Origin of the sequence: Streptomyces sp. 8N114, from assembly GCF_052245835.1 — a bacterium.
Taxonomy (GTDB): domain Bacteria; phylum Actinomycetota; class Actinomycetes; order Streptomycetales; family Streptomycetaceae; genus Streptomyces.
The window spans coordinates 281203-337046 of sequence record NZ_JBQQBT010000006.1 but is presented as its reverse complement, the minus strand read 5'-3'; the positions used below and the strand labels follow the sequence as shown (position 1 = coordinate 337046).

Below are 55844 nucleotides of genomic sequence, written 5' to 3'. Positions count from 1 at the left end.
ATCTGCGCCTCCAGGTCCCGTCCGCGCCGTGTGCCGGGCGGGCTGCCCGCCCACCACCGCGCTCGCGCGCCGGCACATCGTCCGTACCACTGCATGCATACTCGCACCTGCGACGGACAACGGGGCCCGTCCTGGCCATCCGCACGATCTTGCCGCGCGGAAGGATCTTGTCCGGGCAGCGGCGCCGCCGCAACCATCGCCACCCGGTGTGCGTCTACCCGGGGACCGGGAATCCGGGGGACGCGCTCCGGTGCATGATCGTGTGCCCGGGTATCCGAGCGGTGCCCGGGAGTGTGCACAGCGTGTGCCCGCGAGCACGACCGTGTGCTCAACTGCACAGCGGTGCCAGAAGCACATGCGGTGCACAAAAGCACGCGGGTGCCGAAGAGCACAGCGCGCGGAGCCCGACACCGCCTTGCGTGGCGGCACTATTGTGGGCGGGATTGCAGTACGAGACCAGGGAGCGCATGACGTGCGGCCGGTAGGCAGCAAGTACCTGCTCGAAGAGCCGCTGGGGCGCGGCGCCACGGGCACCGTCTGGCGGGCCCGCCAGCGTGAGACGGCGGGCTCGGAGGCGGCGGTGGCCGGGCAGCCCGGCGAGACCGTCGCGATCAAGGTCCTCAAGGAGGAGCTGGCGAACGACCCCGACGTGGTGATGCGCTTCCTGCGGGAGCGCTCCGTGCTGCTTCGGCTGACGCACCACAACATCGTCAGAACCCGCGACCTGGTGGTCGAAGGCGATCTGCTGGCGCTCGTGATGGATCTCATCGAGGGCCCGGACCTCCATCGCTACCTGCGCGAGAACGGCCCGTTCTCGCCCATCGCCGCCTGTTTGGTCACCGCACAGGTGGCCGACGCGCTGGCGGCCAGCCACGCGGACGGCGTCGTGCACCGGGATCTGAAGCCCGCGAACGTCCTGCTCACCGAGGACGAGAACGGCATGCGCCCGATGCTCACCGACTTCGGCATCGCCCGCCTCGCCGATTCACCGGGGCTGACCCGTACCCAGGAGTTCGTCGGCACCCCGGCCTACGTCGCGCCCGAGTCGGCCGAGGGCCGCCCGCAGACCTCCGCCGTGGACATCTACGGCGCGGGCATCCTGCTGTACGAGCTGGTCAGCGGCTATCCGCCGTTCAGCGGCGACAGCGCGCTGGCCGTACTTCACCAGCACTTGGCGCAGGAGCCGGAGCGGCCCCGGAACCTCCCCGACCCGCTGTGGACGGTCATCGAGCACTGTCTGCGCAAGAACCCCGACGAGCGGCCCAGCGCCGTCAGCCTCGCGCGCGGTCTGCGTACGGTCGCTGATGGCATCGGTGCCCAGGCCACGCCGCAGGCCGCCACCGCGGCACTCGGAGTGGCCGCACTGCTGGCGCCGGACCCCGCGCCCGCGCCGGTCCCGAACTCCGGTGGTGCCCCGGGGCCCGGCGCGGGGGAGTCGGACCCGACGCAGGTGCTGCCGCACAGCGGTGCGGCGGGCGGGGGCGGGCAGTACGACCCGTCGGCCGAGACCAACGTCCTCCCGCAGACCAGCGGCCCCCAGGGCGGTTACGGCGGCCAAGGCCCGGGCGGCAGCAACTCCGAGCCCACCCAGGTGATGTCCCCCGTCCCGGGCAACCCGCCGGACGGCGGGCAGGGCGGCCCCCCGCAGCAGGAGGGCCCCCACCCGTGGGAGAGCCAGATGCGCGCGGCCCGGGACCGCAACGAGCAGACCCAGTTCCAGCCGCTCGACCCGAGCCTGGACCCGCTGCGCCGGCGCCCCCAGCGCCGGGCGGCCCCGCCGCCTCCGCAGGGCAACCCGTCCTACGGACAGCAGCAGTACGGCGGACAGTACGGGCAGCAGGGAGCCACGCAGCCGCCGCCGCAGCGCTACGAGCCGCAGCCGCCCCGGCGCCGGGAACCCAGGCCCGAGCCGAGGCCGCCGCGCGAGCCGAGGCCGCGCCGTGAGCCGCGGCAGCGCAGCGCCAACCCCATGCGCATCCCGGGGCTGGGCTGTCTCAAGGGCTGCCTGTTCCTGATCGTCATCGTCGTGGTGGCGGGCGTGCTGGTCTGGAACTTCACGGACGCGCCGAAGTGGTGGGCCGAGGGGCAGAGTGCCTGGGAGACGACGAAGGACGTCTTCCGCCAGATAGGGGATTTCTTCGGCCAGTTCAACAACTGACGAGCCGCAGGTGGCCGGTGACCACACCGGCGGCAGCGGCTGACGAGTTGCCGGTGACGGTCCGCCGAGTCACCGGCGACTACGGTGATTTGTCGACTCGTGAGAGGGGATTTCCCCCACAGAAGTGACAGTTACCGGCATCCGGGGCTCCCAACCCGGGCCTCGCCGCGTAGTTTTGTCGCCATGGCACGGAAGATCGGCAGTCGCTACACGGCACACCGGATCCTGGGGCGCGGGAGTGCCGGAACGGTGTGGCTCGGCGATGGACCCGAGGGTCCCGTCGCCATCAAGCTGCTGCGTGAGGACCTCGCCTCCGACCAGGATCTGGTCGAGCGGTTCGTGCAGGAACGCAGCGCCCTGCTCTGCCTCGACCACCCGCGCGTCGTCGGCGTCCGCGACCTGGTGGTGGACGGCAACGAGCTTGCCCTGGTCATGGATCTGGTGCGCGGTACCGATCTGCGCACCCGGCTGGAGCGGGACCGTCGCCTGGCGCCCGCTGCGGCCGTCGCCATCGCGGCCGACGTCGCCGACGCGCTGGCCGCCGCGCACGCCGCCGGTCTGGTGCACCGCGATGTGAAGCCGGAGAACGTGCTGCTGGACGCCCTCTCGCTGGAGGGCCCGGGCGGGGCGCCGCCCGCGCTGCTGACCGACTTCGGCGTCGCCAAGCTCATCGACTCGCCCAGCCGTACCCGTGCCACCTCGATCATCGGCACCCCGGACTATCTGGCGCCCGAGATCGTCGAGGGGCTGCCGCCGCGCGCCGCCGTCGACATCTACGCCCTGGCCACCGTGGTCTACGAGCTGCTCGCGGGCTTCACCCCGTTCGGCGGCGGCCACCCCGGCGCGGTGCTGCGCCGGCATGTCACCGAGACCGTCGCACCGCTGCCCGGCATCCCGGACGAGCTGTGGCAGCTCATCCATCAGTGCCTCGCCAAGGCGCCTGCCTCCCGGCTGCGCGCCGCCGAGCTGGCGGCCCGGCTGCGCGAGCTGCTGCCGACGCTGGAGGGGCTGCCGCCGCTCGACATCGACGAGCAGGGCGAGGAGGGCTACGCCGAGTACGGCGACCACGACCAGGACAGTGACGGCGCGGGCGCCGACGGCGCGGACGGCGAGCACTCCCTCCCCGGCGGCGGCGCGGTACCGGCCGCAGGCGGGGGCGCCGTGCCGCTCGTCCACTCACGGGTCGGCCCCGACGCGAACCGGGACACCCATACGAGCATGCGGGTGCCCGGCGAGGACGAGCTGGCCGGAGGAGCGCACGGCACGGCACGCGCGCCGCGGGCGTCGGGGGAGGCGCGGGCCGGGTCGGCGCGGCACCGGATCGCCGTACGCCGCCGACGGCTCAAGGTGGGCGCCGCAGCCGCACTGGTGGCCGCGGCGCTCGCGGTCGGCGGCTGGCTGGCCTCGTCCGAGGAGGAGACCGGCTCGTTGCCCGCGCCCTCGTATGGGTACTCGGGCGACTGACCGCCGCAGACGGCGGTGGCGGACACGGCCTGGTGCCGGTACCCGCCCCGGAGCCGACTCCACGGGAGCACCTCATGACGGCGATCCCGGACCTCGTCCGCCCCACCAGCCCTGTCCTGCCCACCGCCCGTGGCCCGCTCTCGGCGGCCGTGCTCACCGCGCTGACCGGCGGGCGCCCCGAGACCGCGGCGCTGGTCCGCGAGGCCGGTGCGGAGGCCGGGCCGGAGCCCGGAAGCGAGGCCGCAGCCGCCGACCCGTACGGCGAGGACCTGCAACTGGCCCTCTATGTGCTCTACGAACTGCACTACCGGGGCTTCGCGGGGGTGCCGGAGGCCCGTGAGTGGGACCCCGAGCTGCTGCGGGTGCGCGGAGTGCTGGAGGACCGGTTCCTGACGGCCCTGCGCAGGGACGTCCCGGCCGGCCGTACGGTGGCCGACGCCTTCGGCGAGCTGCTGCTGGAGCCGGTCGGCCCCGTGGCGCTGCACGGCGACGACCAGCAGGAGAGCGTGGCCGCCCACCTCCAGCACCGCGGGGAGCTGTGGCAGCTGCGCGAGTACGCGGCCCTGCGCTCCCTCTATCACCTGAAAGAGGCCGACCCGCACGCCTGGGTGATTCCGCGGCTCGCGGGGCGGGCCAAGGCCGCGATGGTCGCCGTCGAGTACGACGAGTTCGGTGCCGGACGGGCCGAGAAGGTGCACGCCCGGCTCTTCGCCGAGCTGCTGCGCGACCTGGATCTGGACGCCACGTACGGGCACTATCTGGACGCCGCACCGGGGCCCGCGCTCGCGCCCGTCAACCTGATGTCGCTCCTCGGGCTGCACCGGTCGCTGCGCGGTGCACTGGTCGGCCACTTCGCCTGTGTGGAGGTCACCTCCTCGCCCGGCTCCCGCCGCCTTGCCGCCGCGCTGCGCCGCCTGGAGGCGGGAGAGGCGGCCCAGCGCTTCTACGACGAGCATGTGGAGGCCGACGCGGTGCACGAGCAGGTGGTGCGCCGGGAGGTGATCGGCGGTCTGCTGGAGGACGAGCCCGCGCTGGAGTCCGACATCGCCTTCGGCGCGGACGCCACGGTCTTCCTGGAGGACCGGCTGGGCGCGGCCCTGCTGGAGTGCTGGCGGGTCGGCGCCTCAGCGCTGCGCGTCCCCCTCCAGCCGCTCCCGCCGCCCGGGCCTTCCCCCGGCCTCCGGCCGACAGCTGCCCCCACGGCCTGGGCCGAGAGCCCGGATGCGGACCCTGACCGGGCATAGGAGGATTGCCGCATGGAGGACATTTCGGGTGCTCCGACGTTGCGGAGCGCGGGCGAGGTGGCCGAGGCCCGGAAGGCGCTGCTCTCCCGGCGTGTCCATGTGATGGAGCCCGCCGCCGTCTCCCGGTGCGTAGGCGCGGACGCGGCGGGCTGGCGCCGGTTCGCCGTCCACTGGGAGGACCTGGCCCCGGACGATTACGCGGCCAGGGAAGGCACCCACCGCCTTCGTCGGTACGGGCACTTCTCCCTGGACCGCACCGGGGCGCTGCGCCCGATGCCGCACCTGGCCTTCGCGCAGCCGGAGGACACCAACCCCCTCTACACCGGTGAGGACCGCCACTTCGAGCCGCTGACGGACGTCTTCGTCGCCGACCCGCTGTTCAAGTCGCTGATGCGGCTGCTGGGCCGGATCGCGAGCTGTCTGCAGGACGCCGACACCTGGAGCGTCAAGGTGCACCCCTTCCGGGTCGTCGCCTCGGCCGACAGCGCCGGGCTGCCGACCCCCGAGGGGCGGCACCGCGACGGGGTCACCCTGGCGACCTCCCTGATGATCGGCCGGGAGAACGCCGTCGGCGGACAGAGCAGCGTCTACACACCCGACGGTGACCGGCTCCTGGTCACCACGCTGGAGGAGCCCGGCACCCTGCTGCTCGGCGACGACCGCGCCACCCTGCACGAGGTCGGCCCGGTCCGTCCCGCGGACACCACCCGGCCGGCCCGCCGTGACGTCCTGGTGACCACGCTGACCGCACACCACAGCGCGGAGCGTGACGCCCAAGTGGGCTAGGGCTGGGGTTGCTGGCTTGCGGTTAGGGTGGGGAGCGTGGCAGTCGTCGATGTATCCGAAGAGCTGAAGTCCCTCTCCTCCACCATGGAGTCGATCGAGGCCGTCCTTGACCTGGGCAAGATGCGGTCAGACATCGCCGCGCTCGAGGAAGACGCGGCGGCCCCGGACCTGTGGGACGACGTCGAGAACGCACAGAAGGTGACCAGCCGGCTCTCCTACCTCCAGGGGCAGCTGCGGAAGGTCGAGGAGCTGCGCGGGCGGATCGACGATGTCGGGGTGCTCTTCGAGCTGGCCGAGAGCGAGGACGACGCGGACGCGCGCGCCGAGGCGGAGAACGAGCTGGCGGCCGTCCGCAAGACGGTGGACGAGCTGGAGGTCCGTACGCTGCTGTCCGGCGAGTACGACCCGCGCGAGGCGGTCGTCAGCGTCCGGGCCGAGGCGGGTGGTGTGGACGCCGCCGACTTCGCCGAGCAGCTGATGCGGATGTATCTGCGCTGGTCCGAGCGGCGTGGCTACCCCACCGAGGTGTTCGACATCTCCTACGCGGAGGAGGCGGGCATCAAGTCCGCGACCTTCACCGTCAAGGCGCCGTACGCCTACGGCACGCTCTCCGTCGAACAGGGCACGCACCGGATGGTGCGCATCTCGCCGTTCGACAACCAGGGCCGCCGCCAGACCTCGTTCGCCGGGGTCGAGGTGCTGCCCGTCGTCGAGCAGGTCGACCATATCGACATCCCGGAGAACGAGCTGCGGATCGACGTCTTCCGCTCGTCCGGGCCCGGCGGCCAGTCGGTGAACACCACGGACTCCGCGGTCCGGATGACGCACCTGCCGACCGGCATCGTCGTCTCCTGCCAGAACGAGAAGTCGCAGATCCAGAACCGTGCCGCCGCCATGCGCGTCATGCAGGCCCGGCTGCTGGCCTACCGCCGTCAGGAGGAGCAGGCCAAGATGGACGCCCTCAAGGGCGACGGCGGCAACTCCTGGGGCAGCCAGATGCGTTCGTATGTGCTGCACCCGTACCAGATGGTCAAGGATTTGCGCACCGAGTACGAGGTGGGCAACCCGCAGGGCGTGCTGGACGGTGACATCGACAGCTTCCTGGAAGCCGGGATTCGCTGGCGTAAGCAGCAGGAACAGACGCAGGGCTGACGGCGGATCAGTTCCGTATTCGATTCCGTTCAACGGTTCTTCGCTTGACGGGCATGTAAGAGCTGGGGAAAGCTGTTCGCTCGGCATGCCTGTGTCAGGGGCGCACGGACGGGGTGGAGAGAGCCCCGGTGAGCAAACGGCGGCAGTCCGGGGTGGGGGTACGCATTTTGCCTCGACGGGAAGCCCGGTGCGGGTCGCGCTCCACACGCAGCTGCCCCATCCACGAGTACAGCTACTGGGGGTAGTTGGAACATGAGCAAATCGAAGACGCGGCTGCGGGTCGCGCGGATAGCCGCTGCTGCGGTGTTCGCCGCCGGCGCCTCGCTGACCGCCGCGGGCGCCGCGCAGGCCGCGGGCCTGGGTGACACCGACGGTGCCACCAAGGCCGCCGAGGACGACGGCGGGTTCATCGGCGGCATCATTGGCGGCGGCGACAGCGGCAGCTCCGGCGGTGACGACGGTGGCACCTCCGGCGGTGACGACGGCGGCATCAGCGGCACCGTCACCATCGGCGGCGAGGACAACGGTGGCAACGATGGCGGTGTCGCCAACAACGGTGGCAACGGCAACGGTGGCAACGATGGCGGTGTCGCCAACAATGGCGGCAACGGCAACGGTGGCAACGATGGCGGTGCGGCCAACAATGGCGGCAACGGCAACGGTGGCAACGATGGCGGTGCGGCCAACAATGGCGGCAACGGCAACGGTGGCAACGATGGCGGTGCGGCCAACAACGGTGGCAACGGCAACGGTGGCAACGGCGGCAACGGTGGCGGCGGCGAGGAGCCCGCGACCACCGGCGGTTCCGGCGGTGGCGACGACGACACCTGCGACCTCGACGGCGACCAGGTGAACTGCGAGGGCGGCGGCGCCAACCCGGACAGCGAGGGCAGCCAGCCGGTCGAGGACAGCAAGCCGGCGGCTCCGGGCAAGAAGCAGGACGAGCTGGCCGAGACCGGTTCCAGCGAGACGACGTTCCTGCTGGTGGGCGCGGCGACGATGATCGCCGGCGGTATCGGCTTCCGCCTGATGCCGCGTCTGGCCTCGCGGCGTACTGCTGCCTAAGAGCTAGCTCACAACAGCGCGCTGGGTCGCGGTGGTCTCACGACCGCCGGACCCAGCGCGTTGGTGTGTCGCCGCGCGTGCGCTCAAGCCGTCGCTACGCGCTGTGCCACCAGCGCTACTGCTATCAGTGTGGCCAACAAGGCGATCAGTGCCGTGGGGGACAGGTGCGCCAGTGGTGCTTCCCGGTGCAGCCTCTCCCGGTGGGCACGGCACACGGCGCAGCGGCCCTCGCTCACGGGCCCCGCGCAGTTGGCACACACCAGTCGATCGCATGTCATGCGAACTCCTCCTCAGTCGCGCCAACGCCACCCGTGAGTGATTCGTTCCCCAGGGGTGCTCTCCACCACTCTGCCAGGTGAGGTGGCCTCCCGCCGAAACCACCAGTTCACGGGAACAAGCAGGCGGGAACAGGGAGGCACTGCGCGGGTGCAGAGAGTGCGCGCGGGTGCCGCGTGCGCAGCGCACCACGCTTCGCGTATGGTCGCCCACACCGCCCCCGGCAGACGCTGGGAGGCTTATCCAGGGGGCCGCACCGCGGCTTCCGTTGTCCCTACCCAGGTCGACGTGGTGTATCCGTGATCCGATTCGACAGCGTCTCCAAGTCCTATCCCAAGCAGAACCGTCCAGCGCTCCGCGATGTCTCGCTGGAGATCGAGCGCGGCGAGTTCGTGTTCCTGGTGGGCTCCTCCGGTTCCGGCAAATCCACCTTCCTGCGGCTGATCCTGCGCGAGGAGCGCGCCAGCTCCGGGCAGGTTCATGTGCTCGGCAAGGATCTGGCCCGGTTGTCGAACTGGAAGGTGCCGCACATGCGGCGGCAGCTCGGCACCGTCTTCCAGGACTTCCGGCTGCTGGGCAACAAGACCGTCGGCGAGAACGTCGCCTTCGCGCTGGAGGTGATCGGCAAGTCCCGCGGTCAGATCCGCAAGACGGTGCCGGAGGTCCTCGACCTCGTCGGTCTGGGCGGCAAGGAGGGCCGGATGCCCGGCGAGCTGTCCGGTGGTGAGCAGCAGCGCGTGGCCATCGCGCGCGCCTTCGCCAACCGGCCCATGCTGCTGATCGCCGACGAGCCGACCGGCAACCTCGACCCGCAGACCTCCGTCGGCATCATGAAGTTGCTCGACCGCATCAACCGCACGGGGACCACCGTTGTGATGGCCACCCACGACCAGCAGATCGTCGACCAGATGCGCAAGCGCGTCGTCGAACTCGAGTTGGGCCGCCTCGTGCGCGACCAGTCGCGCGGCGTCTACGGATACCAGCACTGAGGCACCAGCACTGAGGAAAGGACGCCATGCGCGCCCAGTTCGTCCTGTCGGAGATCGGCGTCGGTCTCCGTCGCAATCTCACGATGACCTTCGCGGTGATCGTCTCCGTCGCTCTGTCGCTCGCGCTCGCGGGCGGTTCGCTGCTCGCGCGCGAGCAGGTGAGCACGATGAAGGGGTACTGGTACGACAAGGTCCAGGTCTCCATCTATCTGTGCAACAAGAACGACGCCTCCTCGGACCCCAACTGTGCCAAGGGCGCCGTCACCCAGCAGCAGAAGAGCGAGATCAAGACCGACCTCGAGAAGCTCGACGTCGTGGACAAGATCTACTACGAGTCGGCCGACGAGGCGTACAAGCACTACAAGGAGCAGTTCAAGGACTCGCCGCTGGCCGACTCGCTGACGCCGGACCAGATGCAGGAGTCCTACCGCGTCAAGCTCAAGGACCCGACCAAGTACCAGGTCCTGCAGACCGCGTTCTCCGGCAGACAGGGCGTCCAGGAGGTGCAGGACCAGCGCAGCTTGCTGGAGAACCTCTTCAACCTCCTCAACGGCATGAACATCGCGGCGCTGTGTGTGATGGCGCTGATGCTGGTCGTTGCGCTGCTGCTGATCGTCAACACCGTGCGGGTGTCGGCGTTCAGCAGGCGCCGGGAGACCGGGATCATGCGGCTGGTCGGCGCCTCCAGCTTCTACATCCAGATGCCGTTCATCCTGGAGGCCGCCATCGCGGGGCTGATCGGCGCCGGGTTCGCCTGCGTGCTGCTCGTCCTCGGCAAGTACTTCCTGATCAACAACTGGCTCCAGCAGAAGATCGTCCTGATCAACTTCATCGGCTGGGACGCGGTGATCAAGGTGCTGCCGCTGATCATCGCCGTGGGGGTGCTGATGCCCGCGGTGGCAGCCTTCTTCACGTTGCGCAAGTACCTGAAGGTGTGACGCAGGACGCGGGGCGCCGTGGACCCAACGGCCCTTGCGGCGCCCCGCACTGGCCTACACTCCGGACCATGCCAGGCTCGTGGTTCCTCGACACGCGCCCGCGCCGGCCGCGGCGCGGGACCCTGACACTGGTCTTCGCCGGCGTGCTGGCGACCGGCGCGGCCACCGGAGCCTTCGGCGGAGAGCTGGCCGCGTTCGGCTCGGGCTCACCCGACAGCGCGGCCCACGGCGCGGGCCGCGCCGCACCGGGCGGCCCGCCGCAGGGCTCCGCCGATGCAAAGGGCGCACCGGCCGGCTCGGGCCAGGCCCGCGAGCGCGCCGGGGGCGCCGACGCGGACGCCGTCGTCAGCCGCAGCGGCGACCGCTGGTCCGCCGCCTATTCGGCCCGTGAGTACGAGGGGCTGCGGCAGGCCCTGGACGGCTCGTACGTGGGCGTCGGCATCTCCGTACGTCAGGCCCGCGGGGACGGAGCGGGCCCGGACGGCGGCACGGCCACTGCCACGGACCACGAGAGCGCCACCGACCGCAGGACCACCGCCGGTCGGTCGCCGCGCCGTACCGCTGTCGAGGTGGATCGCGTACAGCCCGGCAGCCCCGCCGACCGCGCCGGGGTCCGGACCGGGGACCGGCTGCGCTCCGTGGACGGTCACCCTGTGACCGGCAAGCCCGTCACCGCCGTCGTGGCGCTGCTGCGCGGCTCCGATCCCGCGTCCCCGACCGGCGCCGCCGAGCCCGGCAGCCGGGTCCGGCTCCACCTCACCCGCGGCGGCACCGATCTGCACCCCAGCCTTCGCCGCGAGCGGCTGACGACCGAGTCGGTGCGGGTGGACCGGATCGGTGACGGCGTCACCCGCGTCAAGATCGGCTCCTTCACCCGGGGCTCCGGCGAGCAGGTGCGCAGGGCGGTCCGCGAGCGGGTGCCCGCCGACGGCCCGGTCCTGCTCGACCTGCGGGGCAACTCCGGCGGCCTGGTCGACGAGGCGGTCACCGCGGCCGGGGCCTTCCTCGACGGCGGACTGGTCGCCACGTACGACGAGGACGGCACCGAGCGCGCGCTGTACGCCGAGGACGACAACGGCGCGGAGGGCGGCGCGGACGACGTAGAGCGGCGACCGCTCGTGGTCCTTGTGGACGGCGGGACGATGAGCGCCGCCGAGATGCTGACCGGCGCGTTGCAGGACCGGGGGCGCGCCGTGGTGGTCGGTTCCCGCACCTTCGGCAAGGGCTCGGTGCAGATGCCCCGGCCCCAGTCGGACGGTTCCGTCGCCGAGCTGACAGTCGGTCACTACACGACTCCGTCGGGTCGCGATGTGGAGGGGCGCGGCATCGCGCCCGATCTCCCGGTGCGCAGCCGGGGCGAGTCCACGGACCGGGCGAGAACAGTATTGAGTGGCCTCGAAGCCCGGTCGTAGTGGGAGAATGGCCTGGCTATGGCGAAGATGAAGACGACACGAACCCAGGCCAAAACCAAGGCCAAGGACGACAAGGATGTCCGGAAGCTCGTCGCGCAGAACAAGAAGGCGCGGCACGACTACCTCGTGCTGGACACGTACGAGTGCGGCATCGCGCTGACGGGAACCGAGGTCAAGTCCCTGCGCCAGGGCCGCGCCTCGCTCGTCGACGGCTTCGCCCAGATCGACGGCGGCGAGGCGTGGCTGCACAACGTGCACATTCCCGAGTATGCACAGGGAACCTGGACCAACCACGCGGCCCGGCGTAAGCGGAAGCTGCTGCTCCATCGTGCCGAGATCGACAAGCTGACCGGCAAGCTCCAGGAGACGGGCTACACCCTCGTCCCGCTCCAGCTCTACTTCTACCGGGGCCGGGCAAAGGTCGAGATCGCCCTGGCCAGGGGTAAGAAGGAGTACGACAAGCGGCAGACGCTCCGCGAGAAGCAGGACCGCCGGGAGGCGGATCGCGCGATGTCGGCCGCCCGCCGCCGCCAGCGCGCCAACGCCTGACCTTCCGGGGCCGCAGGAATAGTCCCGGGCGTCAAATGGTTGGCACCTGTGCGACATGGTCACGTATCATGGCCAGCAGCACTGCCCGCCAGGGTGCGTGTGCAGATTGTTAACTCAACACGGGGATGATCGGTTTCGACAGCGAACGTCGAAGCAGGGGAAGCGAGCCGAGGAACGCGGCAATGATCTCGTAAACCATGTGCCGCAAAAAAATAATCGCCAACACCAAGCGCGATTCCTTCGCCCTCGCTGCCTGAGCAGCGACCTGCGAAGTGTCAGCCCGGGGTAGTTCCCGCCCCGGTTCCTGGCATCAGCTAAGGGAACTCACCGCGTAGGTCCGGTCACGGGACCTACCGGGACATCACACAGTGACTGGGCCCGTCGGAGACTTGTCCGCGTGATCTCCGGGGCCGAGAAAATCGCAGCGGACTGCGCTCGGAGAAGCCCTGTTTCCACTTCGTTGGACGCGGGTTCGATTCCCGCCATCTCCACGAAGGCGAAAGGCGAGGTGTGCCCACGGAAAGCGTGGGCCGCCTCGCCTTCGTCGTTTTTGCGCGGCTTCGCCGCGCGGGGCGGGGCGGCGTCGGATGCGTGGGGTGCCTCGCGCTCCCTCTCGTGCCCCGGACAAGTCCGCCGCGACGGCGTCAGCCCTCGCCCTCGGCTCAGTCGCCAAAGCGTGCTCTGATAGAGGACATGGGACGGGGTACAGCAACGGACAACTTGCCGGCGCGGCTGTTTCTGCTCGCGTGCGACGCCGAGAAGGAACGGCTCAAATGGGGCGACGAACTGGGCTACGCGATACGCGCTGCCACGCTGGCGGAGCTGGAGGCACGGGGCTGCCTCAAGGACGACAAGGGCAAGGCCCGGCCGGCCGGAGGCCACCGCACCGGTGACCCGGTGCTCGACGGAGCGCTGCACAGCATCGCGGAGCATTCCCGTGCCCGGCGCTGGAGCACTCTGGTGCAGCGTGAGCGCCGCGAGACCTGCCTCGCGGTGGAGGAACAGCTGGCCGCGGCGGGGATCATCTCCGTCGAGAGCAGGACGCTGAACCGTAAGCGCATCATCGTGAGTGACAAGAGTCTGCCGGGGGAGCTGCGCAGGGAGGCCGTCGCCACGTTGACCGGCACGGAGCCGGTGGCGCGGATCGAGCCCACACGGGCGGCGCTGGCCTCGTTCGCGGCGCTGACCCGGCTGTGTCCGGAGCTGAGCTGGCGCGTGCGATACCAGAACCGCCGCCGTCTCAAGGAGCTGACGGCGCGGGCCGGGGTGGCAGGGGATGCGCTGAAGAAGGCGCTGAACGCGCGAGCCGCAGCCAGCAGCGGCGGGGGCTGAATTCATCGCCGGGGTATCTACCCTGGCGAAAGGGCGGACCGGAGCGGAAGGAGCGCCGCATGGTCCCGAGCGAAGCGTCAGGTCCGGAGCCTCTGGGGCCCTCGTCGTTGACGTGGAAGTACTTCGGGGACTGGCGCGGCGTGCTGCTGGCTCCGTGGGCGGGGGCGATGCAGAACATGCATCCGCAGCTCGGCGCGGGAGTCGCCGAGCACTCCCGGTTCTTCGAGGAGCGCTGGCAGCGGCTGTTCCGTTCGCTCTACCCGATCGGGGGCGTCGTCTACGACGGGCCCCGCGCTGCGGAGACGGCGCGTCAGGTGCGCGGGTACCACCGCACCATCAAGGGCACCGATTGTGAGGGCCGCCCGTATCACGCGCTGGACCCCGACACGTTCTACTGGGCGCACGCCACCTTCTTCGTCCTGACCCTGCTCGTCGCCGACCGGCTCGGTCCCGGGCTGACGGAGACGGAGAAACGGCAGCTGTTCGACGAGCATGTGCGGTGGTGGCGGCTGTACGGGATGAGCATGCGTCCCGTACCGGCCGACTGGGAGGCGTTCTGTGAGTACTGGACGCACATGGCCGAGAACGTGCTGGAGGACAACCGGCCCACCCGCGATGTGCTCGATCTGACGCTGATCGCGAAGCCGCCCGCGCTGCGGCTGCTGCCGGATGTCGTATGGCGGCTGGTGCGCGGCCCGCAGGCGCGGGCCTCCGTGTGGTTCACGGTCGGTTTCTTCCCGCCCGCCGTACGGCGCCGCCTCGGCTACACCTGGACCGCCCGCGACGAGCGCCGGCTGCGCAGGATCGGGCGGCTCATCCACCGGGGCTGGAAGCTGGTCCCTCCGTCGCGCCGCTACCACCCGAGGGCGCGGGCGGGCTGGGAGCGCGAGCGGGGTGCGAGGGACCCGGACGCGCCCGCGGTGGAGACGCCGGCCCGCAATCTGCCGCTGCCCGGGGAGCGGGACCGGCCGCAGCACTACTCGCCCCGCGTGTGAGAGCCCGGGCGACGGGCCGTGCGTCACCCGTGTGCAACGGGGCGGGCGGCCAAGAGGGTGGCGAGTACGGCAGCGGCGGCTGCCGCCGCGAGGGGGACGGTGTACGCCCACCCGGCGGAGCCGAGCGCTTCGGTGGCCCAGCCTCCGGTGGCCGAGCCGGCGGCGATGCCGCCGAGCAGTGCGGTGACGGCCAGCGTCATGCCCTCGTTGAGCCGCCCGGCCGGGGTGAGCCGCTGGACGAGGGCCATGCCGGTGACCATCGTCGGTGCCGTCGCCATGCCCGCCACCAGGAGCGCTCCGGCCAGCAGCGGCAGCGGCGCCGTCAGCGAGACGAGCAGCGGCAGGGTCAGCAACGCGGCCATGGCGCCCACGCATCCGGCCAGTCGGCGCCGGTCGGAGCGGGCGGGCGGCAGCGCGCCGAAGGCGAGCCCGGCGAGCGCCGAGCCGGCCGCCTGGCAGGCGAGGACGGCACCGGCCGCCGCGCGGTGGCCCTCCCCGTCCGCATGGGCCAGGGTGACCACTTCCAGTGCGCCGAACACCGCGCCGGTGGCGAGGAAGACCAGCAGCAGCGCGGGCATGCCGGGCTGCCGCAGCGGTGCGGGACCGGCATGGGTGCTGCTCGGACCCGGCGGCGGTTCGGTCGAGCGCTGTGCGAGGAACAGCAGCATTCCGGCGAGCAGCAGCCCGCACCCGGCGAGCGTTCCGGCCTGGGGGAAGAGCGCGGTGCACAGCAGGGTTGCGAGGACGGGACCGAGCATGAAGCACAGTTCGTCCGCGGCCTGTTCGAAGGAGTTGGCGGTGTGCCGGGCGGCTGTGTCGGCACGCAGCAGATACGCCCAGCGGGCGCGCGCCATGCCGCCGGTGTTGGGGGTGGTCGCGGTGGCGGCGTAGGCGGCGAAGAGCGTCCAGTCGGGCGCGTGCGTGCGTACGCACACCACGAGCGCGAGGGAGCCGAGCAGCGCGAGCAGGGTGGCGGGCAGCGCGATCCGCGCCTGTCCGTACCGGTCCACGAGGCGCGCCACGAGCGGTCCGGTCAGCGCGGTCGCCGCCAGCCCGGCCGCGGTGACGCTCCCGGCCAGCGCGTACGAGCCGCGCTCGCCCGCGATCATCAACACGGCGCTGACGGTGAACATGCCCATGGGCAGCCGCGCGAGCAGACCGCCGAGTGTGAAGCCGACGGTGCCGGGGCGGGCGAACAGCCGGGCGTACGGGTTGCGAGGCGGGCTTCTGCGGGGCGGCGGCGGTGCGGGCCGCGCCACGACGAGGGTGCTGCCGTGGACGGCGTACCGCAGGCGGGCGGGACGGGCAGGTCGGTGGTAGACGGGCATGCGGTACAGCGTTGCCGCAGGTGGGAGGCGGGGTCCAACACCTGTTGGCGGCCCTTTCACGCAACTGCGTTGTGAATCGCGCTGCCCGCGCTTACGGTCTCCCGGTGTCCAGTGATCTCTCTCCACGCCTGCTGCGGGCGTTCATGGCGGTCGCGGAGGAGCTGCACTTCACGCGCGCTGCCGCCCGGCTGTACGTGGCACAGCAGGCGCTCAGCCGTGATATCCGCTCGCTGGAGCGGGAGTTGGGTGCCGTGCTGTTCGTCCGCAGCACCCGGCAGGTGGCGCTCACTCCGGAGGGCGAGCAGCTGCTTCCGTACGCCCGGCGGGTGTTGGCGGCACACGACGAGCTGGCCGCAGCCTTCGGGCGGGGCGCGGCGGCGGGACAGCGTCCGCTGGCCGTCGATGTGGCGGCGCCCGTCTCCACCGGGCAGCGGGTGCTGGAGGCGGCGCGGGAGGCGGCGCCGCGCTTCGAGTTCGTCGCCCGCTACTACAGCGGTCTGACAGCAGCCGCCGCCGACATCCTCGCGGGCCGCCTCGATGTCGCCTTCGGCCGGGTGGCCGGGCTGCCCCGGGAGATGCTGACCGGGCTGGAGTACCACCTGGTGCGGTACGAGCGCGTCGCCGTACTGCTGCCGGAGCAGCACCGCCGCCCGGGAGCCGGGCCGGGCGAGATGCCGCTGGCGGCGCTGGAGGGGGAGACGCTGTACGCCGGTGCCGGGAACCCGGACACCGCCGAGTGGACCTCTTACGCCCGCGCGCTGTTCGAGGGGCGCGGCATCCGACTGGCGGCGCCGTTCCCGAAGATCGAGGGGGAGCGGGAGTTCGCCCGGGTGGTGCGGGGGAAGGGCTGGTCGGTGCTGGCGACCGAGGTCTTCATCGACATGGAGGGCATGGTGCTGCGCCCGCTGACCGAGCCGGTACCGCTGTCGCCGGTCTCGATGGTGTGGCGCCGGGGCCTGCGGCACCCCGGCCTCGCCGCGCTGCGTGAGACCGCACGGGAGTTGGGCGCCGCCGGCGGGTGGCTGCGCCGCCCCGCCGGAAGCTGGCTCCCGGCCCCGGACGATAACCTGCACCACTGAGGGCCGCTCGCGGGGCACTTACGATGACCCGATGTCCCGGACCGATCTGAAGCCGTACTGGAACACCAACGTCGCCCGCCATCCGGGCATCCTGCGCGCCGTTCCCGAGGGGTGCTCGGAGGCGCTGGACGTCGGCTGCGGGGACGGACTTCTGGCCCGGAAGCTGACCGGCCGGGCACAGCGCGTCACCGGGATCGACAGCTCGGCACAGATGATCTCCCGCGCCCGCGAACTCGCCGCCGGCCACCCGGAGCTGACCTTCATCGAGGACGACTTCCGCACCTCCGACCTCCCCGCCGCGGGCTACGACTTCATCTGCTCGGTCTCCACCATCCACCACATGGACTTCGAGGCGGCCCTCACCCGCATGCGTGAGCTGCTTCGCCCCGGCGGCACGCTGGTGGTCGTGGGACTCGCCCGTGAGGCGACCCCGGCCGACTGGGCGGCGCGGATCGCGACCCTCCCTCTCGTACGGATCACCAAAGTGGTGCGCCGCGCAAGCGGTCCGGGAGGGATGCCGGCCGCCGACCCGTATATGAGCTACGGGCAGGTGCGGGGCGCTGCGCGGCGGCTGCTGCCCGGTGTGCGGTATCGCTGGCACGTGCTGCGTCGGTACTCGCTGACCTGGCGGAAGCCCGCGCTTTGACGCGGCCCTCCGGTTGTTCCGGTGAGGGGGTTGCCCCTTGCCCGATCCCGCGGGCTGCGGGTCCGTTGTGGCTGGTCGCGCCCCCAAGTTCTCGGCTTCGCTCGAACAGGGGGACCCCCATCGCGGCGGAGCCGCATATGAACACAGCCCCGCGCCCCTTCGGGGCGCAGCCCTCAGGCGTTGGTGCCCGCGTCCACGGTGAAGGTGGAGCCGGTGGTGCCGGAGCCGTCCGGGCCGACCAGGTGGGCGACCATGGCGGCGATGCCCTCGGGGGTGCCGTAGCGGCCGAGGGCGGTCATCGAGCGCTGTGCGTCGGCCCGTGCGCCGCTGTCGGCGGGGTTCATCTCGGTGTCCGTCGAGCCGGGCTGGACGAGGTTGGCGGTGATGCCACGGGCGCCAAGGTCGCGGGCCAGCCCCCGAGTGAGGCCGCTGAGTGCGGACTTGGAGGCGGCGTAGAGGGTGATGCCGGGGCCTGGAACGCGGTCGGCGAGGTTGCTGCCGATCGTGATGATCCGTCCGCCCTCCGTCATGTGCCCGGCCGCCGTCTGCGCACCGAGCAGCGCGGCGCGCACATGGATCGCGAGGGTGCGGTCGATCTCCGCCACCGTGACGTCCTCCAGCGGGCCGCTGGGGAAGATGCCGGCGTTGTTGACGAGGATGTCGAAGCGGCCGAACTCGCGCGCCGTACGGTGCACGGCCTCCACGGGGTCGGTGGCCGACGCGCTGTCCGCCTGGATGACCAGCGCCCGGCGGCCGGTGGCGCGGATGTCCTCGGCGACCTCCTTGGCCCGGCCCTCCGCGCTGACGTACGTCAGAGCGACGTCTGCGCCGTCCGCCGCGAGCCTCCTGGCGACGGCCGCGCCTATCCCCCTGCTCCCGCCGGTGACCAGCGCTGCCTTGCCGCTGAGCGGGAGTGTCGATGTCGACGTCATGGCTGTCCTCTTTCGTGTCGCATACGGAGCCGCAGAGTTGCGGGAACGGCAGCCCTGCGGAGCCGCTCACCATTTATGTATCGAGCGCTCAATAATTAACGCAGCGAGTATCCTCGGCAGTCAAGGGCTTTCGGTAGCGAGCGCTAAATAAAGTCGATCCGTGCACAGGAAGGGGCCGGTGATGGCGGCACGCGGACGGCCACGGGCCTTCGACCGGGACGCCGCGCTCGAACAGGCGATGCGCGTCTTCTGGGAGCGCGGATACGAGGCCACCACGATGGCCGAACTCACCGAGGCCATGGGCATCAGACCGCCGAGCCTGTACGCCGCCTTCGGCTCGAAGGAGGGCCTCTTCCGCGAGGCGGTGGAGCTGTACGAGCGGACCGACGGCACGATCAGCTGCGTCGCACTGTCCGAGGCGCCCACGGCCCGCGAGGGGGTGCATGACGCGCTGCGCAGCAATGTGATCGCCTACACCGACCCCGACAAGCCGCGCGGCTGCATGATCGTCCTCGCCGCCACCAACTGCACCCCGGAGAACGAGGGCGTCCGCGCCCTGCTCGCCGAGGACCGCCGGGGGACCGAGCGGATGTTCCGCGAGCGCGTGGACCGCGGGATCGCGGAGGGCGACGTCCCGCGCGGCACCGACAGCCGCACGCTCGGTGCCTTCTACGCGACCGTTCTGTTCGGCCTCTCCGTCCAGGCGAAGGACGGCGTCCCGCGCAGCGAACTGCTCGCCGTCGTGGACGCTTCCATGGCGGCCTGGGACACCCTTACGGCGGCGGGACGGTAGCCGTCCGGCCGGCCATATGCCGGGCCGCCGCCCCGTCCCTCCCTTGCGTCGGCCAGGGGGTGCCCCTGCCCGGCGTCCGCAGGCTGCGGCGTGCTCCCCCAAGCTCTTCGAGCAGGGAGGTACCCCCAGGCTGGTCGCGCCCACGCGGCGGAGCCGCACATGAACACAGCCCCGCGCCCCTTACGGGGCGCACCCCCGATGAGCGTCAGCGCTGGTAGAGGCCGACGAGGTTGCCGCTCGCCAGGGCCGCGCCGTCCACCGCGCGGTGCACGTCCTCGGCGGAGGCGTTGTCGGGGACCTGTACGGAGTCGGGCAAGGCGTAGAGCCGGAAGAAGTAGCGGTGTGCCTCGTCCCCCGCGGGTGGCTGCGGGCCGCCCCAGCCGGTCCCGCCGAAGCCGTTGGACAGGGGAGTGCCGCCCGGCGGCGTCTCGCCGGGCTCCACCGACCGCACGTCCGGGGCGATGCCGGTGACCAGCCAGTGCACAAAGGTGCCGGACGGCGCGTCCGGATCCTCGCAGAGCAGCAACTGCTCGGCGGTGCCGTCCGGTACGCCGGACCACTGGAGGGGAGGGGAGGTGTCGTCGCCGTCGCGTGTGTAGCGGCGCGGGATGATCGCGTGGTCGGTGAACGCCGTGCTGGTGAGTTCGATGCCTGCCATGCACGGACGGGTATCCCGGATGCGGCCTGGGGTACCGCGCCGTGGGCCAGCTAGCCGACGAAGACCCACCCACCGGGGGGGCCGCGGGCCCGGCGGTAGAGCTCACCCCTCGCGACCCCCTGTCTCCCTCGCCCGCCACCCGACGACCGGCACCACCAGCAGCGCCACCGCACCGCCCACCGCCAGTACCACCGACGGCGACGAACGGTCCAGCAGCGTGCCGCCCGCCAGCGCGCCCGTCGAAATGGTGGCCTGGAACGACGCGGTGAACAGTGTCGAGGACGCCTCGGCGGCCCCCGGCGCGGCCTTGGCGAACAGGGTCTGGGAGCAGACCGGCACGGCGCCGTAGCCGACTCCCCACGCCACCAGCAGCACGAACGCGCCCACTTCCCTCCCCCAAGCTCCTCCGACGAGCTCCGGAGCAGGGAGGTGCCCCCAGTCGAGCACCGGCAGCAGCAGCGTCGCGGCGGCGATCACCGCTGCTGCTGCCGCGAACGTCCCGTACGGCCGACGGGCGGCGGCCGGGCCGCCCAGGAAGTTGCCGAGCATCCCCGCGGCTCCGTACGTCAGCAGCGCCAAGGTGATCAGCCCGGGACCCGCCTGTGTGACCTGCTCCAGGAACGGTGTGACGTAGGTGTACGTGCCGAAGTGCGCCAGCACGATCAGGAACGTGACGAGCAGCGCGAACCGCGTACCGTTCTGCCCGAGCTGCCGGCCGAGCGTACGCAGCCGCGTGGCCTGCTCGGGCGGGAGCGGCGGCAGCACCGACCACAGCGCCGCGAAAACCGCCAGCGACAGCACCCCCATCGCGGCGAATGCCGTCCGCCACCCCGCAACGTCCCCCACGAACGTGCCCAGCGGCACCCCGAGCACCGAGCCGAGCGGCACCGCCGCGAAGATCACCGACGTCGCCCGCCCCACCGCCGGCGCCGCGGCCAGCCGCGGCGCCAGCCCCGCCGCGATCGACCAGAACCCCCCGATCGTGACCCCCACCGCGGCGCGCGAGACGAGAATCCAGCCGTAGCCGTCAGCCGTAGCGGCGACGAAGTTGGCCAGCGCCAGCAGCAGCATGAACGCACACAGCATCCGCCGCCGGTCCACCCGCGCCGTCGCCGCCGTCACCAGCGGCGCGGAGACCGCCGCCAGAAAGCCGGGCATCGTCATCATCAGCCCGGCCATCCCGTCCGAGACGGTGAAGTCCGCGCCGATCGACGTGAGCAGCCCGATCGGCAGGATCTCCGTCGTGACGAGGGAGAACAGCCCCGCCATCACCGAAACCACGGCCGGCCACGACGTCACCGGCGACCGCTTGGCCGCGCGTTCCTCTGTGAGCACTGTGTCCATGCCACGAGTTCAGCAAGGCCGCCGCGCAAGGGCTGGCGGGATCACGCCCTCAACGAGCCGAGCCTCAGCCGGGGAAGCTGAGATAGCGAGGCGGCACGGCAGCGGTGAGCCACACCCCGTTCTCGCTCCGGTGGAACACATACCCCTGCTCGTGCATGTGTGCCGCGGCGACCGTCAGCACGACGGCACGCCCCCGGCGGGCCCCCACTCGGGTCGCCGTCTCGCGGTCCGGCGAGAGATGGACGGCATGCCGCGCCATGGGGCGCAGCCCCTCCGCGCGGATCGCGGCGAGGAAACGGGGCACGGTGCCGTGGAAGAGCACCGGCGGCGGCGCCAGCGCCGGGAGCTCCAACTCGACGTCGACGGTGTGCCCTTGGTTGGCGCGGATTCGGGTGCCGTCGGCCGAGAGGGCGTAGCGCTGCTTGTCATTGGTGACCACCACCTCCTCGAGCTCGGCCCGCGTGAGGGGGAATCCGTGCGTCGCGGCGGCAGCCAGCAGCTCGTCGATGCCGGCCCAGCCCTGCGCGTCGAGGCTGAGCCCGATGCGGGCGGGGTCATGGCGCAGATGGCGCGCCAGGTACTTGGAAACGCGGACGTTCCGCTTCTCGTTCATAGCCGACTTCTCGTTCATGTACGACGAGGATGACGCGTGCGCGGCACCGTCCGCATCGGGTTATCGGGCCCGCTGCTCCCTGACCGCCGCCAGCAGCGCGGCGTGCGTCTGCTGGTCGGCCGCCACGATCAGGCCCCCTGCGCCGCTGTGCAACGGTCGGCCGTGGATGTCGGTCAGCACGCATCCGGCGGCAGCGCACAGGGCGATCCCGGCGGCGAAGTGCACGCTGTCGCGCAGGTCGCCGTCGGTGACGTAAGCCGCCCTCCGACCGGCGGCCACCCAGGCGACCGCCAGGCTGGTGGAGACGACGCGCGGCCGGAAGTGCTCGACGAACCCTGGGGTGGTCAGAAGACCGGCCGCCTGGAAATCCGGTGCGTTGGGGAACGGCGGGTCGACGTTGAGGTCCACCAGCCGCGAGTCGGGCGAGGGTGCCAGTTCCTCCTCCACACCGCCGTGGCGGAGGTGCGCGCGTTCCCCGTCGGTCCAGAACACCTCGCCGGTGAACGGATCTGCTGCCGCGGCTGCTGTGATGTCGGCCCCCACCCGTAAGGCCACGTTCACCGCGACCAGCCTGGTGCGGGCGGCGTAGTTCAGCGTGCCGCACAAGGGATCGACCAGCCATCTGCGCTCCGCGTTGTCCGCGCCGCTGTGCCCGCTCTCCTCGGCCGTCACAGCGTCGCCGGGGCGAGCGGTGCGGAGGACGCCGAGAATGGCCTCCTCCGCCGCGAGATCCGCGGCCGTCGCGAAGTCACCCGCGGACTTCTCGAACCGCGCTAACGACGCCCCGTACATCTCGCGAGCCACCGCCGCACCCGATTGCGCTGCCTTCACGGCCAGTTGGGCATCAGTTTCCGGGTTCCCTGTCAGCATGCGCCGCAGGGTATCCGCGAGCGAGTGTCAGTGCTCGGGGCCTGCTTTCGCGGGTGATGCGACGGCGGGAGCGTAGGGGGCCTCGGCGCCCAACCGCGCTCGCACAGCGCAGGTTTGACGGTACGTCTGCACCAGTACCAGGAAAGCGCGGACGTGGGCCTCCCGGCCGAGCGGCATGATCTGGATTGCGAGTCCCGGCAGATCCGGGTCCTGCCGCAGACGGCGCAGCTGCTCCCGGCGCACCCCGTCGCCGCCGAGCCGATCCATGAGTACGGCCTCAGAGATGATGAAGCTCGTGGAGGGCGGGATCCTCCGTTGGAGGATGCCTTGTCGGGCCATTCGCCCTGTGACCTGCACCTCCACCTCGTCCGGCTCCAGTGGCGGCTCCTTGCTCCGGAAGACCGCTCGGGCGTAGTCCTCGGTCTGCAACAGCCCAGGAAGGGGCCTGGTTCTCGAACCAATCGATGGCCACGGCCTCCTGCTCCCGGTCGATGTACTCCTCCGCCCATAGCAGGTACTTGTCGAGCTCCGGCATGTGCTTGACGGCGACCGCCAGCGCTCCCTTCGTCTCCAGGAGCTCGTCAAACTGTTCGGCCATGTCGTTCTTCCGGCACCCTCGACCTTGCTCGATGGAAGCGATGGGCTCTTGATCCAGACACGCCTGCCCGGCAAGCGACCGCTGGATGTAGCCCGCCGCACGGCGGTAGTGGGCGAGGATCTGCCCGACCATCTTCATGGCGGAGGCGTTCTTCGTACGCTTCTTGGGTGGCATAGCCGTGTCTCTCCCCCAATTCCGAGAGCACTTTTACCGTCGGGAGCGGCGCTCCGTTCCACGCGCGCGGGCGTTCGTGGGGGCGGCGCTCGCGACTGGGAGGCGGCGGCACGCTGCGACAGCGTACTGCTGTGTGTCAGGGAGATGGCGACGAACGCGCTGCTGCACGGGGTGCCGCCGGGGCGGGGATTTCGGGTCATGCTTTGGCTAGGGCATGACGGACTGTTGCCGCGCCCCGCCGCCGACGATGAGCAAGGCTCAGGACCTGTGGCTGAGTCCGGTGCCCGCCCCTCCCGGCACCCCATTAAAACCGTCACCACCTGGACCGGTGACGTTCTCAGCGACGGTGTCGGGCCCTCCCGCCGCGAAGCCGGATCGCGTCAGCGGTGGTGCACGGACTCCACCGTGTGCAGGCGCGGATCAAAGGTGTCCGCGAGGGCGGCGGCCTCGCGCATGTGTGCCTGGGCGGCAGGGGTGTCGAGCATGGCGTGGAAGGCGTTCTGCGGGAACTCGGCCTTTCCATGTCCCAGTACGCGGTGCTGCGAGCACTGGCCGACGCACCCGGAGCCCCCGGCAGCCGAGCTGGCCCGCCCTACCTTCGTCACCCGTCAGTCCCTGGTTATACGTGCGGAGCCGCTCAGGGGGACAAGTGCCGAACTCGTCGCAGAACTGTCCTTCGCCGTAGCGCCGCACCAGCGCCTTGAAATCGGTGGGCAGCCAGAGGCCGAGCGCGCTTTCCGTTTCCGCCCAGTCGATGTCCGCGTTCGTACGGTTACGAATCATGCCGCACGCGCCGGAGATCACGCACGGTTGTGAGCCACGAGGTTGGCTGAAGTGCCCGCGCGCCAGGCTGGGTTGACTGACTAGTCTGAGGCCCGGACTGCGGAAGTCGGGAAAGGAACAGGTGCATGGACCCGGAGGTTGCCGCGCTGGCAGGCACGGCAGGCACAGCCTTGGTGACGATGCTGACGACGGAGGCATGGCAGGCCGTCAGGGACGGTTTCTCCTCGTTGTGGTGCCGTGCTCAGCCGGAGAGGGCCGAAGCCATCGATTCCGAGCTTGTCAGCACCCGTAACGATCTGCTCGCCGCTCAGGCTGAGGGCGACCTCGACGCCCATGAGGAGCTCGGTGCTGAGTGGCAGGGCCGCATACGGCGCCTGCTCGTGACGCACCCCGAGGAGATGGAGGCCCTTCGAAGGCTCCTCAACGAGCTCGAGCCACAGATGCCGCCCGTTACTCCCTCAGTGACGCAACACGCCACTGCCTCCGGGCACGCCAGGGTCTATCAGGCGGGTCGTGACCAGAATCTGGGCCAACGGTGAACGGCAGCAACGATGCGCAGGCCGAGGGGCATGGGCGCATCTATCAGGCCTCGGGCGATCAACACATCATCGAGCACCACCACCATGCCCCTGACTGGCTGAGCCCTGACTCAGTACGTCATCCGGCCGTCGGCCGCGCTCCCGTCGTACTCCGCGACCGCGCCGCAGAGATGGACCGCTTGAAGGCCGCCGTTGGTCCTGGCGCCGGCAACCGCGTCTACGTCCTGCACGGACTGGGAGGCTGCGGCAAAACAGCCGTCGCTTACACACTCTTCCAGCACGCCACGAACGACGTCGGCCGCATTGGACTTTGGGTCAACGCTTCCGACCCGACCTCCCTGCGTGCGGGCATGCTCGCCGTCGCCGCCGACCGCGGCGCCACCGACGCGGAACTCACCGGAGCACGCAGCGGCCTGCGCCCCGCCGCCGACCTGGTCTGGCACTACCTCGACAACTCCGACCAACCCTGGCTGCTTGTCCTCGACAACGCCGACACCCCCGCCATCCTCCGCGACGGCGGCTGGCTGCGCACCAGCCCCGCAGGAACCGTCGTCGTCACCACCCGCCAGGCAGCAACCCACTGGTGGCCCGGCGCCGAGCTGCTGCAATTCGGTGTCCTCCCGAGAGCAGACGCCGCCCGTGTCCTCCAGGACCTCGCACCTCACGCGGGGAGCATCGAGGACGCCACGGAGGTCGCCGAACGCCTCGGGCGCCTTCCCCTGGCGCTCACTCTCGCCGGTGGTTTCCTCGCCCAACAAGTCATCGACCCGTGGACGCTGTCCGACTACCGCCTCGGGCTTGACGGCGGCACCGGCCTCGCTCCCGTCGAACTGATCGACCAGGGCGCCGAAGCAGTCGGTTCCGAAGCCCGCCACCTGCTCAGCCGCACTTGGCAAATCTCCCTCGACGCCCTCACCACCCAGGGCCTCCCCGAGGCCACCCACCTCCTGCGCCTTTTCGCCTGCTGGGCCGGCGATCCGCTCCCCATCAATCTCCTCGCCAACGCCGAACTTGGCCCGGAGCTCAATCCGTCCCGTGTTGAATCAGCTCTTCGAGGACTGCTCGACCACTCCCTCACCGAACTGGTTCCAGGCGACGTGCGCTGCCTACGCGCGCACGGAATCCTTCTCGACAGCGTCGCTCAAGCCACACCTGGTGACCAACGAGTGCGACTCGCCGCGACAGCTGCTCGACTACTCCAGGCCGTGCTGCCGAAGATTCCTGAACGCGGAGCACAAGACCCCGCCGTGATGCTTCTCGCACCGCACGTCATTGCGTTCCTGCGACGGGTAGCAGAGTGGGAGATCGAAGGGTCCACTGCAGAGGCCGCTGCGGAATGTGCGCTTCGTCTTGTGGTCGCCGTCCACAGGTCGGGTGACTACTCTTCGGCGCACACGATGGCAAGCGAAGTCTTCGACATCGCTGCGCCGCTTCTGGGTGCGGACAACGTTTTCGTTCTCAAGATTCGCCAACGAATTGGTCGAGCCCTCTTCCGCCTTGGGGAATTCGAAGAGGCCGAAGGCGTGCACAGGCAGCTTCTCGAGGACTGCGAACAGGTACTCGGGCCTCGTGCTCCCGACACGTTGGAGTCTTGCTTGCGGCTGTCGGCTCCGCTCCTCAACCTCGGTCAAATCGAGGAAGCGGTCAATTTGTTGCGCCGGTCGGTTGAAGGTCGAGAGGAGATCTTCGGGAGGCTGCACCCTCTTACGCTCATTGCGCGAAAGTATCTCCTGGGGGCGGCAGGAAATCCAGACGCATACGTAATCCCAGACCGGTCTGAGATCATCTCCACGGGGCCGGCGGTACTTGCGGACTGCCGCAGCGTATCCGGAGAAGACCACCCCATGACGCTCGGGGCTGAGCTCAATTATGCCTTCGTGCTCTCCGGTGCAGACAGGGCGGAGGAAGCACTTCCTCACGCCCGTAAGGCGCTTGCCGGGTACGAAAGAACGCTTTCCCCTGCATACCCACTACTGTTGAATGCGCGCCAGACGTACGGCGTTATTCTTGCCGCTTTGGGCCGGAAGGCTGAGGCGATCGATCAGGCGGAAAAGGTTGCCGAGGGGAGACTCGAAGTGCTGGGTCCAACGCATCCTTGGACAGTCGAAGCTCAAACGCGCCTCGCCGAGCTCCGGAGCTCCTGAATTACTCGCCAACTCGCGCCTGTTGATGAGTAGTCCCTGGAGCTGAAGCTGCTCCGGCGCGCCCTGACGCTCGCCGGCACCGTGGGGTGACCCTTGCGCAAGCCTGGCCGCCTGGCCGTGGATTTCGGGTCATGCTCTGGGCGAAGAAGGCTGGCGGATAAATGGAGAGTGGGGGAGCGGAACCCCGGAAAGGTGGTGTGGGCGGAATTCGCCGGGTGCCGGGACAGTTGAGGCCGGTACGCTGCGCGGTCCGGACGAGAACGGGGGGCGACATGGCTGTGACGGCGGACGCCGACAGGCGCTGGTGGCAGCGTCATCGCCGCGCGGTGGGGCTGGCGATGATGCTGGCAGCACTGCTTCTGCTGCTCGGGTACGCGCTGGGCAGCCACTACGCGGAGACCACCCATCTCGTCGTCCTGCGCAGGGTCTTCGACGGCCCCGTCCCCCACGTCGCCGCAGCAGCCGTACTCCTCATCGCCGGGGCGACGCTGCGCCCGTTGCGGCCCCTCCTGCGGATACCTGCCGTGATCTTCGGCGGGCTCGCCCTGCTGGGCTGTTTCGCGCTCAGTGTTCTCCTGGGGTGGGACAGTGACGGCTGGGCGGAAGGCGAGACGGTGCGCGCCCCGGAGGGAGTTGAGCGTCGGGCGGTGGCGTGGCGCGGATCGTCGGTGATCGACCCGCTCTTCCAGGTCACGGTCATCAACGGCACAGGGCTCGGAGCCCGGGAGTGGAAGGCCGCCTGCTTCAACGGAGACGACGAGAGCCGCGAACTGAAGAAGATCACCTGGGCCACCCCGACGCGTCTGGTCCTCACGGATGCGGGCGGCCGTCAGCACGAGGTGCAGCTGGACCCTCGCACCGGCAGGCCCGACAGCACGCTCTCCATGGAGTGCTGACCCAGGCCACGGGCCTGGCTTCGGCCGTCAGGGGTGGGCGGGCGTGAACCAGGCGGCCTCGACGGGTTCGCCCTCTTCCTCGAACTCTTCGAGGAGGTACTCGACCTGTGCGGTGAGGTACTCGACGGCACCGCAGTCCCATTCGTAGAAGGCGACATCCCGCCGGTGCCACCTCACCACCTGCCAGGTGTCCGGCTCGCCCTCCGTACGCCAGCACAGGGCACCGCCGTTGTTGTCGAACCCCCAGACCAACAGCCCTGAGGGCTCGGGGTACAGGGGGAGTCGGAACCTTTCCGGGCACTCGTCCCGGAAGGTCTCCCACTCCGCCGTCAGTCGCTGGTTGTGCGACCGGAGCTGCTCCGGGGAACAGGTGCCGAACTCGTCGCAGAACTGTCCTTCGCCGTAGCGCCGCACCAGCGCCTTGAATTCGGCGGGCAGCGAAAGGCCGAGGGCGGCCTCGGTTTCCGTCCAGTCGACGTCCGCGCGTACGGGGTGGGCGTGGGGCGGCACCAGGGAGATCAACTTCTGAAGGCTCACGGGCTGATGCTCACACGGGCCCGTCCGGGCGTGACAGCCGGTGCCCGGCCTGCCGCCTCGGCGTCCGATATCCGCCGGTGCCGGAACCGGCCGCCCCGCACGCTGGGGCGTATGGGCAGTGCATTCGACGGCATCATCGACCGGTTCGTCCTCTCCAGCGCCGAGTTCGAGCGGAGACTGACGGCCGTACGGGCCGAGCAGTGGTGCTGGCCGACGCCGTGCACCGAGTGGAACGTACGGCGGCTGGTGAACCATGTGACGCGGGGAAATCTCAACTACGCGGCGCTGGTGCACGGCGGCAGCGGCGCCGGCTTCCTGCGGCTGCGGGACGTTGACGCGCTGGGTGACGACCCGGTGAGCGCGTACGCGGATTCCGTGCGGGAGTGCGTCGAGGCGTTCAGCGGCCCCGGCGCGCTCCGGCAGGTGCTGGACTATCCCCTGGGCCGGGTGTCCGGTGCGCAGGCGCTGGCCGTACGCACCACCGACAACACCGTGCACACCTGGGACCTCGCACGGGCTGTGGGCGGGGACGAGACGCTCGACGGCGGCCTGGTGGCATGGATCAACGCGCATCTGGCCGAGATCTACGCCGGTCTGCCGGAGACCCCCACGGCCGCCGACACCACCCACCGCTTCTTCGCCGCACCGGACGGCACCGCCTCCCCACAGGAGGCGTCCGCCCAGGCGCGGCTGCTGCGCACCATGGGAAGGGTGTCCGCAGTCTCCGCGTAGGACCGTCGCGGCTCACTCCGGCAGGGGCGAGCGCTCGGCGGCGTCCAGGCGAACGGCGGCGATGAATGCCCCGTCGGGGGCCGTACGGAGCCGGACACCGGGCGGGAGGGGGCTGGGGAGTGCGGCCCGGACCTCGGCGGCGGGATGGCCGAAGAGGTCGATGTCGCCCAGCACGACGGGCTGCGCCGCAGGGCGGCACTCGGCGGTCAGGGTGAGGGCCGCGAGCCCCGCGCACTCCGCGTACCGGCCGTAGCGGTCCCAGGTGTTGCCGTGCACCTCCAGGGTCACCCCCTCGTATCGCGCGCCGAAGGACCAGCCCGCCCCGCAGGCCCAGCCCTCCCGGACGTCGGCGAGTGTGGCGACGGCCCACTGGGCGGGGCGTTCGTCCATGCCGAACCGCAGGGTGCCCGCGCGGCCGGGCAGCCGCAGGCCGACGCCCGGGAGAACCTCGAACATGCCGCCGATTCTCGCTGGAAGGCTGCCGCCTACTACCGTACGGTCACCCGCCATGCCGAACTCGTCGAAGCCGAAGCGTCTGCTGTTCGTTGCGCTGGCCGGGAGCGGTCACGTCAATCCGACGTTGCCGCTGGTGGAGGAGCTGGTGCGGCGTGGGTACCGGGTGGAGTACGCGACCGGGGCCGAGCATGCCGAAGTGGTCACCCGGGCGGGGGCCTATTGGCTGGAGCTGCCTGCGCTGGAGCCGTTCACGCCGCCGTCCCGCATCGGCCCCGAGATCATGGGCGCTTGGCTGCGGCATTACTTCGCAGCGATGACGAAGACCTACCCCGTACTGCGCGACCGGTGCGCGGCCGAGCCGCCGGACGCGGTCTGCTACGACACGACCAACTGGCCGGCGCGCGTGGTGGCCGAAGACCTGGGCCTCCCGGCCGTACGGCTCGTCCCGCACTTCGCCTCGAACGAGAAGTTCTCCCTGGACGAGCACATGGCGGGGGCGCTCGGGGATGAGCACCCGGCGATGGAATGCCTGGCCGCCGACCGCGCGCAGTTCTTCCGTACGTACGGCGTGCCCGCCGACCGCGTCGACCCGCTGACCGAACCCGCGACCGAGCTCAACCTGGTGTTCGTGCCCCGCGCCTTCCAGCCGTACGGTGACAGCTTCGACGCCCGGCACCACTTCGTCGGCCCCTCGTCGGGTGCGCGGGAGCGGGCCGAGCTGTGGGAGCCGCGCGATCCGGAGATGCCGCTGGTCTACATCTCGCTGGGGTCCGTCGCGACGGGCAGCCCCGAGTTCTACCGCTGCTGCGTCGACGCCTTCGCCGACAGCCCGTGGCAGGTGGCGATGACGGTGGGTGGAACGGACCCCGCGGAGCTGGGCGTGCTGCCGCCGACCGTCGAGGTACGGCGGAGTTTCCCGCAGCCGGCAGTACTGCGGGAAGCCTCCGCGTTCGTCTCCCATGCGGGCATGAACTCCGTGCTGGAGTCCCTCCACTGCGGCGTCGGCCTGGTCACCCTTCCCCACACTCCGGAGCAGTCCCTCAACGCCGACCGCGTCGAGGAGCTGGGCCTGGGCACCCGGCTGGACCGCGACACGCTCACCCCTGCCGCGCTCCTGGCGGCCGTCACCCACATCACCTCGGACCCCGCCACCCGAGCCGCCCTCTACACCATGCGCGAAACCATCCACACCGCCGGCGGCGCCCCCCGAGCCGCCGACCTGCTCGAGAGCCACCTGGACTGAATGCGCGCAGCCCCGGTCCACAGCGCTCCGCGAAGCGGAATCGCGTACGGTTGACGGCTGCCCTAAGGAACGCAGAAGGGGGCCGCCGCGTTGAACGCGCAGCACAGAGCGGAGCCAGAGACCATCCGTGACCGCGAGATCGACGCGGAGCAACAGCACCTCGAACGGGTGTACCGGAGGCTGGAGGAGAAGATCCACGAGGCCGAGTTCCTCATGGACGACGCCTCCAAGCGCGCGCAGGTGGGAACCCCGGGGGCGCTTGCCGAGCGGGACGCGCAGGTGTTCCGGGCGGGGATACATCTCAATCGGCTCAACAGCGAGTTCGAGGACTTCCTCTTCGGCCGGATCGATCTGCTGGAGGGCAAGACCGGCGAGCGCGGCCCCGACGGTGCGTACACCTCCGTGGAACCGGCGGACGGCGCCGTCCGCGAGGAGAACGGCGAGCAGCGCGCCGATATCGCCGAGACCCTGCACATCGGGCGGCTCGGCGTGCTGGACGCCGACTACGCGCCGCTGGTCATCGACTGGCGCGCCCCGGCCGCCGCGCCCTTCTACCGCTCCACCCCCGTCGCCCCCGGCCGTGTCGTACGCCGCCGCGTCATCCGCAGCAAGGGGCGCAGGGTGCTCAGCGTCGAGGACGATCTGCTGCGCCCCGAGCTGAAGGCCCGGCTGGACGCCGAAGAGCTGGCCGTGGTCGGCGACGGGGCGCTGATGGCCGCGCTCGGCCAGGCCCGCAGCCACACCATGCGGGACATCGTCTCGTCCATCCAGGCCGAGCAGGACGAGGTCATCCGCGCTCCCGCCGCCTCCGTCACCGAGGTCGAGGGCGGTCCGGGCACCGGCAAGACGGCGGTCGCGCTGCACCGTGCCGCCTACCTCCTCTACCAGGACCGGCGCCGCTACGCGGGCGGCATCCTGATCGTCTCGCCGACCCCGCTGCTCGTCTCGTACACGGAAGGAGTGCTTCCGTCGCTGGGCGAGGAGGGGCAGGTGGCCATCCGGGCGCTCGGCGCGCTGGCCGAGGAGACGGCGGGCGCCGAGGCGACGACGTACGACGAGCAGAGCGTCGCCCGCGTCAAGGGCTCGGCGCGGATGGTGAAGGTGCTGCGCAAGGCAGCCCGCGGAGCGCTCGGCCTGGGACTGCGTACGCCGGTGCCTCAGCTGCTGCGGGTGGTCGCCTTCGGCCGGCGCGTCGAACTGGACGCGGACGAGCTGGCCGCCGTACGCCAGCAGGTCCTCGGCGGCACGGCGCCGGTCAACCTGATGCGCCCCCGCGCGCGGAAACTCCTGCTGGACGCGCTGTGGGAGAAGTCCGGGGCGCGCCGCCGGTACGAGGACCCCGAACTGGCCGCCGAGGCGCGGCAGGGCTTCGACGAGGACATCGCGACCGAGGACGATTTCCTCGCCTTCCTCGACGCGTGGTGGCCGGAGCTCAGCCCGCGGGAGGTGCTGGGCGCCATGACGGACGAGGGGCGGCTGGCCCGCTGGTCGCGGCGCGTACTGCGGCCCGGCGAAGTACGCACGCTGGCGCGCGCCCTCGCCGCGCGCCTCTCCCCGCAGGGCGAGGGCCCGCTGTCGGCGCACGACATCGCGCTCCTGGACGAGCTGCGCACCCTGCTGGGCACCCCCGCACGCCCCAAGAAGCGGGAGCTCGATCCGCTGGAGCAGCTCACCGGGCTGGAGGAGCTGACCACCGCCGCCGACCGGGAGGGCGCAGGCCGGCGCGAGCGCCAGGCACCGGAACGTACGGAGTATGCGCACGTCATCGTCGACGAGGCGCAGGACCTCACGCCCATGCAGTGGCGCCTGGTCGGCCGACGCGGCCGGCACGCAACCTGGACGATCGTCGGCGACCCGGCCCAGTCCTCCTGGACCGACCCCGACGAGGCCGCGGCGGCGCGCGACGAGGCGCTGGGGAAGCGGCCCCGGCGCCGCTTCGAACTGACCGTCAACTACCGCAACCCCGCCGAGCTCGCCGTCCTCGCCGACCGGGTGCTCGCCCTGGCCATGCCCGGCGTCGCCCCGCCCCGCGCCGTACGCTCCACCGGCATCGAACCCTCCTTCACCGTCGCGGGCGGCGACCTGGGGACCTCGGTGCGTCAGGCCGCCGCGCAACTCCTTGCGGAGGTCGAGGGCACGGTGGGTGTCGTGGTCGCCATGCGGCGCCGCGACGAGGTGCGGCAGTGGCTGGCGGGGCTGGGGGAGCGGGTCGTCGCGCTGGGGAGCCTGGAGGCGAAGGGGCTGGAGTACGACGCGGCGCTCGTCGTCTCGCCCGCGGAGATCGCGGACGAGTCGCCGGCGGGGCTGCGCGTGCTGTACGTGGCCCTCACGAGGGCGACGCAGCGGCTGCGGGTGCTGAGTGCCGCGGCGGACCTCCCGGACGCGGAAGGGGTCCCTGACCTGCTGCGGGACTGAGCGCTCAGCGGCGTCTTCCGTAGGGGAATCACGGGTGCGGGTGGTTTGTTAGCCTGGGTGTGGCACCGGCCCGATCCATGCCCCCGGGCCCAACCATTGGCGCTTCGAGCGCCCACTTGCCGCGAGGCGAGCTGGCGGGTCGGTGTCGCTCATACGGAGTTCTCATACGTGAGAAAGAGGGCTCTCGCCGGACTGGCGGGAGCCCTCTTTCCGTGTGTGTCCGGGTAGTCAGCCGACCACCCGGACACCGTCGGCCTGCGGGCCCTTGCGGCCCTGGGTGATCTCGAACTCGACGCGCTGTGCGTCCTCCAGGCTGCGGTATCCCTCACTGTCGATCGAGCTGTAGTGCACGAAGACGTCCGGCCCGCCGCCCTCCTGTGCGATGAATCCGTAGCCCTTCTCGGCGTTGAACCACTTGACCGTGCCCTGAGCCATGTTGCTGGTCTCCTGTGATGCAGAGGCAGTGTGCGGGCCGATCTTAAGTCGTTTTCATGCTGTTTCAGGGGAATTGAGGCCGTTTTTCTTACGAGGAAGTGGCGGAGGAGCGGGCCCCTTACGGGTGACATCCTCTCGGATAGTGGAATACGCTTTCCGAAACTAGCGACGCGTTACCACGTACCGGGGGGTAGGTGGGACGATCTGTTGACGTGATGCGTTGTAGGCCGTAAGAACTGCGGCCACGCGTGCGCACGTGAACAACGTGACAAGGGAAAGCTGAGGGAAGTCGGCAATGGCGCCAAGCGTCTCCTACTCGATGACGGTCCGTCTGGAGGTCCCCGCGGGCGGGACGGCGGTCAGTCAGATCACCACGGTCGTGGAGTCGTCTGGCGGCTCGGTCACCGGTCTCGACGTCACAGCGTCGGGCCACGAACGGCTGCGGATCGACGTGACGATCGCGGCCAGCTCCACAGCGCACGCCGACGAGATCGTCGACCAGCTGCGCACCATCGAGGGCGTCACCATCGGCAAGGTCTCGGACCGAACCTTCCTGATGCACCTCGGCGGCAAGATCGAGATGTCCGCCAAACACCCCATTCGCAACCGCGACGATCTCTCGATGATCTACACCCCCGGTGTGGCCCGCGTCTGTACGCAGATCGCCGAACACCCCGAGGACGCGCGCCGTCTGACGATCAAGCGCAACAGCGTCGCCGTCGTCACCGACGGCTCCGCCGTGCTGGGCCTGGGCAACATCGGCCCGCAGGCCGCGCTGCCGGTCATGGAGGGCAAGGCGGCCCTCTTCAAGCGCTTCGCCGGGATCGACGCCTGGCCGATCTGCCTGGACACCCAGGACACCGACGAGATCGTGCAGGTCGTCAAGGCGCTGGCGCCCGGCTTCGCGGGCATCAACCTGGAGGACATCTCCGCGCCCCGCTGCTTCGAGATCGAGGCGCGGCTGCGGGAGGCCGTCGACATCCCCGTCTTCCACGACGACCAGCACGGAACCGCTATCGTCGTGCTCGCCGCGCTCTACAACGCGCTGCGGGTGGTGGACAAGCGGATCGAGGACGTCCGCGTCGTGATGTCCGGTGCCGGTGCCGCCGGTACGGCCATCCTGAAGCTGCTGTTGGAGGCGGGCGTCAAGCACGCCGTCGTCGCCGACATCCACGGCGTCGTGCACGCGGGCCGCAAGGACCTCGCGGACGCGGAGGAGGGCTCGCCGATGCGGTGGGTCGCCGACAACACCAACCCCGAGGGGCACACCGGCACGCTCAAGGAGGTCGTGGTCGGCGCCGACGTCTTCATCGGCGTCTCCGCGCCCAACGTGCTGGACGGGTCCGACATCGCGAAGATGGCGGACGGTGCCATCGTGTTCGCGCTCGCCAACCCCGACCCCGAGGTGGACCCGGCGGCGGCCCGCGAGACGGCGGCCGTCGTGGCCACCGGGCGGTCCGACTTCCCGAACCAGATCAACAACGTGCTGGTCTTCCCCGGTGTCTTCCGCGGGCTCCTGGACGCGCAGTCGCGGACGGTCGACGACACGATGATGCTGGCCGCTGCGCGGGCCCTCGCCGATGTGGTCGGCGAGGAGGAGTTGAACCCGAACTACATCATTCCCAGCGTCTTCAACGAGAAGGTCTCCGGTGCCGTCGCCGGTGCCGTCCGCAACGCCGCCGCCGCTGAGTCCCCCGCCCACGCGTGAGGGCTTCGCCCTCCCTGCTGCCCACTTGCGGGCTGCGCACCCATGGTGCCCGCTTGTGGGCATCTGTTCCGCAAAGGGCGGAACGGGTGGGCACAAGCGGGCCCGCAGCCGCGTGACGGCCGTACCCCGCACCGTGCAGTGGGCGTCCTTCGGGTGCGGCCCGATGGTGGGTGCTGCGCTTGCCCACCCTGCGCCCTGGGGGTATCCCTGCTCGAAGAGCTTGGGGGAGCAGACTGCCCAAGCGCCGCAGCGGGAGGGGGGAGGGCCAAGCGCAGGGCGGCGCAGCGCAGCCTCGGCGCGTCGGGTGGGGGTTCACTCGGGCGGGCCCTCTAGTGTTGCGGGGACGCGAGGACGCCGGATTGGCTTTCCCGCCGCAGGTAGGGGCAGGATGCATCCTCAAGGACTTCGTCCGAGGGGGGAGACCCCGAAACGGACTTGTCCGGGGGATATCCCCACGGGGCGCGCGGGCCCGAAGGCGGACCCGGGTCCGGGGACTGTCGGAGGGCCCTGGCAGCATCGGCTTCGCTGTGTCTGATATGCGGCTCTGCCGCGTGGCACGCCTCATCGGCAAGAAGAACACGGGAGTACGAATTATGAACCGCAGTGAGCTGGTGGCCGCTCTGTCCGAGCGTGCCGAGGTGACCCGTAAGGACGCCGACGCGATCCTGTCGGCGTTCGCCGAGACCGTCGGCGAGATCGTCGCCAAGGGCGACGAGAAGGTCACCATCCCCGGCTTCCTCACCTTCGAGCGCACCCACCGGGCGGCGCGCACCGCGCGCAACCCGCAGACCGGCGACCCGATCCAGATCCCGGCCGGGTACAGCGTCAAGGTTTCGGCGGGCTCCAAGCTCAAGGAAGCGGCGAAGGGCAAGTAAGCCCAGGAGACCTGAAGCTCTGAAATTCTGAAGCAAAGGGCGGCCCCCCAAGCGGGGGGCCGCCCTTTGCGCGCGCGGTATGCGCTGTCCGATGCGTCGTCCTAACGTGCCGTCCTACGTGTCGTCCTACGCGTCGGCACCCGCGAAGGAGAGCGGGAGCGCCCTCAGGTCCACCTCCCGGAGGGAGGGCAGCACAAGGGTGCCCGGGGCCTCCTCGATGCCGTCCACGGTGGGTACGGCGATCACCCGGCAGCCCGCGGCACGCGCCGAGGCCGCGCCGGTGGGAGTGTCCTCCAGGGCCAGGCACGCGGTCGCGGGGACGCCCAGGAGGCGCGCGGCGGCCAGATACGGGTCCGGGTGCGGCTTGCCGCGCGGGGTCTCGCCGTGCGCGACCGAGCAGATGAAGCGGTGCGGGCCCAGCGTGGCCAGCACCAGATCGGCGACGGGCCGCTCGGATGCCGTGACGAGTGCCACAGGGATCTCCAGCCGCCGCGCGCTGTCGAGCAGCGCCAGCGCTCCGGGCTGCACCGTCACCCCGGCGCGTACCCGAGCCGTGAAGGACGCGTCCAGCCGGGCCAGTGCCGTCTCGGCGGCCAGTCCCGACCGGTGGGCGACCAGCTCGGCCGCAGCGTCCAGCGGCAGCCCCGCGAAGGGTGCCAGGGCGGCCTCGTCGCAAGCCGCGCCGTGCTCGGCCAGTAGCTGGGCCAGGGACGCCAGCCAGTCACGTTCCGTGTCGACAAGGGTGCCGTCCATGTCGCAGAGCAGCGCCGCGGGCATCGAGGCGCCCGGCCGCGTGCTGGGCGAGGGGGAGGGTGAGGGCAGAGGAGTGGGCAATGCGGGCTCGTACTTTCATCGATGGAGGGCGGCTGCTCACGCGCGGGTGCGCGCCAGCGGGTTGGTCTGGGTGGAGTTGCGGACGGTGAAGACGACGGAGCCGGGGCGGTAGCGGTCGTCCGAGGTCTCCACGGGGCGGCCGTCGGCCGTCGTGGTCGTACGGCGGACCCGCAGCAGCGGGCTGCCCCGGCGCACCCCCAGGTGCTCGGCGTCCGCCGTGCCGGCGGCCACCGCGTCGATGTGGTGCTCGCCGTGCGCGAAGACGAGCCCGGTGTCGTCGTAGAGCCGCTGGGTGACCGACTCGCAGTCGGCCGGCAGTGCCTCGACGGCGGTGCCGATCCACTCCGCGTAGACGGTGCGCTCCAGCAGCACGGGCTCCTCGTCCAGCGTGCGCACCCGCAGCACCCGCAGCACCGGCGCCCCGTGCCGTACCTGGAGCAGCCCGGCCTCCTCGGCGCGGGCGGTGGCCCAGGAGGAGGCCAGCACCAGTCCGCCCGCCGTACGGCCGCCCGCGCGCGCCCACTGGGCGAAGCTGCGCAGCTCGGTGAAGCTCTGGCTGGGCGTGGTCGACAGGACGACGCGGCGTGCGCCCTGCCGGGATCCGATGAGGCCCTCGGCGAGCAGCGCGGAGACGGCCTGCCGCACGGTGCCACGGGAGGCGCCGTGCGCGGTGGCGAGCTCGGCCTCGGAGGGGAGGGTCGCCCCGACCGGGTAGCGCCCGTCCGCGATGGCGCGGCGCAGCTCGTCGGCGATCACCTCGTGCCGCGGCTCCGTACGGCCGTCGGGCGCATCCGGACGGCCGCCACGCGCATCCGTACGGCGATTGCGCGCACCCGTACGGCCGCGCTGTGCATCCGCAGGGCGCGACGGCGTGCGACCGGCGGCCCGGGGGCGGTCGTCGGGGGCGGGGTCGGGCATGGGGCGGCTCCTGTGAAGTGCTGCGCTTCTCCAGCTGCGCGTGGGTGCGCCCGATCATGCCATCTGTGCGCAGCAGTGCGCACACTCGCCAGCCTGGTCGGTTACTTGTATCCACGGTGAACATCACTAAACCTGTTCTCAAATAACGCTTTGAGCTGGGGATTTGAAGGAGTTCGGGGCTTTGCGGCACGGGCTGGGGGCTGTTAGCTTGCCCTGGCTCAATGAATCGAGCTTGTCCATACAGGTGACGGGCGCGACCCCCAGGAGTTTCAGACGTGAAGGCACACCATCACAGCCGTAGGAGCCGCCTGTTGGCCGCCGCAGCTGCGGCCGTCACCCTCTCCGCTGTGGCCACCGGCTGCGGCTCCGCACCGGCCCAGGGCTCGGACAGCAAGGCGGGCAAGGCAGGCTCGGCCGCGGACCTGGGCGGCATGGACAAGCTGGTGAAGGCGGCGAAGAAGGAGGGCGAGCTGAACGTCTACGCCCTCGCGCCGACCTGGGCCAACTACGGCCAGATGATCAAAACCTTCGAGAAGAAGTACGGCATCGAGGTCCACAACGAGGACCCCGGCGGCAGCAGCCAGGGCGCGCTGAACGCCGCGGCCAAGCGCAAGGGCCAGGACCGCGCCGTCGACGCCCTCGACCTGGGCACCGCCTTCATGCAGCAGGCCAAGGCCAAGAAGCTGCTCGCCCCCTACAAGGTCAAGGGCTGGGAAGCGATCCCCGCGTCGCAGAAGCAGCCTGACGGCTCCTTCATGAACAACTACGGCGGCTACATCTCGATCGGCTGCGACGCCAGGGCCGTCAAGGAGTGCCCGAAGACCTTCAAGGACCTGCTCGAGCCGCAGTACAAGAACAAGGTCGCCCTCAACGGCAACCCCAACGAGTCCTCCTCGGCCTTCTCCGCCGTCATCGCCGCCTCGCTCGCCAACGGCGGCAGCTTCGACAACGTCCAGCCCGGCCTCGGCTTCTTCAAGAAGCTCAAGAAGAGCGGCAACTACGTGCCCGTCGAGTCCACCAAGGCCACCATCCAGAAGGGCGAGACGCCCATCTCGATCGACTGGGACTACCTCAACCTCGGCTACGGCAAGGAGCTGAAGTCCAAGGGCGTCGAGTGGAAGGTCAACGTCCCCAAGGACGGCCAGTACTCGCAGTACTACAACCAGGGCGTCAACAAGTACGCCCCGCACCCGGCCGCAGCGCGGCTGTGGCTGGAGTTCCTCTACAGCCCCGAGGGCCAGAACATCTGGCTCAAGGGCTACTCGCGGCCCGCGCTGCTGGAGAAGATGCAGAAGGACGGCACCGCGGACAAGAAGGCCGCCGCCGAGCTCCCCGAGGTGGACGGGGTGCCGAAGTTCCCCACGCCCGCGCAGGAGAAGTGGGCGCAGAAAGCCGTCAGCGAGGGCTGGGGCGCGGCGGTCAGCTGATGGCTGTGCAGACTCCCGCCTCCCGGGCCGCCTCCCGGGCCGCCGGCGGCGCCACCGGGACCGCGGCGAAACGCCGGCCCGGCGGCGGCGCGCGCCGGTGGCGCTGGCCCGCCGTCGTACCGTTCTTCACCTTCATGGCCCTCTGCTTCGGCCTGCCCGCCTGCACCCTGGCCTACAACGCGTTCACCGTCGTCGACCCGGGCACCGGCGCCAGCCACTACAGCCTGGACAACGTGCGGCACTCGCTGTCCGGCGCATACGCCACCGGGCTGGCCGGCAGCGTGAAACTCTCGCTGCTCAGCGCGGTACTGGCCACCGTCCTCGGCACCGTCATCGCCCAGGCGCTGCTGGGCTCGCGCAACAGCGCGCTGCGCAAGGCGGTCGTCTCGGCGTCCGGCGTGTTCGCCAACTTCAGCGGCGCACCGCTGGCCTTCGCCTTCATCGCCACCCTCGGCACCACCGGCACCGTGACGCGGCTGCTGCAGCTGAAGAGCACCGGGTTCAGCCTCTACACCTTCGCCGGACTGGTGCTGGCCTATCTGTACTTCATGGTGCCGCTGATGGTCGTCAGCATCCTGCCCGCGCTGGACGGCGTCCGCGCCCAGTGGCGGGAGGCCGCCGCCTCCTGCGGGGCGACCAGGGCGCAGTTCTGGCGGCACGTGGGGCTGCCGGTGCTGATGCCCTCGCTGCTGGGCGGCGCCGTGCTGATGTTCGGCACCGCGTTCGCCTCGCACGCCACCGCCGCCGTGATGACGGGCAGTTCGGTGCCGCTGATCACCATCCAGATCGCCAACGCACTCGCCGGCAACGTTCTCGTCGGCCAGGAGAACCTCGCCCTCGCCATGAGCCTCAACATGGTGGTGATCGCCCTGCTCGTGATGGCCGTACAGATCCCGCTGCAACGACGGAGCAACCGATGGCTGGGATGACCGCAACGCCTCCCGCGCGCAGGCGCCCGTGGGGCAGTGCCCTGGTGCTGCTGCTGGCCGCGCTCTACTTCCTTGCCCCCGTCGCCGCCTCGCTCTGGTTCACCGTCGACGACCCCGCCGAGGGCTTCACCTTCGGCGCGTACGCCAAGGGCCTGCGCGACGACTCCATGGCCACCAGCCTCGCCCTGTCGATACGGCTCGGCCTGGCGACCGTGGCGCTCGGTCTGGCGCTGATGGTGCCGACCATGGTGATGGTCGCGCTGCGGCTGCCCAGGCTGCGGCGCGTCGTCGAGGTGCTGTGCATGGTGCCGCTCATCGTGCCGCCGGTCGCGCTCGTGGCCGGGGTCAGCACGGTGCTCTCCTGGGAGCAGGACCTGGCGGACACCCCGCTGTGGGGCACCTTCCAGGCGCTGCACAACCAGAGCTTCCCGCTGGTCCTCGTTCTCGTCTACACCGTCATGTCGCTGCCGTTCCTCTACCGCTCGCTGGACGGGGGACTGCGCGCGGTCGACCTGAAGACCCTGGTGGAAGCCTCACGCAGCCTGGGCGCTTCGCGGCTGGGCACGCTGTGTCGGGTCGTCGTGCCCAATCTGCGGCCCGCCATCGTCAGCGGCGCCGTGCTGAGCCTGGCCATGGTGCTGGGGGAGTTCACCGTTGCGAACGTTCTCGGATTCGAGCCGTTCTCCGTATGGATGGTGCACGTCGGCGAGTACGAGGCCCAGCTGTCCGTCGCCGCCGCCATGCTCAGCCTGCTCATCACCTGGGGCCTGCTGCTCCTGCTCACCAACCTCGCCGGCGGGCGTACCCGCGACCGGCGGGCCCGCGACCGGAGGAAGACGACCGTATGACCACCGCTACGACCGTGAAGCAGCCGACGGCAGCACCGCGTGGTGAAGGCGGCGTCGGGCTGGTCCTGCGTGACCTGCGGCGCTCCTTCGGTGCCGGCATCGCGCTCGACGGGCTCGACCTGGAGGTCGCACCCGGCGAACTCCTCGCCCTGCTCGGCCCCTCCGGCTGCGGCAAGACCACCGCGCTGCGCATCATCGCCGGGTTCGAGACGGCCGATGGCGGCGAACTGCTGATCGGCGGCGAGGACGTGACCGCCGTACCGGCCAACCGGCGGGACATCGGCATGGTCTTCCAGTCCTACAGCCTCTTCCCCACCATGACCGCCGCCGAGAACGTCGCCTACGGGCTGCGCGTTCGCAAAGTACCCAAGGCGGAACGCGCAGCGCGGGCCGAGGAACTGCTGGAGCTGGTAGGGCTGCCGGGGCGTGAGAAGCACTACCCGCACCAGCTCTCCGGCGGCCAGCAGCAGCGGGTGGCGCTCGCCCGCGCGCTGGCCGTCCGGCCCCGGATACTGCTGCTGGACGAGCCGCTGTCCGCACTCGACGCCAAGGTGCGGCTCCAGTTGCGCGAGGAGATCCGCCGCCTCCAGCTGGAGCTGGGCATCACCACCGTCTTCGTCACCCACGACCAGGAGGAGGCGCTGTCGATGGCCGACCGCGTCGCCGTGATGAAGGACGGCCACCTGGAGCAGTGCGCCCCGCCGAACGAGCTGTACGAGCGGCCCGCGACGCCGTTCGTCGCGGAGTTCGTCGGCACGATGAACCGGCTGCCCGGCGTCGTACGTGACGGAGGCACCGTCGAGGTGCTGGGGCGGCGGCTGCCGGTGCACGGTGCCTGCCCCGCGGCAGGGCGCGAGGTGGACGTACTCCTGCGCCCGGAGGGGCTGAAGGTGGGGGTAGGCGAGGAGGGCCCCGGCGAGGCCGCGACCGTCCGCGTCGCCACCTTCCTCGGCGGCTTCACCCGCCTCCTGCTGGCCACCGACTCCGGCGCCGAGGCCAAGGCCGACCTGCCCAGCTGGGAGGCGCAGGCGCTGACGCCGGGGGTCCGTTGCAGGCTCACCCCCCAGGAGAGCGCTGTGCTGGTGGAGGAGACCAGCGGCTGAAGCCAACCGCAGTGAGGGGACGCGCCCCGAAGGGGCGCGGGGAACTGCGCGCCAGGCCACTACGCACCCGCACCCCGCAACCTATCGGTCGGGGCACCCACTCATCGGTTCTACGGGCGGTCCACCTTGGCGCCGAGTTCGACCAGCTTCTCCTGGAAGTTCTCGTAGCCGCGGTTGATCAGATCGATGCCGTGCACCCGGGACGTGCCCTGCGCGGCCAGCGCGGCGATCAGATACGAGAAGCCGCCGCGCAGGTCGGGAATGATCAGGTCGCTGCCCTGGAGCCGGGTCGGCCCGGAAACGACCGCCGAGTGCAGGAAGTTGCGCTGCCCGAAGCGGCAGGGCATCCCGCCCAGGCACTCGCGGTAGAGCTGGATGTGCGCCCCCATCTGGTTGAGCGCCGAGGTGAAGCCGAGCCGCGACTCGTACACCGTCTCGTGCACGATCGACAGCCCCGACGCCTGCGTCAGCGCCACCACCAGCGGCTGCTGCCAGTCCGTCTGGAAGCCGGGGTGTACGTCCGTCTCGAGCGCGATGGCGTTCAGCGGGCCGCCCGGGTGCCAGAAGCGGATGCCCTCATCCCCGATCTCGAACGCGCCGCCCACCTTGCGGAAGGTGTTGAGGAACGCGATCATCGACCGCTGGTCGGCGCCGCGTACGAAAACGCTGCCCTCGGTCGCCAGCGCGGCGCTCGCCCAGGAGGCCGCCTCCAGCCGGTCGGGCAGGGCGCGGTGGGTGTAGCCGCCCAGCTTGTCGACACCGGTGATCCGGATCGTCCGGTCGGTGTCCATCGAGATGATCGCGCCCATCTTCTGCAGCACGCAGATCAGGTCCTCGATCTCCGGCTCGACCGCCGCGTTCGACAGCTCGGTGACGCCCTCTGCCAGCACCGCCGTCAGCAGCACCTGCTCCGTGGAACCGACCGACGGGTACGGCAGCCGGATCTTGGTGCCGCGCAGCCGCTGCGGGGCCTCCAGATACTGCCCGTCGGCGCGCTTCTCGATCGTCGCGCCGAACTTCCGCAGCACGTCGAAGTGGAAGTCCACCGGACGGCCGCCGATGTCACAGCCGCCCAGACCCGGGATGAAAGCGTGCCCCAGCCGGTGCAGCAGCGGCCCACAGAAGAGGATCGGGATACGCGAGGAGCCCGCGTGCGCGTCGATGTCCGCGACGTTGGCGCTCTCCACATGGGAGGGGTCGAGTACCAGCTCGCCGGATTCGTCCCCGGTGCGCACCGTGACGCCGTGCAGCTGGAGCAGACCGCGGACGACCCGGACATCCCGGATGTCCGGCACGTTGCGCAGTCGGCTCGGCTCACTGCCCAGCAGCGCGGCGACCATGGCCTTGGGGACGAGGTTCTTCGCACCCCGGACACGGATCTCGCCCTCGAGCGGGGCACCACCGTGGACGAGGAGTACGTCGGCTGGGCTGTCGGTCATGGATCTCCGCGATTCCGCGAGACGGGATGGGACAACAGGCAAGCGTAATGGCCCCGTCCGGTGCGGACCCAGGCCCGAGGGGGGTGGGCGACTGTCACAGCTCGGCAATAACACGTAGGGTGGTTTGCCCGTTACCTGACGTGCTGCGGGTGGAAGCCCTGTCCGCCCGCCCGGACCACCCCGCGCACGCCCCGCGCCGCACGTGAACCCGGTCTGCGCGGTCTCCGTTCCGGCCATTGGGTCCCACGAACGGCGCAGGTGCGGGATCATTGCTGTATGACCGAGGTGTCCTCGCTCACCGGACGACTGCTCGTCGCCACACCGGTGCTGGCCGATCCGAACTTCGACCGCGCTGTGGTGCTCCTCCTCGACCATGACGAGGAGGGCTCACTGGGCGTGGTCCTCAACCGTCCCACCCCGGTGGACGTCAGCGACATCCTGGAGCCGTGGGCCGCGCTCACCGGCGAGCCCGGCGTCGTCTTCCAGGGCGGACCTGTCTCGCTGGACGCCGCGCTGGGCGTTGCCGTGGTCCCCTCCGGCAGAGGCGACCGCACGGACGGCGGCCCCGCCCGCGCGACCGACGGGGGCCTGGGCCGCGCGACCGACGGCGGCCCCGGCCGTGCGCCCGGCCGAACGCCCGGCCGGAAGAGAGCCACGACGGGGGACGGCGGCGCGGCTCCCGCGGGGGGCGGTGCGGAGCCCGCGGGGGCCGGACCGGAGCCCGCGGAGGGGCGTGGGCCAGAGCCCGGCGAGGGGCCGGAGGCCCGGCCGGTCGGCAACGGGACCGGCACCCGGCCCGCGGAGTCGGACGGCTCGGGCGCCGCGGAGATCGGGAGCGCCGCCGCTCGCGGGGGCCCGACGGGTCGCGGGGGCGCGACGGGTCGGGGGAGCGCCGCCGATCGTGAGAGGGCCGGCGCGGAGCGTGGGAGCGCCGCCGATCGTGAGAGGGCCGGCGCGGAGCGTGGGAGCGCCGCCGGTGGGGCCGACGCCGCAGGTGAGGGCGCTGCCGCAGCCGACGCGGATGCCGCCGACGCAGCCGACCCGGATACGGGCACCGGCACCGATGCAGGCACCGGCACCGGCACTGACATGGGCACCGGCACCGACGTGGGCACCGACGCCGACATGGGCGCGGACGCCGTCCTCGACACCGACGGGCCGCTCGGCTGGCGTCGGGTGCACGGTGCCATCGGTCTCGTCGATCTGGAGGCGCCGCCCGAGCTGCTCGCTGCCGAGCTGGGCTCGCTACGGATCTTCGCCGGGTACGCGGGCTGGGGGCCGGGCCAGCTGGAGAAGGAGCTGTCGGAGGGCGCGTGGTACGTCGTCGAGTCCGAGCCCGGCGATGTGTCCTCCCCCGCCCCCGAGCGGTTGTGGCGGTCCGTACTGCGCAGACAGCGGAGCGAGTTGGCGCTGGTTGCGACGTATCCGGACGACCCGTCGCTGAACTGAGGGCCGAGCCGGTCCGGCGAGAGCACCAAGGCGGACGAACGGGGTTACATGCGGCACTCCCGACGGGTGACGCGGGCCACTGCCCATGCCTGACGTGTTCCGGTCGCATGAGTACCCTTGGACTGCATGAGCACTCTTGAGCCCGAGCGCGGGACGGGCACCGGCACACTCGTCGAACCGACCCCGCAGACATCGCACGGTGACGGCGACCACGAGCGGTTCGCCCACTATGTCCAGAAGGACAAGATCATGGCGAGCGCGATGGACGGGACGCCCGTCGTCGCACTCTGCGGGAAGGTCTGGGTCCCGGGTCGCGACCCGAAGAAGTACCCCGTCTGCCCGATGTGCAAGGAGATCTACGAGACGATGGGTCCCGGCGGGGACAAGAACGGCAAGGACGGCAAGGGCGGCGACAAGAAGTAGCCCCCACGCGTTCGAGCTCAGCGCCCCCGCGCACGCGTACTGCATACCGCCGCCTCGCCCGTACCCCGTACGGGCGAGGCGGTGTTGTGTGCTGTCCGCGGTCTGCTGTCGGCCTGCTGGTTGGCCTGCTGTTCGGCCTGTTGTCTGCGGTAGCAGGGATCAGCAACACTGCCAGGTGAACATCGCCTTCTCGAAGCGGTTCTCGGCCAGGTCCTCGGGGCGGATCAGCCAGTAGAGGACGCCGCAGTCGCCCCAGGACATATCGGCGTCGGGGTCGCTGTCGAACTGGGCGAGCAGCACCCACCGCTGCGCCTCCTCGAAGACCCGCGGATCGTTCCAGCCCACTTCGCGGGCGCCCAAAGCGCCATGGGCCACCTCCAGCTCGACAGGGCCCTGGATACTGTGCGGATTGCCGAGGATCTGGTGGCCGTTGAACCTCCGCACCTTGTCCAGCTCTGCGAGGAAGGGCCCGCTGCCGACCGGGTGCTGGGAATACTCGGACCGGTCCGAGAACCCGAACGTACGAGACAGTGCCGGGGTGTCGCCGCCGGGCACGGTCGGCGCCACCTCGACCGTCAACGGCACGGTGTCGTACGGCTCCAGGTCCCCCGGAGCGGGGCGCTCCGGCAACTCCCCGTAATGCGGCGGCAGATGGAGTACCCGGGCACCGGCCCAGGATTCGGGGTCACCCGCCTCGACCACTTCTTCCTCGTCGCTGAAGTAGAAGAAGGCGAGCCAGCCGTCCGTCCGGAGTGGCAGTTCCTGGCCGCGTTCGGCAGCCGCCGAGCGCAGCGCCCCGCAGTCCACCGCAGCGATGAAGTCCAGCGGCCCGCACCCTTCCCATTCCGGCCACTCCACGTCCTCCGGCAGTCGGGGGAGTCCGCCCAACTGACCCACGACGCGTTCGCCGTCCCCTGCCTTCCGCAGGTACGCGCCGGTCTTCAGCAGCCCGATCCAGCGTTCGGCGTCCTCGGGGGACAGATGGGTCCGGGCAAGAGCGTGCAGCGCCTCGGGTGCTTGTGCCGTAGTCGTCATGCCGCCATGTTGCCGGGGGCCTCTGACAGTTGAGCGGCGGGCCGACTGCATCGGCGAGCTGTTTCTGTGGACGGCGTTGTTCCGTTCGTGCTGCTCCTGAAGTCGCTGGGTGCGGAGTTGGCCGCGCTGCTACCGTCAGGTGCACGACAGTCACCTGACGCAACAGGGAGCCCGCCGTGCACCTCACCCGCCCCGCCGCCTCGCTGGCCGCCGCCACAGCCGCCGCGCTGCTCCTCGCCGGGTGCGGCGGAAGTGACGACGCCGACTCCAAGAGCGACAAGATCGAGGGCGCGGACAGTTCGAAGGGCAAGTCGACGGCTCCGAGTAAGGGTGAGGGCGGCGCCAAGCAGAAGGGGCCCGACTTCCGCACGTCGGACATCAAGTTGCCCGGTGACGTCAAGCAGGTCTTCGACTGGAACCAGCCGTCGGCCCCGGAGAAGGCTGCCGCCTTGGACGGCGCTGCGGACTACATGCGGGCAATGATGCATGCAATGGCCGAACAGGATCCGAAGGATCCGCTTTTGACCGCTCACGCCGTGCCGCTGGGAGACGCGCAGGAGTACGCGTCCTATATCGCGGGGGAAGGCAAGAAGCGGGGCTACACCGTGACCGGTACGGAGCGGTATTACAAGGAGCAGGTCGGAGAGTTGAACGAGAGCAAACTTATCGAGGTCAACTACTGCGTCGATCAGGCGAAGCTGTTCAGTAAAGAGGCCAAATCCGGGAAAGTGATCCGTAGCAGCCCCTCGGACGAGAGCTACTTGCACTTCGAACTCGTCATGCAGAAGCCGTCAAAGTCGGGCGGTTCGTGGAAAGCACGAGCGGTTACGGTGACAGAAAAGGCGGTGAAACAATGTGGAAAGTAAGGACGGGGGCGTCGCTTCTCGGAGCTGTCGCTTTAGCGCTCACGGTAGAGGCACCTGTCGCCGAGGCCAACACGGGCTACGGGCGGGGTGAGAAGGAAGGAAAGACCTACAGTGCCGAGGCTGGTGTCGTCCACTATTCCGGGGCTGGGGCCGCCAAGAACAAGGGCGGCGGGAATTTAGCTGTGCCTGCGGGGGATTGGGCGCCGCCTCCTTGTTGGTACGCGCCCGCGTATACGCCGAAGCAGCTGAAAGAGAAGGTGGATGCGTCGCCGTACTCGCTCACCGGGCGGGATCCCAACAACAAGTACGTGAAGGAGGAGACGGACCGCGACATTCGGAAGATGTACTCGGAGGGGGAGTACAAGAACTTCAACCTCAAGAAGCAGGGGGAGGGCAAGTTCTGGGCGGGGGTGCCGAATCCGAACGAAAAGGACGCGGCGAAGCGCGAGTCGTGTACGAAGTTGCCGTTCTGGGTGAAGAACGGCGAGCAGCCGGAGGTTGAGAACGCCATCAGCCCGGAGATTCTGTCCAAGCTGGCGTATGCGCAGATCACGGTGCCGGAGACAAAGGTCGAGCTGAACCCGAAGGACAAGCAGACGGTCAATCTGCCGACGTGGGTCTGGTTGGACAAGGGCACGTACAAGCCGCTGTCAGTGAAGGCGTCCGTCGACCTCGGCGGGGGCCAGGAGATCTGGGCGAGGACGACGGTGGAGCCCGACTCCCTCACGCTGAGCCCGGGGACGGAGAGCGCGACGGTGCACCCGGCGTCCGGTGAGTGCGCGATCAAGGACGACGGCAGCATCGGCACCCCGTACAAGAAGGGCAGCGGGAAGAAGGCGCCGCCGTGCGGGGTGACATATCTGCGGGCGACGCAGGACGACGGCACCTACACCTTGCGGTCGACGCTGAAGTGGAACGCGTCGTGGGAAGGCAGCGGCGGCGCGGGCGCCAACGATCTGCCCACCGGCGAGTTCGGCAGCCAGCAGAACGTCACCGTCCAGGAGATCCAGTCCATCAACTAGCGGGGGGCCGGTCGGCGTGCCGGTAGAGCCCGCGGCGGTTCGCGCAACGTTTCCCCGTTCGCCGCCCGAAGTACGCAACGATCATCCGTGGATGCGCAACAGCCGTGCATTCCTGCCGTGAGCTGCGGACTCGTAGGCTCATGCCCCGTGCCAGGCGTGGCGGTGACCGCCAGCTCGGCGGCCCCCTCACCGGTGCACGGGAGTTCCCTGCCGGCGTGATGTGTCATGCTCGCGGGCCGTCGCCTGCCACAGGTCCCCGCCGACCCGCAGCGACAAGGAGTCCGACATGCCGCCGATGCCGCCGGAACACAGCACCGCGCCACCCTCGGCCGAGGCAGCTTCCCCGCCGAGTTCCCCGCCGGGCTCCGGGGTGGGCTCCGCGGCGAGCCCCGTACGCGGCGGTGGTCGACTGCTGCGGCGCAAGCCCGTCGAACAGCTGATTGCCGAGGGCGGGCAAGGCGCGGGGGGAGCGCTCCGCCGGTCCCTCTCGATGTGGCAGCTGACGATGATCAGCATCGGCGCCACTCTGGGCACCGGGATCTTTGTCGTACTCGGCGAGGCCACCCCGCTCGCCGGGCCCGCTGTCGCGATTTCGTTCGTCCTCGCGGGCCTGACTGCGCTGTTCTCCGCGCTGTCCTACGCGGAGCTGGCCGGCTCCATCCCGGTCTCCGGCTCCTCGTACTCGTACGCCTACGCGACCATGGGCGAATTCGTCGCCTGGATCTGCGGCTGGTGCCTGGTGCTGGAGTACGGCATCTCGGTGGCGGCCGTCGCCGTCGGCTGGGGGCAGTACCTCGACGAGCTCCTCGGCGGCACCCTCGGTGTGACGATCCCCGATGCGGTCTCCGCACCGCTCGGTGAGGGCGGCCTCATCAACCTGCCCGCGCTCGCGGTGATTCTGCTCGCCATGGTCTTCCTGATGGGCGGCGCGAAGGAGAGCGCCCGGATCAACACCACCATGGTCGTCATCAAGATCGTGACGCTGCTGCTCTTCTGCGGCATCGGCTTCTTCGGCATCAAGGCGGGCAACTACGCGCCGCTCGCCCCGCTCGGGGCCACCGGCGTCAGCGCCGCCGCCGCGACGCTCTTCTTCTCCTACATCGGTTTCGACGCCGCCTCCACCGCGGGGGAGGAGGCCAAGAACGCCAAGCGGGACCTGCCCCGGGCGATCATGCTGTCGCTGCTGATCGTCACCGTCCTCTACTGCGTCGTCGCGCTGGTCGCCGTCGGCGCCATGCCCTGGCAGGACTTCGGGGACACCGACGCCGCACTCGCGCGGATCATGGAGAACGTCACCGGCATCGGCCTGTGGAGCGTCGTACTGGCCGCCGGTGCCGTCGTCGCCATCGCGAGCGTCGTCTTCGCCGTGCTCTACGGCCAGACCCGCATCCTCTTCGCCATGGCCCGGGACGGCCTCGTACCGCAGGTGTTCGCCAAGGTGAATCAGCGGACGGGCACGCCGCGCGCCAACACCGTCCTCGTCGCCGCCTTCTGCGGAGCCCTGGCCGCCACCGTCCCGCTCGGCGAACTCGCCAACGCCACCAGCATCGGCACCCTCTTCGCGTTCGCCCTGGTCAACGTTGCCGTCATCATCCTGCGCCGCACCCGGCCCACCATGAACCGGACCTTCCGGGTGGCGCTCTTCCCGCTCACGCCGCTGCTCGGCTTCGGCTTCTGCGTCTGGATGATGTTCAGCCTGCCCGCCGCCACCTGGGCCGTCTTCGGCGGCTGGATGGCCGCGGGCCTCGCCTGCTACTTCCTGTACGGCATCCGGCACTCGCGTCTCGCTGGGAGACTGGACGCCGACGTGACCAGTGGGGCCAGTGGGGAGAGCGTATGAAGGTGTACATCAGCGCCGACATGGAGGGCGTCACCGGGCTCGTCGGGGCCGACGACGTACAGATGGGCGGCCGGGACTACGAGCGCGGACGCGTGATGATGACGGAGGACGTCAACGCGGCGGTGCGGGGCGCCGTCGCGGCCGGCGCCCGCGAGGTCGTCGTCAACGACACGCACAGCGCCATGCGGAATCTGCTGGTCGAAGACCTGCACCCGGCGGCGTCCCTCGTCCGTGGGAAGCCCAAGCCGATGGGCATGCTCCAGGACCTCGACTCCTCCTTCGACGCTGCCGTGTTCGTCGGCTACCACGCACGGGCCGGTGCGCTCGGGGTGCTCAGCCACAGCTTTATGGGCCACGAGATCGAGGACATGTGGCTGGACGACGATCACGCCATGGGCGAGATCGGCTTCGCCCACTCGACGGCCACGGCGCTCGGCGTGCCCGTCGTGGCGCTCTCGGGCTGCGACGTGGCGTGCGCGGAGCTGACGGAGTGGGAGGGAGACGGCGGGTACGTCCGTACAGTGCCGGTCAAGTACGCCCGGGACCGCTTCGCCGCCCGGCTCCGTCCCGCCGAGGAGGCGCGCCGCGCGATCGAGGAAGCCGTACGGGAGGGCGTGCGCGAGGCTCCGTCCCGTACCCGCCCGGCGCCCGACACCACCGAGCACACCCTCACCGTGCGCTGGCAGTCGGCGTCGGTCGCCCAGCAGCTGGAGGGCATTCCGGGCGTCACCTGTTCAGGAGGTGATGCGGGAAAGGACCCCGCCCATGACCGTTCGGTACGGGTCAGCGGCGACCTGCCCGCGCTCTTCCGCCTCTTCGGCGTCTTCATGGGCGTCGCCTACGCGCTGACGGGCCAGGCCCCGTACTGCTAGCCGTGGTTGGGCTCCTGCCGACCGGGGTCGGTGCCTAGTCGCCGCCCCCGGCGCGGAACGGGATGGTGAGCCAAGGGCTCTCCGGCTCGGTCGTCAGAAGCCGGTGGGCCGTCAGCATCTCCTCGTACCACGGCCCGAACTCCTCCTCGTCGAAGTGCAGACAGCGGCCCAGCACATACGCGGCGGAGAAGTCCTCCCACGAGCGGTAGCCGATCGTGCTGACCCGCCCGGCACGCAGGACGGCGCCCTCGGCCTCCTCCAACGTGCAGAAGCGGGCCGCCAGTCCGAAGCGGGCCATGTTGGAGGCGCGGCCGTAGTCCCAGGCGGCGACCGAGCGGACGAACCGGCCCTCCGGAAGCAGTCCGTCGGCGCGGAACCGGGCCTCGTACCGGGTGATGCGGCCGATCAGCCGCTTCACCCCGTCGATCTGCCACTCCACCTCCTCCTCGGAGGGGCCCTCCGACCGCGTCACCCCGTCCGGCGTCAGCTCAATGGTGGCCGTCGCGACCCGCTTGCGCAGCACCCGCTCCGCGGCCTGCCGCCAGTGCGCGGGCTCCACCTGCCCGCCGAAGTCCTGGGCCAGACTGTGCCGCAGCCCCAGTGTGAACTCCCACACCGGGCTGCTCATCTCGCCGCGCAGCAACTCCTCCTGGTGGCTGCGCCAGGTCTGGCGGGTAGTGCAGCTCCACCAGCGATCCAGGAGCCGCCGCTCGTCGTTGTAGCCCAGCCCGTGGCCCAGCGAGTTCCAGTGCTGGCCGTTCTTCACCGACAGCAGCGCCCCGCAGGCCAGCCCCCGCGCGACAGCCCCGGTACGCGGGCCGCCCATCCACAGCGTGCGGAGCGTCAGATTGGGCGCGACCTCGGGAACCCGGTCCGCATGCTGCTGCCACAGCGCGCACAGGGACTGGCTTGCCGGGAAGTACGCCTCACAAGGCGACCCCGGGTTCACCGCCAGCCACGGCGGGTCCTGCTGCGACCAGCCACGCGCATACTCGCCGAGGCTCTCCGAGATGAAGACCGGGTCCTCGATCGGCGCCGGCAACATCGCCTCCGTGTACACGGCCGCGCACCACCCCTGCACCTCCGGACGCCATACGGGCTGCATCCGCGCGGGGACCCGCCCCGGATTGGCATCCAGCCATGGCCGGGAGGCGAGACGGTACAGATACTGCCCGGCCAGCACATCCATGTAAGCGGCCCAGTCATGACGGCACTTGGCCTCATACAGCCGCCGCTCCACCTCGCTGGGCGCCTCCGCCCACACCGGCGCCGGCGCCGCCGCGGCCTCTTCGGCCGCCCCCCGATTCCACATCGATTGACCCCGTACTCGTGCCCGTCAGTCCGCCGCCGTCATTGTCGCCCTCAACGGAGCAGCTGGAATGCCGGTATCACCACGTAGACAAACACCAGCACCCCGCCCACACACATCCCGATCACCCGCCCCGTGGTAACCCCCTTCTTCCCCGCCCCGGCAGGCGCCGCCCACCCCGCCCCGGGATGGGCGCCGTACGGGTTCGGCGGCGGAGTCGGGAGACGCGGGGACCGCTGGGCCATGGATCGGTGACCTCCGGTGGCTCGCTTGGGAGGGAGTGCTTGCTGCTGCGCGCTGACGCTGGTTGATACTGACCGACAGTGACCCTCGGGGCAACGCACGGTCGGAGGGCCAGGATAGCTTTGGGCCCGGAGGGAGAGGGACCCGGTTGCGCCCTCGGATGACAGACGTCCCTTTGGGGCTCCACCTACGTCTCTAGTCGCCGCTTCGTACCCTGGCGACGAGCGGAAAGTTCCGTTGTGCCGGACTCGCGAGCGTGGCAATCGGCATGTGTTCACAGGTGCCATCTCCGAAAGAGCAAGGATGAAGTTGTTGCCATCTACGTGGCATAATTTCTCCATGATGATGCCGAATGATGACATTGAATTGCTCGCACTGACTCGGCGTTATGTCATGCCCGGGCGCCCCTACTTGAAATTTCAGGGGTGGAACCTTCGGCATTTGGCGGATGCAGATCTGCTGGAATTCGGGGGAAGTTTTCGGAAAACCTCCCAGGAGATTGAAGATGAGGGTCTGACGCGCCTCTTGGCTGCTGATTGGCGGGCGAAGATCACGGCCTCATGGATGATTGCGATGAGTTCGCGCGACTGGTTCGGGGGACTGCTGAAGCACCTGCTTTGGGGTGGTCAGGAAGGGCGGGCTGCCTTGGGGCATGTGTTCGCGCTGACTTCATTTGGTCGCACTCAAGATCTCCAGTGCCTTCGCGACTATGCGCGTCGGGGTGTCGAGTTGAATGAGTGGGGAGTCTCCCATGACTGGGCGATCGCCGGCTGGAAGTATCATCAGGCTAGGCGAATTGCCGGGAGCCAGGAGGCGGCTTTGTTCAAAACGCCGGGAGATGCCTGGCTGGATTCGCTGCCGTCGCCACCGGAAATTGACCTCATCGAATTTCTGTGCGGATTTGTGGAGAGGTGCGGCCTCCGGTTCGTTCGCGACGGTTCAGTGGTTGAACCCTTGGAATTCTTTCTCGCTCTTTCGGGGCGTGCTCGGCGCGGCGCAGAAGCTTGGGGAATCGTGCCGGATGAAGATGCTCGGCAGGAGTTGGATCGACGCTTTCTTTCGTATCCTGGTGTTGCAGATGAACTTCGCGCCGCTGCTCCGTTGGCAGTGGCCGCGGACAGCGACTTCCGTACCGTTCTGTACGGCCTGAATCCTGCGGTCGGCGAGGGGCGTTGGGTGGTGTCTAATTCCAGGCGGGGGATCAAATACGAGGCGCTGTCAGATCTTGATTCCGCAGTCGAACTCATGGGGGAATGGTCTCACCTTTAGGGCCTTTCAGCCGGGTCGGTGCCATGGTCCGCCATTTATGCTTATCTCAGCCCCTTCAACTGTCCCCCGGAGGGTGACCTCACCCTCCGGGTACGGGTACGAAACTCCGGGGACGCGGAAGTACTTAGCGCCGTCCGCGTTCGGGATCCGGAGCACGACGCCGGGGCCGTTGCCCATTCGGCTGCACTCAAGTGCCATGTCCTCGTAGTCGGTTGTCCAAGAGGTGAAGACGCTGTCGGTCTGACCGTCTCCTCCCGCGTGTCTCTGGACGTCTTCGTGTCCGCCACGTGGCTCTGCTCTGCCCTGAAGCGCGTTTTCATACATCTTGCGCCAGTCTGGATCCTGCTCAGTCGCATAACTCACGCCTCTGTAGAGAAACGGCTCCTCCGCAGGATCCCAAGACCCTCCGTTCGGACAGTGCTCCGGGGCCAACCCAAGCGGATCTCTCCCGGAAAGTGGATTACCCACATACGCCACCGGGTTCGGTGCCGGCGTCAGTCCCAGCGGGTCCGGGGACAGGTAGCGGGCCGTCTCTGGGTCGTAGTGGCGGAAGTAGTTGTAGTGGAGGGTGGTTTCGGGGTCGAAGTATTGGCCGGGGAAGCGGAGGGGGGTGTAGGTGGTGGCGTCGGTGTTCCAGGTGGTGGTGCCCCAGAGGGTTTGTTGGGTGTGCCAGGCCGTGGAGCCGGATTCGGTGATGAGGGCGGTGGGGGTGCCGATGAGGTCGGTGACGATGGCGAAGAAGCGGGTGTCTATGTCTCGTTGGGTGGTCTCGTCGGTGATGCGTTCCGTCTGGGAGATGGGGTGGAGGCCCTGGTGGTTCCAGGTGAGGGTTACCGGGTGGGGGGACTCGCCTGTTGTGGTTTGTTCTATGAGGGTGGGGCCGTCCCAGGTGAAGTCCACCCGCTCGGAGTCCGACCTTTTTGATATGCGGCGGCCCAACGGGTCGTACGCGTAATGCCATTCCGCGCCGTCCGGGGTGGTGACCCGTGTCAGACGGTCTTCCGCGTCCCACGCGTAGTGCCAGGTGTCCGGTCGCCGGGAGAGGTTCTTCTTCTGGCGGCTCACGACGCGGCCGGCCGCGTCGTGTTCGTAGCGCAGGCGGCCCGCCGTGCGGATGCGGGTGCCGGTGTAGGTGCGGGGGCCGCGGGCCTCGGGGCTCGCGTGGGCCGCGGGCCAGTCGGCGGTGGTCTGGTTGCCCGCCTCGTCGTAGGCGTAGGTCTCGGTCCAGTCGCGCGCGTTGACCCGCGTGACGCGGCCCGCCGTGTCGAGGGCGAAGCGGCTGGTGCCCTCGCGGGAGTCGTCCACCGCGATCAGATGACCGTCCGGTCGGTATGTGTAGGAGCGGTGCCAGGCGGAGTCTGCCGCCGCCCCAGTGAGCGCTTGGCCGGTGAGGCGGCCTGCGGGGTCCCATGTCCAGGAGAGGGAGGCGGTGGCGTCGATCTGCCGTTGCTGCTCGCGGCCTGCGGCGTCGTACGTGGAGGAGAGTGTGTGGCCGTCAGCCGTCAACGTTGTCCGGTTGCCCGCCGCGTCGTATCCGTAGTGGGTCAGCGAGCCGGTGGGTGTGGTGCGGCGCAGTGGGCGGCCCAGCGCGTCGTACGTGAACGTGAGCGCACGGCCGTTGACGACCTCCGTCTTCAACCGGCCCGCCCGGTCGTACTGGCGCAGCAGTTCCGCGTCAGGGTTCCGGGCCTCGGTCAGGCGGCCTGCCGGGTCGTATGCGTACGTGGTCACCGTGCCGGCGGCGTCCTTGGCCGTCATCCGGCCGAGCAGGTCGCGTTCGTAGGTGATCGTGTCGCCGAGCGGGGTGGTGCGGGTGGTCAACTGGCCTGCGGCGTCGAGGGTGTAGCGCTGGGTGCGGCC

General features: G+C 70.3%; 53 protein-coding genes, 1 other RNA gene and 1 pseudogene (2 of these 55 only partly in view). 36 read left to right on the top strand and 19 right to left on the bottom strand.

The features are described 5' to 3' along the window. On the bottom strand, positions 1-2 hold a 2-nt sliver of the coding sequence (locus ACTWQF_RS16450) for an FHA domain-containing protein (protein WP_443280126.1). Its footprint begins 3946 nt before the window's first position; just 2 of its 3948 coding nucleotides fall inside the window; its start codon straddles the left edge of the window (only 2 of its three bases are visible, at positions 1-2); its stop codon lies off the left edge, out of view. Positions 3-472: 470 nt separating this feature from the next. On the opposite strand from ACTWQF_RS16450, the gene ACTWQF_RS16445 reads away from it, so the two are divergent. The 6 genes from ACTWQF_RS16445 to ACTWQF_RS16420 all read left to right on the top strand — a co-directional run bounded on the left by ACTWQF_RS16445 (position 473) and on the right by ACTWQF_RS16420 (position 7869). Beyond that, positions 473-2158, top strand: coding sequence for a serine/threonine-protein kinase (locus tag ACTWQF_RS16445; RefSeq protein ID WP_443280125.1), 1686 nt, complete (start codon positions 473-475; stop codon positions 2156-2158). A 183-nt stretch (positions 2159-2341) separates the two neighbouring features. Further along, the gene (locus ACTWQF_RS16440; RefSeq protein ID WP_443280124.1) at positions 2342-3622 is read left to right on the top strand and encodes a serine/threonine-protein kinase; all 1281 of its coding nucleotides are present in this window, start codon (positions 2342-2344) and stop codon (positions 3620-3622) included. Positions 3623-3696: 74 nt separating this feature from the next. After that, a complete protein-coding gene (locus ACTWQF_RS16435; protein WP_443280123.1) occupies positions 3697-4866 on the top strand; it encodes an iron-containing redox enzyme family protein in 1170 nt (389 codons plus the stop codon). Between the two features lie 12 nt (positions 4867-4878). Continuing rightward, entirely contained in the window at positions 4879-5652 is a 774-nt protein-coding gene (locus ACTWQF_RS16430) for a 2OG-Fe dioxygenase family protein (protein ID WP_443280122.1), read from the top strand. A 36-nt stretch (positions 5653-5688) separates the two neighbouring features. Next, positions 5689-6804, top strand: a complete 1116-nt coding sequence (prfB, locus tag ACTWQF_RS16425; RefSeq protein ID WP_443280121.1) for a peptide chain release factor 2 — start codon at positions 5689-5691, stop codon at positions 6802-6804. 252 nt (positions 6805-7056) lie between these two features. Then, positions 7057-7869, top strand: coding sequence for a collagen-like protein (locus ACTWQF_RS16420; RefSeq protein WP_443280120.1), 813 nt, complete (start codon positions 7057-7059; stop codon positions 7867-7869). A gap of 83 nt (positions 7870-7952) precedes the next feature. Here ACTWQF_RS16420 and ACTWQF_RS16415 read toward each other — a convergent pair whose 3' ends face one another. Beyond that, entirely contained in the window at positions 7953-8147 is a 195-nt protein-coding gene (locus ACTWQF_RS16415) for a hypothetical protein (RefSeq protein ID WP_443245992.1), read from the bottom strand. 297 nt (positions 8148-8444) lie between these two features. Between ACTWQF_RS16415 and ftsE the strand changes: the two genes are divergently transcribed. The 7 genes from ftsE to ACTWQF_RS16380 all read left to right on the top strand — a co-directional run bounded on the left by ftsE (position 8445) and on the right by ACTWQF_RS16380 (position 14360). Then, a complete protein-coding gene (gene ftsE, locus ACTWQF_RS16410) occupies positions 8445-9134 on the top strand; it encodes a cell division ATP-binding protein FtsE (RefSeq protein ID WP_443280119.1) in 690 nt (229 codons plus the stop codon). A gap of 26 nt (positions 9135-9160) precedes the next feature. Next, the gene (gene ftsX, locus ACTWQF_RS16405) at positions 9161-10072 is read left to right on the top strand and encodes a permease-like cell division protein FtsX (protein ID WP_443280118.1); all 912 of its coding nucleotides are present in this window, start codon (positions 9161-9163) and stop codon (positions 10070-10072) included. A gap of 68 nt (positions 10073-10140) precedes the next feature. Next, a complete protein-coding gene (locus tag ACTWQF_RS16400) occupies positions 10141-11484 on the top strand; it encodes a S41 family peptidase (protein WP_443280117.1) in 1344 nt (447 codons plus the stop codon). A 27-nt stretch (positions 11485-11511) separates the two neighbouring features. Continuing rightward, a complete protein-coding gene (smpB, locus tag ACTWQF_RS16395; RefSeq protein ID WP_443280116.1) occupies positions 11512-12033 on the top strand; it encodes an SsrA-binding protein SmpB in 522 nt (173 codons plus the stop codon). Positions 12034-12154: 121 nt separating this feature from the next. Then, positions 12155-12527: a transfer-messenger RNA gene (ssrA, locus tag ACTWQF_RS16390) on the top strand. Positions 12528-12726: 199 nt separating this feature from the next. Next, positions 12727-13365: a GOLPH3/VPS74 family protein gene (locus ACTWQF_RS16385; RefSeq protein WP_443280115.1), complete on the top strand. Its 639-nt coding sequence runs from the start codon at positions 12727-12729 to the stop codon at positions 13363-13365. 59 nt (positions 13366-13424) lie between these two features. After that, positions 13425-14360 (top strand): oxygenase MpaB family protein, encoded by a 936-nt coding sequence (locus ACTWQF_RS16380; protein ID WP_443280114.1) that lies wholly within the window; start codon positions 13425-13427, stop codon positions 14358-14360. A 23-nt stretch (positions 14361-14383) separates the two neighbouring features. Here ACTWQF_RS16380 and ACTWQF_RS16375 read toward each other — a convergent pair whose 3' ends face one another. Next, complete coding sequence (locus ACTWQF_RS16375) at positions 14384-15688, bottom strand: MFS transporter (RefSeq protein WP_443280113.1); 1305 nt, start codon at positions 15686-15688, stop codon at positions 14384-14386. A 104-nt stretch (positions 15689-15792) separates the two neighbouring features. Here ACTWQF_RS16375 and ACTWQF_RS16370 point away from each other — a divergent pair, with 104 nt between their 5' ends. Both ACTWQF_RS16370 and ACTWQF_RS16365 read left to right on the top strand, forming a co-directional pair. Then, positions 15793-16767, top strand: a complete 975-nt coding sequence (locus ACTWQF_RS16370; protein WP_443280112.1) for a LysR family transcriptional regulator — start codon at positions 15793-15795, stop codon at positions 16765-16767. A gap of 31 nt (positions 16768-16798) precedes the next feature. After that, a complete protein-coding gene (locus tag ACTWQF_RS16365) occupies positions 16799-17413 on the top strand; it encodes a class I SAM-dependent methyltransferase (protein ID WP_443280111.1) in 615 nt (204 codons plus the stop codon). Between the two features lie 173 nt (positions 17414-17586). Here the strand turns inward: ACTWQF_RS16365 and ACTWQF_RS16360 are convergent, their stop codons facing one another. After that, positions 17587-18345 carry an SDR family NAD(P)-dependent oxidoreductase gene (locus ACTWQF_RS16360; protein WP_443280110.1) on the bottom strand — a complete coding sequence of 253 codons (759 nt, stop codon included), beginning with the start codon at positions 18343-18345 and terminating at the stop codon, positions 17587-17589. Between the two features lie 160 nt (positions 18346-18505). Between ACTWQF_RS16360 and ACTWQF_RS16355 the strand changes: the two genes are divergently transcribed. Then, positions 18506-19138 (top strand): TetR/AcrR family transcriptional regulator, encoded by a 633-nt coding sequence (locus ACTWQF_RS16355; protein WP_443280109.1) that lies wholly within the window; start codon positions 18506-18508, stop codon positions 19136-19138. A 205-nt stretch (positions 19139-19343) separates the two neighbouring features. Here ACTWQF_RS16355 and ACTWQF_RS16350 read toward each other — a convergent pair whose 3' ends face one another. From ACTWQF_RS16350 to ACTWQF_RS16325, 6 genes are all read right to left on the bottom strand, one after another. Further along, positions 19344-19796, bottom strand: a complete 453-nt coding sequence (locus ACTWQF_RS16350) for a YbhB/YbcL family Raf kinase inhibitor-like protein (protein ID WP_443280108.1) — start codon at positions 19794-19796, stop codon at positions 19344-19346. Between the two features lie 102 nt (positions 19797-19898). Further along, a complete protein-coding gene (locus ACTWQF_RS16345) occupies positions 19899-21140 on the bottom strand; it encodes an MFS transporter (protein ID WP_443280107.1) in 1242 nt (413 codons plus the stop codon). Between the two features lie 64 nt (positions 21141-21204). Next, positions 21205-21753, bottom strand: coding sequence for an RNA 2'-phosphotransferase (locus tag ACTWQF_RS16340; RefSeq protein WP_443280106.1), 549 nt, complete (start codon positions 21751-21753; stop codon positions 21205-21207). A 60-nt stretch (positions 21754-21813) separates the two neighbouring features. Then, complete coding sequence (locus ACTWQF_RS16335; protein ID WP_443280105.1) at positions 21814-22623, bottom strand: inositol monophosphatase family protein; 810 nt, start codon at positions 22621-22623, stop codon at positions 21814-21816. A 27-nt stretch (positions 22624-22650) separates the two neighbouring features. Next, complete coding sequence (locus tag ACTWQF_RS16330; protein WP_443280104.1) at positions 22651-23322, bottom strand: Scr1 family TA system antitoxin-like transcriptional regulator; 672 nt, start codon at positions 23320-23322, stop codon at positions 22651-22653. 453 nt (positions 23323-23775) lie between these two features. Further along, positions 23776-24000: a hypothetical protein gene (locus ACTWQF_RS16325; protein ID WP_443280103.1), complete on the bottom strand. Its 225-nt coding sequence runs from the start codon at positions 23998-24000 to the stop codon at positions 23776-23778. A gap of 303 nt (positions 24001-24303) precedes the next feature. Here ACTWQF_RS16325 and ACTWQF_RS16320 point away from each other — a divergent pair, with 303 nt between their 5' ends. The 3 genes from ACTWQF_RS16320 to ACTWQF_RS16310 all read left to right on the top strand — a co-directional run bounded on the left by ACTWQF_RS16320 (position 24304) and on the right by ACTWQF_RS16310 (position 27757). Then, positions 24304-24717, top strand: coding sequence for a hypothetical protein (locus tag ACTWQF_RS16320; RefSeq protein ID WP_443280102.1), 414 nt, complete (start codon positions 24304-24306; stop codon positions 24715-24717). Further along, positions 24714-26861, top strand: coding sequence for a tetratricopeptide repeat protein (locus tag ACTWQF_RS16315; protein ID WP_443280101.1), 2148 nt, complete (start codon positions 24714-24716; stop codon positions 26859-26861). Before ACTWQF_RS16320 ends, ACTWQF_RS16315 begins: the two co-directional genes overlap by 4 nt. A 272-nt stretch (positions 26862-27133) precedes the next feature. After that, positions 27134-27757, top strand: a complete 624-nt coding sequence (locus ACTWQF_RS16310; protein WP_443280100.1) for a hypothetical protein — start codon at positions 27134-27136, stop codon at positions 27755-27757. A gap of 27 nt (positions 27758-27784) precedes the next feature. Here the strand turns inward: ACTWQF_RS16310 and ACTWQF_RS16305 are convergent, their stop codons facing one another. Beyond that, the gene (locus ACTWQF_RS16305; protein WP_443280099.1) at positions 27785-28294 is read right to left on the bottom strand and encodes an SMI1/KNR4 family protein; all 510 of its coding nucleotides are present in this window, start codon (positions 28292-28294) and stop codon (positions 27785-27787) included. A 111-nt stretch (positions 28295-28405) separates the two neighbouring features. Between ACTWQF_RS16305 and ACTWQF_RS16300 the strand changes: the two genes are divergently transcribed. Then, positions 28406-29026 carry a TIGR03086 family metal-binding protein gene (locus tag ACTWQF_RS16300; RefSeq protein ID WP_443280098.1) on the top strand — a complete coding sequence of 207 codons (621 nt, stop codon included), beginning with the start codon at positions 28406-28408 and terminating at the stop codon, positions 29024-29026. A 12-nt stretch (positions 29027-29038) separates the two neighbouring features. On the opposite strand, the gene ACTWQF_RS16295 is transcribed toward ACTWQF_RS16300, so the two are convergent. Continuing rightward, positions 29039-29482 (bottom strand): hypothetical protein, encoded by a 444-nt coding sequence (locus ACTWQF_RS16295; RefSeq protein WP_443280097.1) that lies wholly within the window; start codon positions 29480-29482, stop codon positions 29039-29041. A gap of 52 nt (positions 29483-29534) precedes the next feature. On the opposite strand from ACTWQF_RS16295, the gene ACTWQF_RS16290 reads away from it, so the two are divergent. Continuing rightward, positions 29535-30725: a macrolide family glycosyltransferase gene (locus ACTWQF_RS16290; RefSeq protein ID WP_443280096.1), complete on the top strand. Its 1191-nt coding sequence runs from the start codon at positions 29535-29537 to the stop codon at positions 30723-30725. Positions 30726-30815: 90 nt separating this feature from the next. Next, a complete protein-coding gene (locus ACTWQF_RS16285; RefSeq protein ID WP_443280095.1) occupies positions 30816-33140 on the top strand; it encodes a HelD family protein in 2325 nt (774 codons plus the stop codon). Positions 33141-33368: 228 nt separating this feature from the next. On the opposite strand, the gene ACTWQF_RS16280 is transcribed toward ACTWQF_RS16285, so the two are convergent. After that, complete coding sequence (locus ACTWQF_RS16280; protein ID WP_019354305.1) at positions 33369-33575, bottom strand: cold-shock protein; 207 nt, start codon at positions 33573-33575, stop codon at positions 33369-33371. A 295-nt stretch (positions 33576-33870) separates the two neighbouring features. Here ACTWQF_RS16280 and ACTWQF_RS16275 point away from each other — a divergent pair, with 295 nt between their 5' ends. Together ACTWQF_RS16275 and ACTWQF_RS16270 are read left to right on the top strand one after the other, a co-directional pair. Further along, entirely contained in the window at positions 33871-35283 is a 1413-nt protein-coding gene (locus ACTWQF_RS16275) for an NAD-dependent malic enzyme (protein WP_443280094.1), read from the top strand. 593 nt (positions 35284-35876) lie between these two features. Next, positions 35877-36158: an HU family DNA-binding protein gene (locus tag ACTWQF_RS16270; protein WP_443246014.1), complete on the top strand. Its 282-nt coding sequence runs from the start codon at positions 35877-35879 to the stop codon at positions 36156-36158. 126 nt (positions 36159-36284) lie between these two features. Here ACTWQF_RS16270 and ACTWQF_RS16265 read toward each other — a convergent pair whose 3' ends face one another. Beyond that, on the bottom strand, positions 36285-36935 hold the full coding sequence (locus tag ACTWQF_RS16265) for an HAD family hydrolase (protein WP_443280174.1): 651 nt from the start codon (positions 36933-36935) through the stop codon (positions 36285-36287). Positions 36936-37028: 93 nt separating this feature from the next. Beyond that, positions 37029-37910, bottom strand: coding sequence for a GntR family transcriptional regulator (locus tag ACTWQF_RS16260; RefSeq protein ID WP_443280093.1), 882 nt, complete (start codon positions 37908-37910; stop codon positions 37029-37031). Positions 37911-38185: 275 nt separating this feature from the next. On the opposite strand from ACTWQF_RS16260, the gene ACTWQF_RS16255 reads away from it, so the two are divergent. The 4 genes from ACTWQF_RS16255 to ACTWQF_RS16240 are packed head-to-tail and all read left to right on the top strand — an operon-like array spanning position 38186 to position 42217. Further along, on the top strand, positions 38186-39337 hold the full coding sequence (locus ACTWQF_RS16255) for an ABC transporter substrate-binding protein (protein ID WP_443280092.1): 1152 nt from the start codon (positions 38186-38188) through the stop codon (positions 39335-39337). Next, entirely contained in the window at positions 39337-40266 is a 930-nt protein-coding gene (locus tag ACTWQF_RS16250; protein ID WP_443280091.1) for an ABC transporter permease, read from the top strand. The genes ACTWQF_RS16255 and ACTWQF_RS16250 overlap by 1 nt, the downstream gene beginning before the upstream one ends. Next, on the top strand, positions 40254-41114 hold the full coding sequence (locus ACTWQF_RS16245) for an ABC transporter permease (protein ID WP_443280090.1): 861 nt from the start codon (positions 40254-40256) through the stop codon (positions 41112-41114). Before ACTWQF_RS16250 ends, ACTWQF_RS16245 begins: the two co-directional genes overlap by 13 nt. After that, entirely contained in the window at positions 41111-42217 is a 1107-nt protein-coding gene (locus ACTWQF_RS16240; RefSeq protein ID WP_443280089.1) for an ABC transporter ATP-binding protein, read from the top strand. The genes ACTWQF_RS16245 and ACTWQF_RS16240 overlap by 4 nt, the downstream gene beginning before the upstream one ends. 110 nt (positions 42218-42327) lie before the next feature. On the opposite strand, the gene murA is transcribed toward ACTWQF_RS16240, so the two are convergent. Then, positions 42328-43656: a UDP-N-acetylglucosamine 1-carboxyvinyltransferase gene (murA, locus tag ACTWQF_RS16235; protein WP_443280088.1), complete on the bottom strand. Its 1329-nt coding sequence runs from the start codon at positions 43654-43656 to the stop codon at positions 42328-42330. Positions 43657-43932: 276 nt separating this feature from the next. Between murA and ACTWQF_RS16230 the strand changes: the two are divergent. From ACTWQF_RS16230 to ACTWQF_RS16220, 3 genes and pseudogenes are all read left to right on the top strand, one after another. Further along, positions 43933-44191 (top strand): annotated as a pseudogene (locus ACTWQF_RS16230) (YqgE/AlgH family protein); the annotation flags it as partial. A gap of 293 nt (positions 44192-44484) precedes the next feature. Continuing rightward, complete coding sequence (locus ACTWQF_RS16225) at positions 44485-45105, top strand: YqgE/AlgH family protein (protein WP_443280173.1); 621 nt, start codon at positions 44485-44487, stop codon at positions 45103-45105. A gap of 126 nt (positions 45106-45231) precedes the next feature. Next, entirely contained in the window at positions 45232-45528 is a 297-nt protein-coding gene (locus tag ACTWQF_RS16220; protein ID WP_443280087.1) for a DUF3039 domain-containing protein, read from the top strand. A gap of 159 nt (positions 45529-45687) precedes the next feature. Here ACTWQF_RS16220 and ACTWQF_RS16215 read toward each other — a convergent pair whose 3' ends face one another. Then, the gene (locus ACTWQF_RS16215; RefSeq protein WP_443280086.1) at positions 45688-46563 is read right to left on the bottom strand and encodes a YwqG family protein; all 876 of its coding nucleotides are present in this window, start codon (positions 46561-46563) and stop codon (positions 45688-45690) included. A gap of 176 nt (positions 46564-46739) precedes the next feature. On the opposite strand from ACTWQF_RS16215, the gene ACTWQF_RS16210 reads away from it, so the two are divergent. The 4 genes from ACTWQF_RS16210 (at position 46740) to ACTWQF_RS16195 (ending at position 51163) form a co-directional block, all read left to right on the top strand. Further along, positions 46740-47429: a hypothetical protein gene (locus tag ACTWQF_RS16210; protein WP_443280085.1), complete on the top strand. Its 690-nt coding sequence runs from the start codon at positions 46740-46742 to the stop codon at positions 47427-47429. Further along, complete coding sequence (locus ACTWQF_RS16205; protein ID WP_443280084.1) at positions 47372-48451, top strand: hypothetical protein; 1080 nt, start codon at positions 47372-47374, stop codon at positions 48449-48451. The genes ACTWQF_RS16210 and ACTWQF_RS16205 overlap by 58 nt, the downstream gene beginning before the upstream one ends. A gap of 295 nt (positions 48452-48746) precedes the next feature. Next, positions 48747-50291: an amino acid permease gene (locus ACTWQF_RS16200; RefSeq protein WP_443280172.1), complete on the top strand. Its 1545-nt coding sequence runs from the start codon at positions 48747-48749 to the stop codon at positions 50289-50291. Beyond that, positions 50288-51163: a M55 family metallopeptidase gene (locus ACTWQF_RS16195; protein WP_443280083.1), complete on the top strand. Its 876-nt coding sequence runs from the start codon at positions 50288-50290 to the stop codon at positions 51161-51163. The genes ACTWQF_RS16200 and ACTWQF_RS16195 overlap by 4 nt, the downstream gene beginning before the upstream one ends. A 34-nt stretch (positions 51164-51197) precedes the next feature. Here ACTWQF_RS16195 and ACTWQF_RS16190 read toward each other — a convergent pair whose 3' ends face one another. Then, positions 51198-52475 (bottom strand): DUF1266 domain-containing protein, encoded by a 1278-nt coding sequence (locus tag ACTWQF_RS16190; RefSeq protein WP_443280082.1) that lies wholly within the window; start codon positions 52473-52475, stop codon positions 51198-51200. A gap of 579 nt (positions 52476-53054) precedes the next feature. On the opposite strand from ACTWQF_RS16190, the gene ACTWQF_RS16185 reads away from it, so the two are divergent. Next, on the top strand, positions 53055-53984 hold the full coding sequence (locus ACTWQF_RS16185) for a DUF6000 family protein (RefSeq protein WP_443280081.1): 930 nt from the start codon (positions 53055-53057) through the stop codon (positions 53982-53984). 6 nt (positions 53985-53990) lie between these two features. Here ACTWQF_RS16185 and ACTWQF_RS16180 read toward each other — a convergent pair whose 3' ends face one another. Beyond that, positions 53991-55844, bottom strand: partial view of a putative T7SS-secreted protein gene (locus ACTWQF_RS16180; RefSeq protein ID WP_443280080.1) — the 3' portion only. It continues 2901 nt past the right edge of the window; the window shows 1854 of its 4755 coding nt (coding positions 2902-4755); its start codon lies beyond the right edge, outside the window — the gene reads right to left on this strand; the stop codon is at positions 53991-53993.

What these genes read in the sequence shown, in the direction of transcription:
- smpB (WP_443280116.1), top strand. Translation starts at nt 11,512, where the DNA reads ATGAAGACGACACGAACCCAGGCCAAAACCAAGGCCAAGGACGACAAG.
- ACTWQF_RS16350 (WP_443280108.1), bottom strand. Translation starts at nt 19,796, where the DNA reads ATGGCAGGCATCGAACTCACCAGCACGGCGTTCACCGACCACGCGATC.
- ACTWQF_RS16435 (WP_443280123.1), top strand. Translation starts at nt 3,697, where the DNA reads ATGACGGCGATCCCGGACCTCGTCCGCCCCACCAGCCCTGTCCTGCCC.
- ACTWQF_RS16440 (WP_443280124.1), top strand. Translation starts at nt 2,342, where the DNA reads ATGGCACGGAAGATCGGCAGTCGCTACACGGCACACCGGATCCTGGGG.
- ACTWQF_RS16345 (WP_443280107.1), bottom strand. Translation starts at nt 21,140, where the DNA reads ATGGACACAGTGCTCACAGAGGAACGCGCGGCCAAGCGGTCGCCGGTG.
- ACTWQF_RS16195 (WP_443280083.1), top strand. Translation starts at nt 50,288, where the DNA reads ATGAAGGTGTACATCAGCGCCGACATGGAGGGCGTCACCGGGCTCGTC.
- ACTWQF_RS16265 (WP_443280174.1), bottom strand. Translation starts at nt 36,935, where the DNA reads ATGCCCGCGGCGCTGCTCTGCGACATGGACGGCACCCTTGTCGACACG.
- ACTWQF_RS16360 (WP_443280110.1), bottom strand. Translation starts at nt 18,345, where the DNA reads ATGACGTCGACATCGACACTCCCGCTCAGCGGCAAGGCAGCGCTGGTC.
- ACTWQF_RS16185 (WP_443280081.1), top strand. Translation starts at nt 53,055, where the DNA reads ATGATGATGCCGAATGATGACATTGAATTGCTCGCACTGACTCGGCGT.
- ACTWQF_RS16200 (WP_443280172.1), top strand. Translation starts at nt 48,747, where the DNA reads ATGCCGCCGGAACACAGCACCGCGCCACCCTCGGCCGAGGCAGCTTCC.
- ACTWQF_RS16215 (WP_443280086.1), bottom strand. Translation starts at nt 46,563, where the DNA reads ATGACGACTACGGCACAAGCACCCGAGGCGCTGCACGCTCTTGCCCGG.
- ACTWQF_RS16385 (WP_443280115.1), top strand. Translation starts at nt 12,727, where the DNA reads ATGGGACGGGGTACAGCAACGGACAACTTGCCGGCGCGGCTGTTTCTG.
- ACTWQF_RS16295 (WP_443280097.1), bottom strand. Translation starts at nt 29,482, where the DNA reads ATGTTCGAGGTTCTCCCGGGCGTCGGCCTGCGGCTGCCCGGCCGCGCG.
- ACTWQF_RS16245 (WP_443280090.1), top strand. Translation starts at nt 40,254, where the DNA reads ATGGCTGGGATGACCGCAACGCCTCCCGCGCGCAGGCGCCCGTGGGGC.
- ACTWQF_RS16220 (WP_443280087.1), top strand. Translation starts at nt 45,232, where the DNA reads ATGAGCACTCTTGAGCCCGAGCGCGGGACGGGCACCGGCACACTCGTC.
- ACTWQF_RS16250 (WP_443280091.1), top strand. Translation starts at nt 39,337, where the DNA reads ATGGCTGTGCAGACTCCCGCCTCCCGGGCCGCCTCCCGGGCCGCCGGC.
- ACTWQF_RS16240 (WP_443280089.1), top strand. Translation starts at nt 41,111, where the DNA reads ATGACCACCGCTACGACCGTGAAGCAGCCGACGGCAGCACCGCGTGGT.
- ACTWQF_RS16365 (WP_443280111.1), top strand. Translation starts at nt 16,799, where the DNA reads ATGTCCCGGACCGATCTGAAGCCGTACTGGAACACCAACGTCGCCCGC.
- ACTWQF_RS16310 (WP_443280100.1), top strand. Translation starts at nt 27,134, where the DNA reads ATGGCTGTGACGGCGGACGCCGACAGGCGCTGGTGGCAGCGTCATCGC.
- ACTWQF_RS16415 (WP_443245992.1), bottom strand. Translation starts at nt 8,147, where the DNA reads ATGACATGCGATCGACTGGTGTGTGCCAACTGCGCGGGGCCCGTGAGC.
- ACTWQF_RS16340 (WP_443280106.1), bottom strand. Translation starts at nt 21,753, where the DNA reads ATGAACGAGAAGCGGAACGTCCGCGTTTCCAAGTACCTGGCGCGCCAT.
- ACTWQF_RS16430 (WP_443280122.1), top strand. Translation starts at nt 4,879, where the DNA reads ATGGAGGACATTTCGGGTGCTCCGACGTTGCGGAGCGCGGGCGAGGTG.
- ACTWQF_RS16290 (WP_443280096.1), top strand. Translation starts at nt 29,535, where the DNA reads ATGCCGAACTCGTCGAAGCCGAAGCGTCTGCTGTTCGTTGCGCTGGCC.
- ACTWQF_RS16335 (WP_443280105.1), bottom strand. Translation starts at nt 22,623, where the DNA reads ATGCTGACAGGGAACCCGGAAACTGATGCCCAACTGGCCGTGAAGGCA.
- ACTWQF_RS16260 (WP_443280093.1), bottom strand. Translation starts at nt 37,910, where the DNA reads ATGCCCGACCCCGCCCCCGACGACCGCCCCCGGGCCGCCGGTCGCACG.
- ACTWQF_RS16400 (WP_443280117.1), top strand. Translation starts at nt 10,141, where the DNA reads ATGCCAGGCTCGTGGTTCCTCGACACGCGCCCGCGCCGGCCGCGGCGC.
- ACTWQF_RS16300 (WP_443280098.1), top strand. Translation starts at nt 28,406, where the DNA reads ATGGGCAGTGCATTCGACGGCATCATCGACCGGTTCGTCCTCTCCAGC.
- ACTWQF_RS16275 (WP_443280094.1), top strand. Translation starts at nt 33,871, where the DNA reads ATGGCGCCAAGCGTCTCCTACTCGATGACGGTCCGTCTGGAGGTCCCC.
- ACTWQF_RS16280 (WP_019354305.1), bottom strand. Translation starts at nt 33,575, where the DNA reads ATGGCTCAGGGCACGGTCAAGTGGTTCAACGCCGAGAAGGGCTACGGA.
- ACTWQF_RS16380 (WP_443280114.1), top strand. Translation starts at nt 13,425, where the DNA reads ATGGTCCCGAGCGAAGCGTCAGGTCCGGAGCCTCTGGGGCCCTCGTCG.
- ftsX (WP_443280118.1), top strand. Translation starts at nt 9,161, where the DNA reads ATGCGCGCCCAGTTCGTCCTGTCGGAGATCGGCGTCGGTCTCCGTCGC.
- ACTWQF_RS16190 (WP_443280082.1), bottom strand. Translation starts at nt 52,475, where the DNA reads ATGTGGAATCGGGGGGCGGCCGAAGAGGCCGCGGCGGCGCCGGCGCCG.
- ACTWQF_RS16270 (WP_443246014.1), top strand. Translation starts at nt 35,877, where the DNA reads ATGAACCGCAGTGAGCTGGTGGCCGCTCTGTCCGAGCGTGCCGAGGTG.
- ACTWQF_RS16320 (WP_443280102.1), top strand. Translation starts at nt 24,304, where the DNA reads ATGGACCCGGAGGTTGCCGCGCTGGCAGGCACGGCAGGCACAGCCTTG.
- ACTWQF_RS16420 (WP_443280120.1), top strand. Translation starts at nt 7,057, where the DNA reads ATGAGCAAATCGAAGACGCGGCTGCGGGTCGCGCGGATAGCCGCTGCT.
- ACTWQF_RS16375 (WP_443280113.1), bottom strand. Translation starts at nt 15,688, where the DNA reads ATGCCCGTCTACCACCGACCTGCCCGTCCCGCCCGCCTGCGGTACGCC.
- murA (WP_443280088.1), bottom strand. Translation starts at nt 43,656, where the DNA reads ATGACCGACAGCCCAGCCGACGTACTCCTCGTCCACGGTGGTGCCCCG.